The sequence below is a fragment of the Pseudomonas sp. SWRI18 genome, assembly GCF_014268345.1.
In the GTDB taxonomy this organism is placed as follows: domain Bacteria; phylum Pseudomonadota; class Gammaproteobacteria; order Pseudomonadales; family Pseudomonadaceae; genus Aquipseudomonas; species Aquipseudomonas cedrina.
Genome location: NZ_JACCQQ010000019.1, coordinates 1 through 55,811, shown reverse-complemented (window position 1 = coordinate 55,811; position 55,811 = coordinate 1). Strand labels below are relative to the sequence as shown.

Annotated in this window: 55 protein-coding genes (1 of these 55 running past the window's edge); 29 read left to right on the top strand and 26 right to left on the bottom strand. The window is 60.7% G+C overall.

Translation table 11 applies throughout. The annotated features are described in order from the left end of the window. The 6 genes from H0Z09_RS19825 to H0Z09_RS19800 all read left to right on the top strand — a co-directional run. Positions 1-48, top strand: partial view of a hypothetical protein gene (locus tag H0Z09_RS19825; RefSeq protein WP_186692783.1) — the 3' end only. The gene continues 291 nt to the left of window position 1, outside the view; 48 of the gene's 339 nt are visible here — the last part of the coding sequence; the start codon falls outside the window, past its left edge; the stop codon is at positions 46-48. Positions 49-140: 92 nt separating this feature from the next. Next, positions 141-1,304 carry an EAL domain-containing protein gene (locus H0Z09_RS19820; protein WP_186692781.1) on the top strand — a complete coding sequence of 388 codons (1,164 nt, stop codon included), beginning with the start codon at positions 141-143 and terminating at the stop codon, positions 1,302-1,304. A gap of 71 nt (positions 1,305-1,375) precedes the next feature. Continuing rightward, positions 1,376-2,707 (top strand): deoxyguanosinetriphosphate triphosphohydrolase, encoded by a 1,332-nt coding sequence (locus H0Z09_RS19815; RefSeq protein ID WP_076950435.1) that lies wholly within the window; start codon positions 1,376-1,378, stop codon positions 2,705-2,707. 173 nt (positions 2,708-2,880) lie between these two features. Beyond that, positions 2,881-3,282 carry a response regulator gene (locus H0Z09_RS19810; protein ID WP_186692779.1) on the top strand — a complete coding sequence of 134 codons (402 nt, stop codon included), beginning with the start codon at positions 2,881-2,883 and terminating at the stop codon, positions 3,280-3,282. Between the two features lie 250 nt (positions 3,283-3,532). Then, entirely contained in the window at positions 3,533-4,159 is a 627-nt protein-coding gene (locus tag H0Z09_RS19805) for a response regulator transcription factor (protein ID WP_186692777.1), read from the top strand. Positions 4,160-4,167: 8 nt separating this feature from the next. Continuing rightward, positions 4,168-7,803, top strand: a complete 3,636-nt coding sequence (locus H0Z09_RS19800) for a transporter substrate-binding domain-containing protein (protein WP_186692775.1) — start codon at positions 4,168-4,170, stop codon at positions 7,801-7,803. A gap of 164 nt (positions 7,804-7,967) precedes the next feature. On the opposite strand, the gene H0Z09_RS19795 is transcribed toward H0Z09_RS19800, so the two are convergent. Further along, complete coding sequence (locus H0Z09_RS19795; protein WP_076950431.1) at positions 7,968-8,450, bottom strand: GAF domain-containing protein; 483 nt, start codon at positions 8,448-8,450, stop codon at positions 7,968-7,970. Continuing rightward, entirely contained in the window at positions 8,447-9,337 is an 891-nt protein-coding gene (locus H0Z09_RS19790) for an ATP-binding protein (protein ID WP_076950430.1), read from the bottom strand. Before H0Z09_RS19790 ends, H0Z09_RS19795 begins: the two co-directional genes overlap by 4 nt. A gap of 166 nt (positions 9,338-9,503) precedes the next feature. Here H0Z09_RS19790 and H0Z09_RS19785 point away from each other — a divergent pair, with 166 nt between their 5' ends. Continuing rightward, entirely contained in the window at positions 9,504-11,813 is a 2,310-nt protein-coding gene (locus H0Z09_RS19785) for an ATP-binding protein (RefSeq protein WP_186692906.1), read from the top strand. A gap of 9 nt (positions 11,814-11,822) precedes the next feature. Here the strand turns inward: H0Z09_RS19785 and H0Z09_RS19780 are convergent, their stop codons facing one another. Together H0Z09_RS19780 and msrB are read right to left on the bottom strand one after the other, a co-directional pair. Next, entirely contained in the window at positions 11,823-12,308 is a 486-nt protein-coding gene (locus tag H0Z09_RS19780) for a glutathione peroxidase (protein ID WP_186692773.1), read from the bottom strand. A gap of 140 nt (positions 12,309-12,448) precedes the next feature. Next, positions 12,449-12,841 (bottom strand): peptide-methionine (R)-S-oxide reductase MsrB, encoded by a 393-nt coding sequence (msrB, locus tag H0Z09_RS19775; RefSeq protein WP_186692771.1) that lies wholly within the window; start codon positions 12,839-12,841, stop codon positions 12,449-12,451. 201 nt (positions 12,842-13,042) lie between these two features. On the opposite strand from msrB, the gene H0Z09_RS19770 reads away from it, so the two are divergent. Together H0Z09_RS19770 and htpX are read left to right on the top strand one after the other, a co-directional pair. Continuing rightward, positions 13,043-14,254 carry a pyridoxal phosphate-dependent aminotransferase gene (locus H0Z09_RS19770; RefSeq protein ID WP_003209058.1) on the top strand — a complete coding sequence of 404 codons (1,212 nt, stop codon included), beginning with the start codon at positions 13,043-13,045 and terminating at the stop codon, positions 14,252-14,254. Between the two features lie 304 nt (positions 14,255-14,558). After that, on the top strand, positions 14,559-15,446 hold the full coding sequence (gene htpX, locus H0Z09_RS19765; RefSeq protein WP_076950427.1) for a protease HtpX: 888 nt from the start codon (positions 14,559-14,561) through the stop codon (positions 15,444-15,446). A 125-nt stretch (positions 15,447-15,571) separates the two neighbouring features. On the opposite strand, the gene H0Z09_RS19760 is transcribed toward htpX, so the two are convergent. Beyond that, positions 15,572-16,228 carry a thiopurine S-methyltransferase gene (locus tag H0Z09_RS19760; protein WP_186692768.1) on the bottom strand — a complete coding sequence of 219 codons (657 nt, stop codon included), beginning with the start codon at positions 16,226-16,228 and terminating at the stop codon, positions 15,572-15,574. 103 nt (positions 16,229-16,331) lie between these two features. Between H0Z09_RS19760 and H0Z09_RS19755 the strand changes: the two genes are divergently transcribed. Beyond that, positions 16,332-17,099 carry a class III extradiol ring-cleavage dioxygenase gene (locus H0Z09_RS19755; protein WP_076950425.1) on the top strand — a complete coding sequence of 256 codons (768 nt, stop codon included), beginning with the start codon at positions 16,332-16,334 and terminating at the stop codon, positions 17,097-17,099. 203 nt (positions 17,100-17,302) lie between these two features. Here the strand turns inward: H0Z09_RS19755 and H0Z09_RS19750 are convergent, their stop codons facing one another. Beyond that, the gene (locus tag H0Z09_RS19750) at positions 17,303-18,976 is read right to left on the bottom strand and encodes a DEAD/DEAH box helicase (protein WP_186692766.1); all 1,674 of its coding nucleotides are present in this window, start codon (positions 18,974-18,976) and stop codon (positions 17,303-17,305) included. A gap of 424 nt (positions 18,977-19,400) precedes the next feature. Here H0Z09_RS19750 and H0Z09_RS19745 point away from each other — a divergent pair, with 424 nt between their 5' ends. Beyond that, on the top strand, positions 19,401-20,192 hold the full coding sequence (locus H0Z09_RS19745) for a crotonase/enoyl-CoA hydratase family protein (protein WP_186692764.1): 792 nt from the start codon (positions 19,401-19,403) through the stop codon (positions 20,190-20,192). Positions 20,193-20,311: 119 nt separating this feature from the next. Here H0Z09_RS19745 and H0Z09_RS19740 read toward each other — a convergent pair whose 3' ends face one another. After that, positions 20,312-21,067 (bottom strand): spermidine synthase, encoded by a 756-nt coding sequence (locus tag H0Z09_RS19740; RefSeq protein ID WP_186692762.1) that lies wholly within the window; start codon positions 21,065-21,067, stop codon positions 20,312-20,314. Positions 21,068-21,191: 124 nt separating this feature from the next. On the opposite strand from H0Z09_RS19740, the gene H0Z09_RS19735 reads away from it, so the two are divergent. Next, positions 21,192-22,538 (top strand): 3-deoxy-7-phosphoheptulonate synthase class II, encoded by a 1,347-nt coding sequence (locus H0Z09_RS19735; protein ID WP_076950421.1) that lies wholly within the window; start codon positions 21,192-21,194, stop codon positions 22,536-22,538. Positions 22,539-22,584: 46 nt separating this feature from the next. Here H0Z09_RS19735 and H0Z09_RS19730 read toward each other — a convergent pair whose 3' ends face one another. Both H0Z09_RS19730 and H0Z09_RS19725 read right to left on the bottom strand, forming a co-directional pair. Beyond that, positions 22,585-23,814 carry a winged helix-turn-helix domain-containing protein gene (locus tag H0Z09_RS19730; RefSeq protein ID WP_186692760.1) on the bottom strand — a complete coding sequence of 410 codons (1,230 nt, stop codon included), beginning with the start codon at positions 23,812-23,814 and terminating at the stop codon, positions 22,585-22,587. A gap of 45 nt (positions 23,815-23,859) precedes the next feature. After that, positions 23,860-24,066 carry a DUF1127 domain-containing protein gene (locus H0Z09_RS19725; protein ID WP_238340281.1) on the bottom strand — a complete coding sequence of 69 codons (207 nt, stop codon included), beginning with the start codon at positions 24,064-24,066 and terminating at the stop codon, positions 23,860-23,862. A gap of 70 nt (positions 24,067-24,136) precedes the next feature. Between H0Z09_RS19725 and H0Z09_RS19720 the strand changes: the two genes are divergently transcribed. After that, entirely contained in the window at positions 24,137-25,018 is an 882-nt protein-coding gene (locus tag H0Z09_RS19720) for a LysR family transcriptional regulator (RefSeq protein WP_186692756.1), read from the top strand. Here H0Z09_RS19720 and H0Z09_RS19715 read toward each other — a convergent pair. After that, positions 25,008-25,757 (bottom strand): TSUP family transporter, encoded by a 750-nt coding sequence (locus H0Z09_RS19715; RefSeq protein ID WP_186692754.1) that lies wholly within the window; start codon positions 25,755-25,757, stop codon positions 25,008-25,010. The genes H0Z09_RS19720 and H0Z09_RS19715 overlap by 11 nt on opposite strands. Before the next feature lie 109 nt (positions 25,758-25,866). On the opposite strand from H0Z09_RS19715, the gene H0Z09_RS19710 reads away from it, so the two are divergent. The 4 genes from H0Z09_RS19710 to H0Z09_RS19695 all read left to right on the top strand — a co-directional run bounded on the left by H0Z09_RS19710 (position 25,867) and on the right by H0Z09_RS19695 (position 29,080). Further along, positions 25,867-26,817, top strand: coding sequence for a LysR family transcriptional regulator (locus H0Z09_RS19710; protein ID WP_186692752.1), 951 nt, complete (start codon positions 25,867-25,869; stop codon positions 26,815-26,817). 80 nt (positions 26,818-26,897) lie between these two features. Further along, positions 26,898-27,350 (top strand): MarR family transcriptional regulator, encoded by a 453-nt coding sequence (locus H0Z09_RS19705; protein WP_186692750.1) that lies wholly within the window; start codon positions 26,898-26,900, stop codon positions 27,348-27,350. Between the two features lie 265 nt (positions 27,351-27,615). After that, a complete protein-coding gene (locus H0Z09_RS19700) occupies positions 27,616-28,035 on the top strand; it encodes an organic hydroperoxide resistance protein (RefSeq protein ID WP_105698494.1) in 420 nt (139 codons plus the stop codon). Between the two features lie 28 nt (positions 28,036-28,063). Beyond that, positions 28,064-29,080, top strand: a complete 1,017-nt coding sequence (locus tag H0Z09_RS19695) for an alpha/beta hydrolase (RefSeq protein WP_186692747.1) — start codon at positions 28,064-28,066, stop codon at positions 29,078-29,080. A gap of 65 nt (positions 29,081-29,145) precedes the next feature. Here the strand turns inward: H0Z09_RS19695 and H0Z09_RS19690 are convergent, their stop codons facing one another. After that, positions 29,146-29,718, bottom strand: a complete 573-nt coding sequence (locus H0Z09_RS19690; RefSeq protein WP_003172723.1) for an elongation factor P — start codon at positions 29,716-29,718, stop codon at positions 29,146-29,148. A gap of 49 nt (positions 29,719-29,767) precedes the next feature. Then, entirely contained in the window at positions 29,768-30,901 is a 1,134-nt protein-coding gene (earP, locus tag H0Z09_RS19685) for an elongation factor P maturation arginine rhamnosyltransferase EarP (protein ID WP_186692745.1), read from the bottom strand. A gap of 132 nt (positions 30,902-31,033) precedes the next feature. Between earP and H0Z09_RS19680 the strand changes: the two genes are divergently transcribed. Further along, positions 31,034-31,402, top strand: a complete 369-nt coding sequence (locus H0Z09_RS19680; protein ID WP_186692736.1) for a hypothetical protein — start codon at positions 31,034-31,036, stop codon at positions 31,400-31,402. 5 nt (positions 31,403-31,407) lie between these two features. Then, positions 31,408-31,890, top strand: a complete 483-nt coding sequence (locus H0Z09_RS19675) for a GreA/GreB family elongation factor (RefSeq protein ID WP_186692734.1) — start codon at positions 31,408-31,410, stop codon at positions 31,888-31,890. Positions 31,891-32,008: 118 nt separating this feature from the next. On the opposite strand, the gene cysB is transcribed toward H0Z09_RS19675, so the two are convergent. The 5 genes from cysB to H0Z09_RS19650 all read right to left on the bottom strand — a co-directional run bounded on the left by cysB (position 32,009) and on the right by H0Z09_RS19650 (position 35,919). Then, the gene (cysB, locus tag H0Z09_RS19670; protein WP_012722988.1) at positions 32,009-32,983 is read right to left on the bottom strand and encodes an HTH-type transcriptional regulator CysB; all 975 of its coding nucleotides are present in this window, start codon (positions 32,981-32,983) and stop codon (positions 32,009-32,011) included. Positions 32,984-33,087: 104 nt separating this feature from the next. After that, complete coding sequence (locus H0Z09_RS19665; protein ID WP_076950410.1) at positions 33,088-33,588, bottom strand: universal stress protein; 501 nt, start codon at positions 33,586-33,588, stop codon at positions 33,088-33,090. Between the two features lie 73 nt (positions 33,589-33,661). Beyond that, positions 33,662-34,567: a 5'-nucleotidase gene (locus H0Z09_RS19660; protein ID WP_076950409.1), complete on the bottom strand. Its 906-nt coding sequence runs from the start codon at positions 34,565-34,567 to the stop codon at positions 33,662-33,664. A gap of 15 nt (positions 34,568-34,582) precedes the next feature. Next, a complete protein-coding gene (locus tag H0Z09_RS19655) occupies positions 34,583-35,536 on the bottom strand; it encodes a putative 2-dehydropantoate 2-reductase (protein WP_186692732.1) in 954 nt (317 codons plus the stop codon). Further along, entirely contained in the window at positions 35,533-35,919 is a 387-nt protein-coding gene (locus tag H0Z09_RS19650) for a thioredoxin (RefSeq protein WP_186692730.1), read from the bottom strand. The genes H0Z09_RS19655 and H0Z09_RS19650 overlap by 4 nt, the downstream gene beginning before the upstream one ends. On the opposite strand from H0Z09_RS19650, the gene H0Z09_RS19645 reads away from it, so the two are divergent. Both H0Z09_RS19645 and H0Z09_RS19640 read left to right on the top strand, forming a co-directional pair. After that, positions 35,918-36,352, top strand: a complete 435-nt coding sequence (locus H0Z09_RS19645; RefSeq protein WP_186692728.1) for a PilZ domain-containing protein — start codon at positions 35,918-35,920, stop codon at positions 36,350-36,352. The genes H0Z09_RS19650 and H0Z09_RS19645 overlap by 2 nt on opposite strands. 131 nt (positions 36,353-36,483) lie before the next feature. Next, positions 36,484-37,560, top strand: a complete 1,077-nt coding sequence (locus H0Z09_RS19640; RefSeq protein WP_053130701.1) for a 3-deoxy-7-phosphoheptulonate synthase — start codon at positions 36,484-36,486, stop codon at positions 37,558-37,560. Between the two features lie 65 nt (positions 37,561-37,625). On the opposite strand, the gene H0Z09_RS19635 is transcribed toward H0Z09_RS19640, so the two are convergent. Continuing rightward, a complete protein-coding gene (locus H0Z09_RS19635; protein ID WP_003233387.1) occupies positions 37,626-37,907 on the bottom strand; it encodes a GNAT family N-acetyltransferase in 282 nt (93 codons plus the stop codon). Positions 37,908-38,520: 613 nt separating this feature from the next. Here H0Z09_RS19635 and oprI point away from each other — a divergent pair. Continuing rightward, positions 38,521-38,772 (top strand): outer membrane lipoprotei OprI, encoded by a 252-nt coding sequence (oprI, locus tag H0Z09_RS19630; protein ID WP_003172710.1) that lies wholly within the window; start codon positions 38,521-38,523, stop codon positions 38,770-38,772. 361 nt (positions 38,773-39,133) lie between these two features. Here oprI and H0Z09_RS19625 read toward each other — a convergent pair whose 3' ends face one another. From H0Z09_RS19625 to H0Z09_RS19615, 3 genes are all read right to left on the bottom strand, one after another. Then, entirely contained in the window at positions 39,134-40,099 is a 966-nt protein-coding gene (locus H0Z09_RS19625; RefSeq protein ID WP_076950405.1) for a L,D-transpeptidase family protein, read from the bottom strand. 85 nt (positions 40,100-40,184) lie between these two features. Beyond that, positions 40,185-40,478, bottom strand: coding sequence for a hypothetical protein (locus tag H0Z09_RS19620; RefSeq protein WP_010211879.1), 294 nt, complete (start codon positions 40,476-40,478; stop codon positions 40,185-40,187). 58 nt (positions 40,479-40,536) lie between these two features. After that, positions 40,537-41,142, bottom strand: coding sequence for an arylesterase (locus tag H0Z09_RS19615; protein ID WP_186692726.1), 606 nt, complete (start codon positions 41,140-41,142; stop codon positions 40,537-40,539). A gap of 10 nt (positions 41,143-41,152) precedes the next feature. Here H0Z09_RS19615 and H0Z09_RS19610 point away from each other — a divergent pair, with 10 nt between their 5' ends. Together H0Z09_RS19610 and H0Z09_RS19605 are read left to right on the top strand one after the other, a co-directional pair. Continuing rightward, positions 41,153-41,836: an ABC transporter ATP-binding protein gene (locus H0Z09_RS19610; protein ID WP_065869920.1), complete on the top strand. Its 684-nt coding sequence runs from the start codon at positions 41,153-41,155 to the stop codon at positions 41,834-41,836. Further along, entirely contained in the window at positions 41,836-44,346 is a 2,511-nt protein-coding gene (locus H0Z09_RS19605) for an ABC transporter permease (RefSeq protein WP_186692723.1), read from the top strand. Before H0Z09_RS19610 ends, H0Z09_RS19605 begins: the two co-directional genes overlap by 1 nt. Positions 44,347-45,208: 862 nt before the next feature. Here H0Z09_RS19605 and greB read toward each other — a convergent pair. Then, the gene (gene greB / locus H0Z09_RS19600) at positions 45,209-45,682 is read right to left on the bottom strand and encodes a transcription elongation factor GreB (RefSeq protein ID WP_076950513.1); all 474 of its coding nucleotides are present in this window, start codon (positions 45,680-45,682) and stop codon (positions 45,209-45,211) included. 113 nt (positions 45,683-45,795) lie between these two features. After that, positions 45,796-46,782 (bottom strand): hypothetical protein, encoded by a 987-nt coding sequence (locus H0Z09_RS19595; RefSeq protein WP_186692721.1) that lies wholly within the window; start codon positions 46,780-46,782, stop codon positions 45,796-45,798. A 218-nt stretch (positions 46,783-47,000) separates the two neighbouring features. Between H0Z09_RS19595 and H0Z09_RS19590 the strand changes: the two genes are divergently transcribed. The 3 genes from H0Z09_RS19590 to H0Z09_RS19580 are packed head-to-tail and all read left to right on the top strand — an operon-like array spanning position 47,001 to position 50,391. After that, the gene (locus tag H0Z09_RS19590; protein ID WP_186692719.1) at positions 47,001-47,927 is read left to right on the top strand and encodes an ABC transporter ATP-binding protein; all 927 of its coding nucleotides are present in this window, start codon (positions 47,001-47,003) and stop codon (positions 47,925-47,927) included. Then, positions 47,924-48,649 carry an ABC transporter permease gene (locus tag H0Z09_RS19585; RefSeq protein WP_186692717.1) on the top strand — a complete coding sequence of 242 codons (726 nt, stop codon included), beginning with the start codon at positions 47,924-47,926 and terminating at the stop codon, positions 48,647-48,649. Before H0Z09_RS19590 ends, H0Z09_RS19585 begins: the two co-directional genes overlap by 4 nt. Positions 48,650-48,663: 14 nt before the next feature. Then, positions 48,664-50,391 carry a Gldg family protein gene (locus H0Z09_RS19580; protein ID WP_186692715.1) on the top strand — a complete coding sequence of 576 codons (1,728 nt, stop codon included), beginning with the start codon at positions 48,664-48,666 and terminating at the stop codon, positions 50,389-50,391. Positions 50,392-50,395: 4 nt separating this feature from the next. Here H0Z09_RS19580 and H0Z09_RS19575 read toward each other — a convergent pair whose 3' ends face one another. The 3 genes from H0Z09_RS19575 to H0Z09_RS19565 form a co-directional block, all read right to left on the bottom strand. Then, complete coding sequence (locus H0Z09_RS19575) at positions 50,396-50,704, bottom strand: class I SAM-dependent methyltransferase (protein ID WP_186692713.1); 309 nt, start codon at positions 50,702-50,704, stop codon at positions 50,396-50,398. Between the two features lie 249 nt (positions 50,705-50,953). Further along, positions 50,954-51,388: a DoxX family protein gene (locus H0Z09_RS19570; RefSeq protein WP_186692710.1), complete on the bottom strand. Its 435-nt coding sequence runs from the start codon at positions 51,386-51,388 to the stop codon at positions 50,954-50,956. Between the two features lie 103 nt (positions 51,389-51,491). Next, entirely contained in the window at positions 51,492-52,913 is a 1,422-nt protein-coding gene (locus tag H0Z09_RS19565) for a transglycosylase SLT domain-containing protein (RefSeq protein ID WP_186692708.1), read from the bottom strand. Between the two features lie 236 nt (positions 52,914-53,149). On the opposite strand from H0Z09_RS19565, the gene H0Z09_RS19560 reads away from it, so the two are divergent. Both H0Z09_RS19560 and H0Z09_RS19555 read left to right on the top strand, forming a co-directional pair. Continuing rightward, a complete protein-coding gene (locus tag H0Z09_RS19560; protein ID WP_186692700.1) occupies positions 53,150-53,956 on the top strand; it encodes a TatD family hydrolase in 807 nt (268 codons plus the stop codon). Positions 53,957-54,052: 96 nt separating this feature from the next. After that, positions 54,053-55,534: a methyl-accepting chemotaxis protein gene (locus H0Z09_RS19555; RefSeq protein WP_186692698.1), complete on the top strand. Its 1,482-nt coding sequence runs from the start codon at positions 54,053-54,055 to the stop codon at positions 55,532-55,534. Positions 55,535-55,811: the final 277 nt, after the last annotated feature.

Here is a 55,811-nt window from a genome sequence, read left to right as displayed (position 1 = left end):
ATCCCGCTGATCAAGTTGGCCATGCAGGGCACTTCGCGTAAGAGCTGAGCGTACTGGCTGCATTCTTGCTAACAGAACTGGCCCGGCCCTCGTTTTCGAGGGCCGGGTCTTTTTTTCGCCACCTCTCTTAAGGAGGCCCCGTGATCGACGGGCAACCGCTCGCCTGCTTCCAACCGTTTATCGACACCGCCACGGGCCGCATCGCCGGCGTCGAGGCCTTGGGCCGCCTGCGCCAGGCGGATGGCCGCTTGCAGTCCGTCGGCCCGCTGTTCGCCGACCCACGCACCCCAGGTGTAACCTTGCGTCGCCTCGACCGGCAGATCCGCGACAACGCCTTGAGCCGCTTGCACGAAGCGCCTGAAGACTGGTTCATGAGCCTGAACATCTCGCCACGCTGGATCAACCGGCTACGCCCCGGCCAGGCGCTGCCGAGCCTCAAGCAAATCCACAGGCACCGCGTCGATCCGCGGCGCATCGTGTTCGAGATCACTGAACTGGGTGGCGACATCCAGCGGATGGCTGACGTGGTGGCGCGTTACCGCGAAGCCGGCGCGCGCATCGCCATCGACGACTTTGGCGCCGGTTATTCCCAACTCGACCGGGTACTGGCATTGCAGCCGGATATTCTCAAGCTGGACATGCGCCTGTTCCAGGACGCAGCCCGCGGCGGGCCTGGCAGCGAAGTGGTGCGGGCCCTGGCGCAAATGGCCGAGAAGACCGGCTGCTGGATCATCGCCGAAGGCGTGGAGACCGAAGCGCAGTTGAGCTTTGCCCTGGAGTGCGGCGCGCGCTATGTGCAGGGCTATCTGTTTGCCCAGGCCCGGTTGGACTGGTTCGCCACCGACGCCTTCGTGGCACGTTTCGCCCAGTTGCGCACGGTCTACGTCCAGCAAAAGCTGGCAGAGCGCGGGCGCATCATGCAACTGCGCCAGCAATTGGCCGAGCTGATGACTATCCTGCAAACCTGGGCCCAGGCACAGGCGCCGCTGAGCCAACTGCCGCATCTGCCGGCGTTTCCCTGGCTGCTGCGCTTCTACCAGTGCGACCGGCATGGCACCCAACTGACGCCTAACTTCGAATGGCACCAGGACGCCTGGCAGGCCGACAGCCGCTACCTGGGCCACAACTGGTCGTGGCGCCCCTACTTTTATCACCTGCTGGCCGAAGGTTGGGAGGAGCGCCGCCTGAGCCTGTCCTCGACCTACCGCGACGCGACCACCAACCGGTATTGCCTCACCGCCGGACAATTCTTCGAAAACGGTCAGCGTTTGCTCTTAATCGATATCGACGCGGCCGGGTTGTAGATTTTCGCTTGCCCAGGCCGCGCTGAACCGGGAAGCTGGGAGGGTCATTCACCCTACGGAGAGCATCCGCCTTGGATTGGCCCACCCTGCTGACCCGCGAACGTCTTGGCAAACCGCTGCACAGCCCGGAAGAACTGGGACGTAGCCCGTTTCACAAAGACCACGACCGTATTATCTTCTCCGGCGCGTTTCGTCGCCTGGGCCGCAAGACCCAAGTGCACCCGGTCTCCAGCAACGACCATATCCATACCCGCCTGACCCATTCCCTGGAAGTGAGCTGCGTAGGCCGCTCCCTCGGCATGCGCGTCGGCGAGACCCTGCGCGGCGCCCTGCCCGACTGGTGCGACCCGAGCGACCTGGGCATGGTGGTGCAATCGGCCTGCCTGGCCCATGACATCGGCAACCCGCCGTTCGGGCACTCCGGTGAAGACGCCATTCGCCACTGGTTCCAGCAGGCCGCAGGACGTGGCTGGCTGGATGACATGAGCAGCGCCGAGCGCAACGATTTCCTCAACTTCGAAGGCAACGCCCAGGGCTTTCGCGTGTTGACCCAGCTCGAATACCACCAGTTCGACGGCGGTACGCGGCTGACCTACGCCACCCTGGGCACGTACCTGAAATACCCCTGGACCGCCCGGCATGCCGATTCCCTGGGCTACAAGAAACACAAGTTCGGCTGCTACCAGAGCGAGCTGCCGATCCTCGAGCAGATCGCTCACAAGCTCGGCCTGCCGCAACTTGAAGAACAACGCTGGGCCCGGCATCCGCTGGTGTACCTGATGGAAGCGGCGGACGACATCTGCTACGCCCTGATCGACCTGGAAGACGGCCTGGAAATGCAGTTGCTGGAATACGCCGAAGTCGAGTCGCTGCTATTGGACCTGGTGGGCGATGACCTGCCCCAGACCTATCGCCAACTCGGCGCGCAGGATTCGCGGCGACGCAAACTGGCGATCCTGCGCGGCAAGGCCATCGAGCATTTGACCAACGCGGCGGCGCGGGCCTTCGTCGAGCAGCAGGATGCCTTGCTGGCCGGCACGCTGCCCGGCGATCTGGTGGAACACATGCACGGCCCCGCCAAACGCTGCGTTCTGGATGCCAAGGACATGGCGCGCAAGAAGATCTTCCAGGACAAGCGCAAGACCCTGCACGAAATCGGCGCCTACACCACGCTGGAAATCCTCCTGAACGCTTTCTGCGGCGCGGCACTGGAACAGCACGGCGGGCGCACGCCGTCGTTCAAGAACCGCCGCATTCTCGACTTGCTGGGCAACAACGCACCAAACCCTGAGTGGCCGCTGCACGCTTCGTTCCTACGCATGATCGACTTCATCGCCGGCATGACCGACAGCTATGCCACCGAAATGGCGCGGGAAATGACCGGACGTTCCAGCCCTCAATAAACGAGCACCATCAAGCCGCCTGTCTCCTCTAAGGAATCCACCTACAAAGGGAACAGAGCGGCCTGATCGAATTCGCACAAACACACGATGAATAATCACGCACGCTCCCGGCGACCCTGGCGACCTGTTCCTACGCGCCCTCCCTCGACGCTTGACTCACCGTGTGGCCCCCAATGCCCAGCTATCCGCTTCGTATCCTGTTGGTGGAGGATCATCCCTTTCAACTCCTCGCCACCCAGTGCCTGCTGAGGAGCTTCGGCTTCGCAAGGCTGACCCCGACCGAAAACGCCGAGCAGGCAATCTGTGCCATGGCGCAGGCCGAGGTACCCTTCGACATTATCCTGTGTGATCAATGCCTGCCCGACCTGCCGGGACTCGAACTGATCGAGATCGCCAGCCGCAGGCGCTTTACCACGACCGCCATCCTGCTGAGCGGATTGCCGGCGGCTGAACTCGCCAGTTTGATAAACCAGGCCGTCGATCGTGGCCTGCCACTGCTCGGTTATTTATCGAAACCGCTGAACAGGGATGAACTGGCGCACTTGCTCTGCCCATTATTAAAGTTACGCCTGTAGGATTTAAACACTATTGCCCGACGAAAAGGGCCGGTACTGTCACCGTTAAATCCATGGCAGCCGCCTCTAACCCACTTCTTCCTCGAACACTGACCTATCGCTTCACGAAGCCTTAGCGACCAGTAGGCCATTACCTTTTTTACTGTAGGAATATTCCTGTTTTATACCTACTCCCCCCTGAGCTCATGCGCCTTACTCCGCTTCTGAGCTAATGTGCCCACTTTATTTTGCACTTGCACGGAATGTGACCATGAACACAGTTTTTATTATCGATGACCATCCGGTTATACGGCTTGCCATCCGAATGTTGCTGGAGCACGAAGGCTATAAAGTGGTCGGCGAAACGGATAACGGATGCGACGCCATTCAAATGGTCCGCGAATGCCTGCCGGACCTGATTATCCTGGATATCAGCATTCCCAAGCTGGACGGGCTCGAAGTACTCTGCCGCTTCAACGCGATGAACACGTCGATGAAGACCCTGATCCTGACGGCCCAGTCGCCCACGCTGTTCGCCACACGCTGCATGCGCTCGGGCGCCGATGGCTATGTGTGCAAGGAAGGCGACCTGAGCGAATTGCTCAGCGCCATTCGCGCGGTGTTGTCCGGTTACAACTATTTCCCCAGCCAGGCACTCACCACCAGCGGTATAGAGGGCGTGGAGTCCCAGGAACTTGAACTGTTCAAGTCCGTCAATGACCGGGAACTAATGGTATTACAACTTTTTGCACAAGGCCGCACTAACAAGGAAATTGCCAAAGGTATGTTCCTTAGTAATAAAACAGTGAGTACTTATAAAAAGCGGCTGATGCAAAAACTTCAAGCCAAATCCTTGGTAGACCTTATCGAGATGGCAAAACGAAACGCGCTAGTGTGAGAAAGTGGATGCCCAGCCGTATTAAGGACTACCTGATCATATTGAGTGCCAGTCTGTGCTTGAGCACCGTCGTGCTCGCGAACCAACCAACGGGCCCGGAATATCTCACCTTATTGAGCCGTTCAGGCTCGTTTCAACTGGACACCCACCTGAACAAGACCCAGCGTCAATGGCTGCAAAACAAGCGTGAATTGGTGCTGGGCGCCGCATCCCCTGACTACCCTCCCTTCGACCTCACCTCCAGCGGCCGCGACTATGAGGGCCTCACCGCCGATTACGCCGGCCTGCTGTCCAGGGCCCTGGCGCTGCCGGTGAAGGTGTTGCGCTACGCTTCCCGCAAGGATGCGATTCACGCTCTTGAAAGCGGGGAGATCGACCTGCTGGGCTCCTCCAACGGTTTCGAGGCGCAAAACCCGAACCTTACGCTGTCCGAACCCTACGCCGTGGACCAGCCGGTACTGGTCACCCGCGAGGGTGAGACGCGCAGCCTGGATGATGGCCTGGCCGGGATGCGCCTGTCGCTGGTCTACCACTACCTGCCCCTGAGCGAGGTGGAAAAACTGTATCCCAAGGCGATCATCCGCACCTACCCCTCTTATCAAAACGCCCTGAATGCGGTGGCATTCGATCAGGCCGACGTCTTCCTCGGCGATACCATTTCCACTCATTACATGATCAACAAGGGCTACCTGAAAAATATCCGCATGGCCAACTTCGGCAAGCACGAGGCCTACGGTTTCAGCTTTGCCATGCTTCAACACCAGCGCACCCTCCTGAGTATCGTCGACGCGGTATTGACCGCCGTGCCTGCCGCTGAGCGGGAGGCGATCGCCAAGCGCTGGAGCACCGGCAGCGACATCCTGCTGACCGCCGAGAAGCTGCAACTGACCCAACGCGAGGAGCGTTGGCTGAAGGACCACCCGGTGGTCAAAGTGATCGTGAACGAGACCTTCGCGCCACTGACCTTCTTTGATGCGGATGGCAACTTCCGTGGCATCACCGCCGACTTGCTCGAGCTGATTCGCCTGCGCACCGGGCTGCGCTTCGAGATGCAGCGAGGCCGAGACGTGAACGCGATGATCGAACAGGTCGACGCCGGCAACATCGACATCATCGGCGCAATCGTGCCCAGCGCTGAACGGGAAGCCCAACTGAACTTCAGCCGACCTTACCTGGAAAACTCCTATGTGCTGCTGACTCGCAATGAGCCCAATGCGCCGGCGAACCTGGAGCAAATGGCCGGCAAGCGCCTGGCACTCACCCCGGGCAACCCCCTGGAAGCCTTCCTGCGCAGCGACTATCCAGAGATCCAACTGGTCAAGGCCAGCGACACCTTCAAGGCGTCCGAACTGCTGGCCCAAGGGCACGTGGAAGGCGCGGTGAATTCCCTGGTGGTGGCCAACTATTTCCTGTCGTCCCAGGTGTTCCAGGACAAATTGCAGATCAGCAGCGGCATCGGCACCTTCCCCGCCACCTTTTCCCTGGCGACCGCGCGCGGTGCCACCGAGCTCAGCTCGATCCTCGATAAAGCCCTGCTAAGCATCGCCCCGGATGAACTGGGGGTGATCAACAGTCGCTGGCGAGGCTACACCTCGGCCTCCGATAGCTACTGGCGCAACTATCACCAACTGATCGCACGCATCATCATCGTAACCGGGCTGTTGCTGTTGATCTCCCTGGGCTGGAACGCCTACATGCGTCGCCAGATCAAGCACCGCAAAATGGCCGAACGCGCCCTCAGTGACCAGTTCGAATTCATGCGCGCGCTGGTCAACGAGACCCCGCACCCGATCTATGTGCGCGATCGAAACGGCTTGCTGCAGACCTGCAATGACAGCTACCTGCAGGTGTTCGACGTCAAGCGCGAGGACGTGATCGGCAAAAGCGCCATCCAGATGAGCGAGGCCCTGGAAACCGAAGCCGTTCAATATCACGACGATTACCAGCGGGTAATGAGCGAGGGCAACCCGCTGATTCTGGACCGCACCCTGCATATCCGCGGAAAAAAACTGACGATCTACCACTGGATCCTGCCGTACCGCGATTCCATCGGAGAAGTGCAAGGCATCATTGGCGGCTGGATCGATATCAGCGAGCGGCGCCAACTGTTCGACGAAATTCGCGCCGCCAAAGAGCGCGCCGACGAGGCCAACCGGGCCAAGAGCACGTTCCTCGCCACCATGAGCCATGAAATCCGCACGCCGATGAACGCGGTGATCGGCATGCTCGAACTGACGCTCAAGCGCGCCGACCAGGGCCATCTCGACCGCCCGGCCATCGAAGTGGCGTACAACTCGGCCAAGGACCTGCTGGAACTGATCGGCGATATCCTGGACATCGCACGCATCGAATCCGGGCGCCTGAGCCTGGCACCGGAGCGCGTCAACCTGCGCGAAGTCATTGAGTCGGTGGTGCGTGTCTTCGACGGCCTGGCGCGCCAGAAAACCCTCAGCCTGTCCCTTGAGTTCAAGCCCAACCTGGACGACACCGAAGTGCTGATCGACCCGCTGCGCTTCAAGCAGGTGCTGTCGAACCTGGTCAGCAACGCCATCAAGTTCACCGAGCGCGGCCAGGTGAAGATCAAGGTGGAGGTTTTGCCCACCGAGCAGGCGCAGCAGGTCGAGATGAAACTGGTGGTCGAGGACACCGGGATAGGCATCAGCCGAGATGATCAATTGCGCCTGTTCGAACCCTTTGCCCAGGCCGACAATTCCGGGCAGCTGGCCAGGAGCGGCGCCGGCCTGGGGCTGGTGATCTGCCGCAGCCTGTGCGCGATGATGGGCGGGCAATTGAGCCTGAGCAGCGTGCCCATGGTCGGCACCCAGGTGCACGTCAACCTGAACATGACGCGCTTGCAGCCGGAACAGCTACGGGTGGAACACACACCCTCGGCGCCCGCGACCGCACCGGTGCTCAATGTACTGGTGGTGGATGATCATCCCGCAAACCGCTTGCTGATGTGCCAGCAACTGGCTTACCTGGGGCACCAGTACACCGCCGCCCAGAACGGCGCCGCGGGTTTCCAGGCCTGGCGCCAGGAACGCTTCGACCTGATCATCGCCGACTGCAACATGCCCATCATGAACGGCTACGAGCTGAGCCGCTCGATCCGCGAGTACGAACAGCGTGAGCAACTGGCGCCCTGCGTGATCCTGGGTTTTACCGCCAACGCCCAGCCTGAAGAGAAGCAACGCTGCGCTGAAGCGGGCATGAACGATTGCCTGTTCAAACCCATCAGCCTTACGGCATTGGAGCGGCAATTGGCGCAGATCAGCCCTCAGCCCACCGATCTGAACCTGGACCTCGGCAACTTCGAGGCCCTGACCGGCGGCGATCCGCAATTGAGCCGGCGTTTGCTGGAAGAGTTGTTGAGCAGCAGTCAACATGATCGCCAGGAACTGACAGCCCTGCTTGAAGCCCATGCCCCGCTTCAGGAGATTGTCGAGCAGGCGCACAAGATCAAGGGCGCCGCGCGTATCGTCCAGGCGACGCCGCTCGCGGGGCAGTGTGAAGCGGTTGAACAGGCGTGCGCTCGGGGAGATGACTGGCTGCTGGTTGAAGCGGGTGTGAAGTGTCTGCAGAAGCTCATGCTGGAATTGGAGAGGTTACTGCGAGTGCAGCTTCATATGTTGGACTCACAGTAGTGAGCGGGCTTGTCGAATCGTCGCACCGCCCGCGCTGGGTGGCGAAGCCGCCCCAAAACCATTCACCGCGATCCTTCAGACAGAATGCGGTGTTCCGATTGGGGCGGCTTCGCCACCCAGCGCGGGGCAAGCCCGCTCACTACAGGGGTGTGGATATCCGTGCTTCAGCAATCGGTCAAACGCAGGAAAATCGCCGCCAGCTGTTCAATACCGGCCTGATCTTCAAGGGTAAACCGCCCCAGCGACGGGCTGTCGAGGTCAAGCACGCCAATCAGTTTGCCGTCCTTGACCAGTGGCACCACCAACTCGCTGTTCGACGCACTGTCGCAGGCGATATGTCCGGGAAATTCATGCACATCCTCCACCCGCTGGGTTTGCCGCGACGCAGCCGCCGCACCGCATACCCCGCGGCCGAAGGGAATGCGCACACAGGCGATCTGGCCCTGGAACGGTCCGAGCACCAATTCTTCGTTACGGTTGAGGTAAAAGCCGGCCCAGTTCAAGTCGTCGAGCTGGTTGAACAGGAACGCCGAAAACTGCGCGCTGTTGGCGATGAAATCGCGCTCATCGGCCAGCAGCGATTCCAACTGTGCGCAGAGCATGCCATAGCCTTGCAGGCCAGTACCGGCGGTTTGCAGGTCGATCATGGTTGACGCTCCAGCAATTTGAGGCCCACCCAGTAACGGGCGAATTGGTACGCGCAACGGCCGTTGCGGTTGCCGCGTCCGGTCGCCCAGCGCACGGCAAGGATGTCGAGGGCGTCGTCGCGCTGCCATTGCAGGCCGGCCTTGTTCGCCAGTTCGCCGATCCAGTGCTCCACCACGTCCAGGAAATGCTCCTGAGTAAACGGGTAGAACGACAGCCATAGGCCAAAACGGTCGGACAGGGCGATCTTGTCTTCCACCGCTTCGCTGGGGTGCAGCTCGCCATCCACGCGCTTCCAGTTGTCATTGTCGCTCTGGTTTTCCGGCACCAGGTGGCGGCGGTTGGAAGTGGCATACAGCAGCACGTTTTCCGGTGCCTGTTCGAGGGAGCCGTCGAGCACGCTCTTGAGCACGCGGTAATCGCCTTCGCCGGCCTCGAATGACAAGTCGTCGCAGAACAGGATAAAACGCTGCGGCAGCTTGAGCAGTTGCTCGACCACCCGTGGCAGATCGGCCAGGTGGTCACGCTCGATTTCGATCAGGCGCAAGCCGGCCTTGGCGTGCTGCGCCAGCAAGGCGCGCACCATGGAGGATTTGCCGGTGCCGCGCGAACCCCATAGCAGCGCATGGTTGGCGGGTAGGCCATCGATGAATTGCTGGGTGTTGCGCGCCAATGTTTCACGTTGCTTGTCGACACCGATCAAGTCGGACAGGCGCATGTCCAGGCTCACGTCCAGCGGTAGCAGGAAACCATTGCGCCCTTCACGTTGCCAGCGGGCAGCCAGGCACTGGTTCCAGTCGATGGCTTGACGGGGCGCGGGCAACCACGGCTCCAGGCGGGTGAGCACTGCATCGGCGCGCTCAAGAAAGGCACTCAATCGAGAATCCACGATTATTCCTCTGGCAAGTTTTTGCAAAAGATGGCGTATTGGCAACCCTGCGGCAGACCGCACAAGGCTGCGTAAAAAAAAACGATTCATGCCGGGCAAGCCAGAGCGTGTGGATGTTCAGCTATGCTTGCCGGGCGAAGGGAAACGTGAAGTGGTTCAACACTCGATGGATATCAAGTTCGCCCACCGCTTGTCTTATAAACAAGCCAGATTGACGGTGCTGGTCGGTTTCGTCTTGGGAACCTTGCTCAGCCTGATCCAGATCGGCATTGATTATGCCAGCGAAGACGCATCCATCAACCGCGAAATTCGCTCGCTGATCGAAATCAGCCACAACCCCGCGTCACGCATCGCCTACAACATCGACGCCGAACTGGCCCAGGAACTGACCCTGGGCCTGCTGCACTCCCCCGCCATCGTTCATGCCCAGATAATCGATAATAACGGCGTTGTACTCGCCGATGTCGAACGGCCGCGCCAGGAAAGCAGCTACCGCCCTCTCAGTGACTTTCTGTTTGGTGCCAACCGTCGATTTGAAGACCGCCTGTTCCTCAGCCACCTGCCCGGCGAGTCCCTCGGCATCCTGCGCCTGGACGTAGACACCTATGCCTTTGGCAGCCGCTTTCTGCGCCGTGCCGAGATAACCCTGCTCAACGGTTTCGTGCGCAGCCTGCTGCTGACCGGCATCCTGCTGGGCTTGTTCTACGTGATGCTGACCCAACCGCTGGTACGCATTATCCGTGAGCTGAGCAACCGCAAGCAGGCACGCCTGGATTGCCCGCCTGGCCACGAACACGACGAAATCGGCGTGTTGGTCAAGGTTGCCAACCAGCAGTTCGAAAACATGGAGACCGAGATCCAGCAACGCCGTCATGCCGAAGATCGACTGACCGAATACCTGGCGCAACTGGAAGACATCGTTTCGGCGCGCACCTTGGAGCTCAAGGCCAGCAACCAGCGGCTGAGCCAGTCCAACGACGAACTGGAAGCGGCAAAGATGCATGCAATAAGCATGGCCCAGGCGCGGGCGGCATTCCTGGCCAATATGAGCCACGAGATCCGCACCCCGCTCAACGGCCTGCTGGGGATGATCGCGCTGTCACTGGACAGCCCGCTCAATGCCGAACAGCGCCAGCAACTGTCCATCGCCCATGATTCGGGCAAGGTGCTGGTGGAATTGCTCAACGATATTCTCGACCTGTCCAAGTTCGACGCCGGCCAGTTGGAGCTGGAGCGCATCCCCTTCGATCTGGGCTCGCTGGTGGAAGACACCGCCAACCTGCTGTCACAAAACGCGGCGCCCAGCGTCGAACTGACCTGCCTGATCGACCCGCGGTTTCCCGCCCAGGTGCTCGGCGACCCGACCCGTGTGCGGCAAATCGTCAGCAATCTGTTGTCCAATGCGCTGAAATTCACGCGCTTCGGCCGAGTGGATGTGCGCCTCAGCGCGCTTGATGACCGGGTGCGCATCGAGGTCTGCGATACCGGTATCGGCATTGCGCAAGAGGCTCAGGTGAAGATCTTCCAGCCCTTCACCCAGGCCGGCGCCGGCATCACGCGCCAGTTTGGCGGCACCGGCCTCGGCCTGGCATTGACGCACAACTTGTGTGAAGCGATGAAGGGCCGGCTGAGCATCAGTTCCGAGGTGGGTTTCGGTAGCCAGTTCTGCGCCGACCTGCCGTTGGCGACGCATTTGCCTGCGGTACCACCGCCACCGCTCAAGGGTGAAGTGATCGTGATCACCAATGCCGGCAGCGGGCTGACCGAACTGCTCACTACCTTGCTGCCGCATTGGGCGCTGACACCCCGCTGCTACACGCAAGACGACGACCTGAGCGGGCAAAACCCAGACCTGCTGATCACCGACTGCCCCGAATGCCTGTTTCGCCTGCGGCCTTTTATCGGCGCGCCGATCCTGCTGGTGACCGCCTATGGCAATTTCATGCCCAGCGAAGAAGTCGCGGCACTGGCACCGTTACAGCAACAGGCGCGCCCATTGAGCCGCAACGCGCTGTATCAGATCCTGGAACGCAACTTGCGCAGCGATGCCCGACGGGTCCTTGATCCGATCCAGATAGAAGCCGCGCCACTGGCACACCGGGCCCGTATCCTGCTGGTGGAAGACAATCCGGTCAACCAACTGGTGGCCAAGGGCATGCTCAGCAAGCTGGGGTGTGAAGTGATCGTGGCCGCCCACGGTGGCGAGGCGCTCAGGTTTCTCGAAGACCAACGCTTCGACCTGGTGTTGATGGACTGCAACATGCCGGTGATGGACGGCTACGAGGCCAGCCGGCAGATCCGTCGCAGCGGGCGCTGGCCTGACCTTCCGATCGTCGCCTTGACCGCCAACGCGCTGTCCGAAGAGCGCGAACGGTGCCGGGCCGCGGGCATGAATGACTACCTGGCCAAGCCGTTTCGCCGTGAGGAACTCAGCGGCTTGCTGGAGCTGTGGGTGCCGAAGACGACAAGTCTCTGACCTGTCGGCTCATTTGAGCAGGGCTTCGATCTCCTGGGTGAGGTCCTGCGGCTTGGTGGTCGGGGCAAAGCGCTTGACCACCTGGCCGTCGCGGCCAATGAGGAACTTGGTGAAATTCCACTTGATCCCCTTGGAACCCAGCAGCCCCGGCGCTTGTTTTTTCAACTGTACGAACAACGGGTGGGCAGCGCCGCCATTCACGTCGACCTTCTTGAACAGCGGGAAGCTGACACCGAAATTCAATTCGCAGAATTCGGAAATCGCCCCCTCGTTACCCGGCTCTTGCTTGCCGAACTGATTGCACGGAAAACCCAGCACCACCAGGCCTTGGTCCTTGTACTGCTGCCAGAGTTGCTCCAGGCCCTTGTACTGCGGGGTGAAGCCACATTTGCTGGCGGTATTGACCACCAGGATGGCCTTGCCGGCGAAATCGGCCAAGGTCTTTTGCTCACCTTTGATGGTAGTGCAAGGGATGCTCAGCAGGTTGTCGCTCATGGCGGTGGCTCGATAAGGGATTAAAGAGGAAGAAACATAGTAGCCAACTCGATTGAGTACAATTTAATTGACCGCGATGATGGCGCGATATCAATGTGGGAGCCCGCTCCCACATTTTCGATCGGTTTACAGCCTTATAACTAGCGCGGGACGAAGTCCAGGCACACCGAGTTGATGCAATAGCGCAGGCCCGTCGGTGGCGGACCGTCCGGGAACACATGGCCCAGGTGCGCGTCGCATTTTGCGCAAGTGACTTCGGTGCGGATCATGCCGTGGCTGACATCACGGATCTCGATCATTGCGCTGTCGGCGATCGGCTCATAAAAGCTGGGCCAGCCGCAGCCGGAATCAAACTTGGCACGGGAGTCGAACAGCGGCTCGTTGCAGCAAATGCAGTGGTACACGCCGTCCGTCCTGGTGTCGTTGTACTTGCCGCTGAACGGTCGCTCGGTGCCCTTGAGACGGCACACGTTGTACTGTTCCGGGTCGAGCATCGCCTTCCATTCTTCAACGGTTTTCTGCAACTTTTCCATCGGTACACCTCGGCAACTGAAAAACCCTGATCTGGATCTTTTCCGTGGATCAGGTGGCACGTATGATTGCGCCTCTTCAAAACGCCAGTCTGGCACCCGCGCTACCGGCATTCAAACGTATTTATGGGGGCGGCCCCGGCGGATTCACAGTACGGTAGTGCCCACACCGTCTGGATCGTTCATTTTCAGGATCACATCGCCATGCAGGTCAGCAAATCGAACAAGCTCGCCAACGTCTGCTACGACATTCGCGGCCCAGTGCTCAAGCACGCCAAGCGCCTGGAAGAGGAAGGCCATCGCATCCTCAAGCTGAACATTGGCAACCCGGCGCCTTTTGGTTTCGAAGCGCCTGACGAAATCCTCCAGGACGTGATCCGCAACCTGCCCACCGCCCAAGGCTACAGCGATTCGAAGGGCCTGTTCAGCGCGCGCAAGGCGGTGATGCAGTACTACCAGCAAAAGCAGGTCGAAGGTGTCGGCATTGAAGACATCTACCTGGGCAATGGCGTGTCCGAGCTGATCGTGATGTCCATGCAGGCCCTGCTCAATAATGGCGATGAAGTGCTGGTGCCGGCGCCGGATTATCCGCTGTGGACCGCCGCCGTCACACTGGCCGGCGGCCACCCGGTGCACTACCTGTGTGACGAGGGCGCCGACTGGTTCCCGGACCTGGCCGACATCAAGGCCAAGATCACCCCGAACACCAAGGCCCTGGTGATCATCAACCCGAACAACCCGACCGGCGCGGTGTATTCCAGGGAAGTGTTGCTGGGCATGCTGGAACTGGCGCGCCAGCACAACCTGGTGGTGTTCTCCGACGAGATCTACGACAAGATCCTCTACGACGATGCTGTGCACATCTGCACCGCCTCCCTGGCGCCGGACCTGCTGTGCCTGACGTTCAACGGCCTGTCCAAATCCTACCGCGTGGCGGGTTTCCGCTCCGGCTGGATCGCCATCTCCGGCCCCAAGCACAACGCCCAGAGCTACATCGAAGGCATCGACATGCTGGCCAACATGCGCCTGTGTGCCAACGTGCCAAGCCAGCACGCCATCCAGACCGCCCTGGGCGGCTACCAGAGCATCAATGACCTGGTCCTGCCCCAGGGCCGCCTGCTCGAGCAGCGCAACCGCACCTGGGAACTGCTCAACGCAATTCCGGGCGTAAGCTGCGTGAAACCCATGGGCGCGCTGTACGCGTTCCCGCGGATCGATCCCAAGGTATGCCCGATCCTGAACGACGAAAAGTTCGTGCTCGACCTGTTGCTGTCGGAAAAGCTGCTGGTCGTGCAAGGCACTGCGTTCAACTGGCCGTGGCCGGATCACTTCCGCGTGGTGACGCTGCCGCGCGTGGATGACCTGGAGATGGCCATTGGTCGCATCGGCAACTTCCTCAAGTCCTATCGCCAGTAGCGCAGATGGCGCTGTACGAACGGCAATCGGTCGTACAGCGCGTATCTGGCAACACTTCTCTGCCCAGGCGCCACTGCAGCAACCTTCTGGCCGGGCAACCGGCACCCAGCCCCCGTAATTACTGGGGTGCAACGCACCGACGCAGCGATAACCCCGCCTTTTTCGTGTCGGAAATGCCCTTCAAGACTCTTCATTCCGGCTGTAGGACACAGTTTGAAATAGTCGCTCGGTTGAATCACCCCATGGCGCACCTTATATACCCCGCAGTACGCGACATATTAAGCATGAGGAGAACTCTACAACCATGATGCGCATCCTGCTGTTCTTGGCCACTAACCTTGCGGTCGTGCTGATTGCCAGCATTACCTTGAGCCTTTTCGGCTTCAACGGGTTCATGGCGGCCAACGGGGTTGACCTGAACCTCAATCAGCTGCTGGTTTTCTGTGCGGTCTTTGGTTTTGCCGGCTCGCTGTTCTCGCTTTTCATCTCCAAATGGATGGCGAAGATGAGCACCAGCACCCAGGTGATCACCCAACCACGCACCCGGCATGAGCAATGGTTGCTGCAGACCGTCGAGCAATTGTCCCGCGAAGCCGGGATCAAGATGCCCGAGGTCGGGATCTTCCCGGCCTATGAAGCCAACGCCTTTGCCACCGGCTGGAACAAGAACGATGCACTCGTTGCGGTAAGCCAGGGCATGCTGGAACGTTTCTCCTACGATGAAGTGAAGGCGGTGCTGGCCCACGAGATCGGCCACGTGGCCAACGGCGACATGGTCACCCTGGCGTTGATCCAGGGCGTGGTGAACACCTTCGTGATGTTCTTCGCACGGATCATCGGTAACTTTGTCGACAAGGTGATCTTCAAGAACGAAGGTGGCCGCGGCATTGCCTACTTCGTGGCGACCATCTTCGCCGAGCTGGTGCTGGGCTTCCTGGCCAGCGCGATCACCATGTGGTTCTCGCGCAAACGGGAGTTCCGCGCAGACGAAGCCGGTGCCCGCCTGGCCGGTACCGGTGCGATGATCGCAGCGCTGCAACACCTGCGCTCCGAACAGGGCCTGCCGGTGCACATGCCGGACAGCCTGACGGCCTTTGGCATCAACGGCGGTATCAAGCAGGGCATGGCTCGCCTGTTCATGAGCCACCCGCCGCTGGAAGAACGTATCGACGCACTGCGTCGTCGGGGCTGATTGCTGGCAGCAACACCGAAAGGGGCGATCTGATCGCCCCTTTTTTGTTCACAACAGCTCTATGCAATGAAGCTTCAGGGCCGAGCCAACGTTTCGCGGGCAAGCCCGCGATGGCAACGGCAGGCTCAGCGCCTGGTCAGCCGATACACCCGCTCATCAAGCCGCGTAACGCCGTCCTGCACAAACTTCCAGCTCTCCCCTAGGATGTCTTGCTCTTCCAGCACGTCCAAGCGCCAGTGCGAACCAAACAACACCTTCACCTCATCATCCGTCACCGCAAACGGCGGCCCGGCTTTTTGCGCCTGGTCGTAATCAAGGGTGACCAGCAATCCCTTGCAGCCTGGGGGCAACAGGCGGTTCAGGTGCTCGGCGTATCGCGCACGCATCAATGGCGGCAAGGCGATCAGTGCGGCGCGGTCATACAACGCAGCGCAATCGGCCAACGCCTCGGCACCCATGGCAAAGAAGTCGCCGCACCACACTTCGATCAGATCAGCCTGATACACCTTGAAGGCGCCCCGCTCGGTGATACGCGGCGTAAGGTTCTGCTCATTGAAAAACGCCTCCACGGCCTGCTGCGACAGCTCCACGCCCAATACCCGCAGCCGATGGCTGGCCAACCACATCAAGTCCAGGCTTTTGCCGCACAAGGGCACCAGTACCTGGGCGCCTTCGGCGAGCGCCAGTTGCGGCCAGTGCCGCTGCAAATAAGGGTTGACCTCAGGCAGATGAAAGCCGATCTGATCGCGCGCCCAGCGCTCCCGCCAAAACTCTGGTTCCATGGATCACCCCGAAAATTCGATGAAAAGGCGTTAAAACTTATATTAGATTTTGATTGATGAACTGATTGAAGATGAGCCCATGTTAACGCTCAGGACCCCTCTTATGCTCCCCAGCCTGTTTATCTCCCACGGTTCGCCCATGCTCGCCCTGCAACCCGGCGCCAGCGGCCCGGCCCTCCAGCGGCTGGCCGCAGGAATGCCACGACCGAAGGCAATCGTGGTGGTGTCGGCGCACTGGGAAAGCCAGGAACTCCTGGTCAGCGGCAGCGCCGCGCCGCAAACCTGGCATGACTTCGGCGGTTTCCCGCGTGAATTGTTTGCCGTGCAGTACCCGGCACCGGGCGATCCGCAATTGGCCGGTGAGATTGTCGAGTGGCTGCAGGCCGACGGCCTGGATGCGCGTATCGACGAGCGCCGCCCCTTTGACCATGGCGTATGGGTGCCACTGTCGTTGATGTACCCGGCGGCGGATATCCCGGTAGTACAGGTATCCCTGCCCAGCCGCATGGGCCCGGCGCTGCAGACTCGGGTCGGACATGCGCTCGCCGGCCTGCGCGAGCGCGATGTGCTGCTGATCGGCTCGGGCAGCATCACCCACAACCTGGGCGAGCTGGACTGGCACGCAGGACCTGAGAGCATCGAGCCCTGGGCACGGGATTTCCGGGATTGGGTGGTGGATAAACTGGCAGCCGATGATGAAGCCGCCTTGCACGATTATCGTCGTCAGGCACCGAATGCCGTGCGCAGTCATCCAACGGATGAGCATCTGTTGCCGTTGTACTTTGCGCGAGGCGCGGGGGGTGATTTCAGCGTGGCGCACCAAGGGTTCACCCTGGGTGCGCTGGGGATGGATATCTACCGCTTCGGCTGACGCTGCTTTAAATGTGGGGGCGGGCTTGCTCTCGAATGCGGTGGTTCAGTTAAAACATCTGTGACTGACACACCACATTCGCGAGCAAGCCCGCTCCCACATTGGATCAGGTGCTGATCCGAACTTGCAGTAAATCCAAGGTGAAAAAAATCCCCGAACCAGTCGGGGATTTTTTATGTGCGATCAATCAGCCCAAGGGCGGATCAATCTTCGCGGTAGCGACGCAGCTTCAGTTGCTTACCGGCAACGCGTGTATCTTTGAGCTTGGTCAGCAGTTTTTCCAGACCGTCTTCCGGCAGCTCCACCAGGGAGAAGCTGTCACGGACCTGGATGCGACCGATGGCTTCACGTGCCAGGCCACCCTCGTTGAGGATAGCGCCCAGCAGGTTCTTGGCAGCGATACCGTCACGCGCGCCCAGCGCGGTACGGCAACGCGCACGGCCTTCGGCTAATGGAACCGGAGCGCGACGCTCACGATCACCACGGTCTGGACGGTCGCCAGTACGCTCTGGACGATCACCGCGTGGCGCGTTGTTCGGTACCAGTGGGCGTTCTTTCTCGATGGCTGCCAGGGTCAGGGCCTGACCGTTGGTGGCTTTACGCAGCAGGGCTGCGGCCAGGGCACGCGGGGTGCAACCGATATCGGCCGTCAGGCGGTCCAGCAGGTCGCCGTGGGTCGATTCAGCGTCAGCCACCAGCGGCGACAGGCTGTTGGTCAGTTTCTTGATGCGGGCATCGAGAACGGCCTGGGCATCCGGCAGGCGGACTTCGGCAACTTTCTGACCGGTTACACGCTCGATCACCTGCAGCATGCGGCGCTCACGTGGAGTCACCAGCAGCAGTGCACGACCTTCGCGACCGGCACGGCCGGTACGGCCGATACGGTGAACGTAGGATTCCGGATCGTAAGGCATGTCAACGTTGAACACGTGAGTGATACGTGGAACGTCGAGGCCACGGGCAGCAACGTCGGTCGCCACAACGATGTCCAGGCGGCCATCCTTGAGGGACTCGATGACGCGCTCACGCTGGTTCTGGGCGATGTCACCGTTCAGCGCAGCGGCTTTGTAGCCTTTGGCTTCCAGGGCACTGGCCAGGTCCAGGGTCGCTTGCTTGGTGCGCACGAACATGATCAGGGCGTCGAAGTCTTCGACTTCCAGCAGGCTCAATACAGCCGAGGTCTTCTGGTCAGCGTGAACCAACAGGTGAGCCTGCTCGATCGCGGTAACGGTCTGGGTCTTGGTCTGGATCTTCACGTGTTGCGGATCGCGCAGGTGGCGTTCGGCAATGGCGCGGATCGACTGTGGCAGGGTGGCCGAGAACAGCACGGTCTGACGGGTCGGTGGCAGTGCCTTGAAGATGACTTCCAGGTCATCCATGAAGCCCAGCTTCAACATTTCGTCAGCTTCGTCCAGAACCAGGTGGTTCACGGTCGACAGGACTTTCTCGTCACGACGCAGGTGGTCGCACAGGCGGCCCGGGGTGGCGACAACGATCTGTGCGCCATTACGGATTGCCTTGAGTTGCGGGCCCATCGGCGCGCCGCCGTAGACGGCCACGACAGTTACGCCTGGCATTTGCTTGGCGTAGGTTTCAAAAGCGGTTGCTACTTGCAGCGCCAACTCACGCGTTGGCGCCAGGATCAGGGCTTGCGGTTCGCGCTTGGCAGGATCGATGCAGTGCAGGATAGGCAGCGCGAACGCAGCGGTTTTACCAGTACCGGTTTGCGCCTGGCCAATCATGTCCTGGCCGGCCATGATGATCGGGATCGATTGCTGCTGAATCGCCGAAGGTTCTTCGTAGCCGGTCGCGATGACGGCTGCAAGAATGTTCGGGTTAAGATTAAAAGCGGCGAAGCCGCCGGTTTCCTGGGTCATGGGTCTGCCTCTAAGTGCATCCGCAAAGACCCATGCTCCAAAGCTGCGCATGCCGTGTTGAGACTCAAGAGTCGCCCTGGCTGCTTTGTCGGCGGGGATTTGCGAAAACGAATGAATGAAAAAGATTCGTCAAGGGAGAGTCCGCTGTGCGGACGTGCAGCCGAAGCTGACTTCGGGGAATTGCGCTACCTAAACGCGGCCCGGTTAAAGGCCGGCGCGCACTATACCGGAAATAGCTGAAAAAGGGAGCTTTTTTTATCGAAAATTGCGGATAAACCCTGCTGCGTCAAAGCCTTTGCAGATAACACCGCCAGGGTCTATTTTTCACAGGCCCGGCCCTGCTGGGTCTGACGCTTAAACGGTTCACCTGAATTTTTCCGGCCCTTTGGTCTGAAACCCTTCCCCGCGCCCGAGGGCACACTCGATGAATCAAGCCAGCAGCAGCCGCGTCAGCCGTGAACTCCAGGGCCATGTCCTGTTGCTGGGGCTGGACCGGCCGGCCAAACGCAACGCTTTTGACCTGGATCTGCTCAATGAGCTGAGCCTGGCGTATGGCGAATTTGATCGAAATACCGAAGCGCGGGTGGCGGTTGTGTTCGCCCACGGCGATCATTTTACCGCGGGGCTGGACCTGGCCAACGTCAGCGGTGTGATGGCCGGTGGCTGGCAGCCACCCTTGGGAGGCTGTGATCCCTGGGGCGTGTTCAGCGGCCCACGCGTGAGCAAGCCGGTGATCGTCGCGGCCCAGGGTTACTGCCTGACCCTCGGTATCGAGCTGATGCTGGCGGCGGACATCAATCTTTGCGCGAGCAATACGCGCTTTGCACAGATGGAAGTACAGCGCGGGATTTTCCCGTTTGGCGGCGCGACGTTGCGCTTTCATCAGATCGCCGGCTGGGGCAATGCCATGCGCTGGTTGCTGACCGGCGACGAGTTCGACGCCCATGAAGCCCTGCGTCTGGGCCTGGTGCAGGAAGTGATGGCCAGCGAAGACTTGCTACCGCGCGCCGTCGAACTGGCCAACCGCATCGCGCGGCAGGCGCCGCTGGGTGTGCAGGCCACATTGATGTCGGCGCGGTTGGCGCGCCTGGAAGGTGAAGCCGTTGCGACGGCCGGGTTGCAGACGATGGTGGATAAACTGTTCAACAGCGAGGATGCCAGGGAGGGTGTGCGGGCGATGATCGAGAAGCGGCCGGGGGTGTTCAAGGGGATTTGAATACCCTGAATCAGCCGTCGGCGGTGATGGCCTCTTCGCGAGCAAGCCCGCATTTAACCTGTAGGAATAAGGTCCAAATGTGGGAGCGGGCTTGCTCGCGAAGGCGTCGGCACAGGCGCCTAAGTCGCCGGGCGTATGGCCTTGATCAACGCCTGCAACGAATACCCCAGGCGCGGCGCCAGCCCTTGCGCCCTGGCAGACAGCCCATCCAGCTCCAGCTCCTGATCCAGCTCCGCAGGCACCAGCAAAATCACATTGCCCTCCTTCACCGGCAGCTCCCAGTAATGCCGGTGGTACAAGCCACGCAACAACGCTGCGCCCAGGGGTTTGCCATCGTCGGTGGCCCACTGGTTGATCACCAGCCAGCCGCCGGGGTTGAGTTTCTTCTGGCAGTTTTCCAGGAAGGTCCAGGCCAGGTGGCCGACGCCAGGGCCGACGTCGGTATAGAGGTCGACGAAAATCAGGTCGGCCGGCTCGGCGCTCTCCAGCAATTGCAGGGCGTCGCCGATGCGGATATACAGCCGCGGATCATCGTCCAGCCCCAGGTATTCAATCGCCAGGCGCGGTACATCGGGGCGCAGCTCGATCGCTTCGACATCTTCCAGTGGCAGGAACTTCAGGCACGCCTGGGTCAGGGTGCCGGCGCCCAAGCCGAGGAACAGCGCGCTCTCCGGCTGCTCATGGGCCAACGCGCCAATCAGCATCGCGCGGGTATAGTCGTACTCCAGCCAGCTCGGGTCAGCGGTAAATACGCAGCTTTGCTCGATGGCGTCGCCGAACTCGAGAAACCGGTAATCGGCCACTTCGAGCACACGGATCATGCCGAAGTCATCATGGACTTCGGCGAGCAGGCGCTCGACACGCTCCTCGGTCATCACTACTCCTAACGGGTTCGCGGCAGGGCAAAGGCGCGATTGTCGGCCAAGCGGCGGCAGCAGGTCACGCACTAATTGCTGATAACATTGGCACCCGACCGTCAATCAACCAATCGAGTTCATGATGAGCCAACCCTGGAGCCCCGACAGCTGGCGCGCCCTGCCGATCCAGCAACAACCCCAGTACCCGGACGCTGCGCACTTGCTGCAGGTAGAGCAAAGCCTGGCCAGCTACCCACCGCTGGTGTTTGCCGGGGAAGCCCGCGAGTTGCGTCGCCAGTTTGCCGAGGTCACCCAAGGGCGTGCGTTCCTGTTGCAAGGCGGCGACTGCGCCGAAAGCTTTGCCGAGTTCTCCGCCGCGAAAATCCGCGACACCTTCAAGGTGCTGCTGCAGATGGCCATTGTGATGACCTTCGCCGCCGGTTGCCCGGTGGTAAAAGTCGGGCGCATGGCCGGCCAGTTCGCCAAGCCGCGTTCGGCCAACGACGAAACCATCGACGGCATCACCCTGCCCGCCTACCGTGGCGATATCGTCAATGGCATCGGCTTCGACGAAAAAAGCCGTGTGCCGGACCCGGACCGCCTGTTGCAGTCCTACCACCAGTCCACCGCCACCCTGAACCTGCTGCGTGCTTTTGCCCAGGGCGGGTTTGCCGACCTGCATCAAGTGCACAAGTGGAACCTGGACTTTATCGCCAACTCCGCACTGGCCGAGAAGTACAGCCAACTGGCCGACCGCATCGACGAAACCCTGGCGTTCATGCGCGCCTGCGGCATGGACAGCTCGCCGCAACTGCGCGAAACCAGCTTCTTCACCGCCCACGAAGCGCTGCTGCTCAACTATGAGCAAGCCTTCGTGCGCCGCGACAGCCTGACCAACGACTACTACGACTGCTCGGCCCACATGCTGTGGATCGGCGACCGCACCCGTCAGCTGGACGGTGCCCATGTCGAGTTCCTGCGCGGGGTGAACAACCCGATCGGGGTCAAGGTCGGCCCGAGCATGAACCCGGACGACCTGATCCGCCTGATCGACATCCTCAACCCGGACAACGATCCCGGCCGCCTCAACCTGATTGCGCGCATGGGCGCGGGCAAAGTCGGCGATCACCTGCCAGGCCTGATCCGCGCCGTGCAGCGCGAGGGCAAGCAGGTGCTGTGGAGCTCGGACCCGATGCACGGCAACACCATCAAGGCCAGCAGCGGCTACAAGACCCGTGACTTTGCGCAGATCCTGGGCGAAGTGAAAGAGTTCTTCCAGGTTCACCAGGCTGAAGGGACATACGCTGGCGGTATCCACATCGAAATGACCGGGCAGAACGTCACAGAATGCATCGGCGGCGCGCGGCCGATCACCGAGGATGGCCTGTCGGACCGCTATCACACGCACTGCGACCCACGGATGAATGCCGATCAGTCGCTGGAATTGGCGTTCCTGATTGCCGAGACCTTGAAGCAGGTCAAGCGCTGAGGTTGAGCTGACGAAACGCGGGCTAAATGTGGGAGCGGGGGCGAATCTAGAGGCCAGTATCCCAGTTGATCATTGCCGCTCTCAGCCGGTCGGCACTCGGCCGCTGGCAATTGAGCTGAATCTGCTCAAGCCCCAGCCAATCGGCCATCTGCCGCAGATTCAATGCCAGCGCCAACATCCCCTCCTCGTCCAGCCCCGGCTCCTCCTCGTGCACCGCATGCACGGCCAAACGCCCATGGGCACGTTCGGCGCGCAGGTCGATGCGTGCAGCAATCCGCTCGTTGTGCAAGAACGGCAGCACGTAGTAGCCGTACACCCGTTTGTCCTGCGGGGTGTAGATCTCCAGGCGGTAGCGGAAGTCGAACAGGCGTTCGGTGCGGCTGCGCTCCCAGACCAGTGAATCGAACGGCGACAGCAAGGCGCTGGCCGGCACTTTGCGCGGCACTTTCGGATCAGGCAGGCAGTACGCCGGTTGTTTCCAGCCTTGCACCTGGCAGAGCTGCAGTTGGCCGTCTTCCACCAGCTCGGCGAGGCGACTGCGGCTGTCACCAGGCTCAAGGCGAAAGTAATCGCGCAGGTCTTTTTCGGTGCCCACCCCCAACGCCGTGGCGCTGTGCAGCAGCAAGCCGCGCTGGGCCTCGGCCTCCGTCACCTGGGCTTGAAGGATATCGCGCGCAATGACCCGCTCGGGCAAATCATAAAGCCGCTCAAAGCCACGTCGGCCGGCAACCGTGACCAGGCCGGCGGCAAACAGCCATTCCAGCGCATGTTTCTCGTCGCTCCAGTCCCACCACGGGCCGGCGCGCTCCTGGCGGGTCGACAAGCTGCCGGCGCCCAGCGCGCCCTGTTGCTCGACCGTTTGTAGAACCCGCTGAATCGTGGCCTGTTGCTCGCGACCAAAACGCGCCATCTGCGAATAGATGCCCTGCCCCTGCTGCGCCCGCGCCATGCGCCAGCGCATTAACGGGTAGAGCGTCATCGGCAGCAGAGAGGCTTCGTGCCCCCAGTATTCGAACAACGAACGCCGCCGCCCCTGGCTCCACGCCGCCTGCTCAAGCATCGACGCGGGGTAGCTGCCCAGGCGGGAAAACAGCGGCAGGTAATGCGAGCGCACCAGCGCGTTGACCGAATCGATCTGCAACACGCCCAGGCGTTCGATCATCCGGTTCAGGTGCGCCGCCTTGATCAGTGCCGGCGCCTGGCGCCCGGAAAAACCCTGGGCCGCCAGCGCCATGCGTCGCGCTTGCTTGAGTGAAAAACACAGGTCGGCGGGCATGGGGTTCTCCGTATGGGCGCACCGACTACCCTACTGCATCGGCGATCATTTTCGCAGCGGGTCTTGCCAGAAATGCAGGTGACGGTCCTGCTCCACGTCACCGCGATTGAGCCCGATGTCTTTAAGTGCGTCGTCGCTCAAGCTCGCCAGCAGCTGGCGCTCTTCATGCAGCGCCTGCCAACGCGCCATGCGCTGGAACATTCCGGAAAACGGACGTTTTGCCATCAACACAAAACCTTTTTGCCCTTTCATCTTCTCGCCCTCCATTGGGGATGACGCGAGTGTGTGCCTGGCCTTATGATCAATCCAACGAATGTTTCTTATGCAATACATCTCGGAGATTGATCAATTGCCAGGTTACCCGAGCATCGACACTGAAGTACTGCGCACCTTCGTCGCCATCGCTGACCAGGGCGGTTTTACCCGCGCGGGCGAAGCGGTCAACCGCACCCAATCGGCGGTGAGCATGCAGATGAAGCGCCTGGAGGAAGACGTGTTGCAGCGCAAGTTGTTCGAGCGTGATGGGCGGCAAGTGCGGCTGACGCCCGAGGGCCAGGTGCTGTTGGGGTACGCACGCCGTATCCTGAAACTGCACAGTGAGGTGTTCAATACCCTGCGCGAACCGCACATGGTCGGATTGGTGCGCATCGGCACGCCGGACGATTACGTGATGCGCTTCCTGCCGGGGATTCTCAAGCGGTTCTCCCAGGCGTACCCGCTGATCCAGATCGAAATGCACTGCGAGGCCTCGACGGTGCTGATGCAACGTCGGGACCTGGCGCTGACCGTCATCAGCCGCGAGCCCGGCACTGAGATCGGCGAGTTGCTGCGCACCGAGCCCTTGGTGTGGGTGGCAGCTCCGAGTTTTTGCGCGGACGAACACGAGGCCCTGCCGCTGGCGGTTTCCGGCGTCGACGCTTTTTGTACCCAGTGGACCTGCGCGGCGCTGGACGCGGCCGGGCGCGAGTACCGGCTTGCCTACCACAGCTCCAATGTGGCGGCGATCCAGGCCGTGGTGAGTTCCGGCCTGGCGGTGATGGCCAGCATGGAAAGCCTGGTGACCGAAGACCTGCGCGTACTGGGCCGCGAAGACGGCTTTCCGCCCCTGCCGTCGATGAATCTTCGACTGCTGCGCAACCCGGCGATGAGCTCGCCCATCACCGAATGCCTGGCCGAGTACATTCTCGAAGGTTTCAAACTTTAAAGGTCAGCATCACCGCGCACACCGCCAGAAAGCCGCAGAACAGGCCGCGCAACACGCGCTCCGGCAGCGCATGGGCGACCTTCACCCCCCAACTGATACTGAGCAGACCGCCGACGGCCAACGGCACGCCGATCAGCCAGTCCACTTCCTGGTGCCAGGCGTAGGTGACCAATGTCACGCCCGTGCTGGGCAATGCCAGGGCCAACGACAGGCCTTGGGCCACCACCTGGGTTGTGCCGAACAGGCCGGTGAGCACCGGCGTCGCCACCACCGCCCCGCCAACGCCGAACAAACCGCCCATGGACCCCGAAGCAGCACCTAGCACCCCGAGCCACGGCCAGGAATAACGCATCTGCGCGGTCGGCGGCGCATTGCGCGTGAACATGCGCAGCAGGTTGTAGGCGCCAAGCGCCAGCAGGAAGGCGATAAAGCCGATGCGCATGGCGCCCGCGTCCAGGCCTACCGCCCAGATCGAGCCGAGCCAGGCAAACACGAACCCCATGACGCCTAAGGGCAGCGCATGGCGCAGTTCGATACGGTTGCGCTGGTGATAGCGCCACAACGCCAGCATCACGTTAGGCACCACCATCACCAGCGCCGTGCCTTGGGCCAGTTGCTGATCCAGGCCGAACAACACGCCCAGCACCGGAATCGCTATCAGCCCACCCCCAATGCCGAACAGGCCGCCCACCGTGCCAAGGGCCGCGCCCAAGAGCAGATAAATCATCAAATCCAACACCGCGCGTTACTCCCCAATCCCAAGCCTTGCATGCTACGCAGTCGGCTATGGCGCGCAAAGGCACAGCAACGCACAATGGCTGTGCCAATCTTGCATAAGCGTTGCTTCCATGAACCCGAATACCTTGACCGACCAGCTGGGCCTGTTTCTGGATGTGCTGGAAACCGGCAGCTTCTCCGCCGCCGCACGCCGCCATCCTCTGACGCCCTCAGCCGTAGCGCGGCGCATCGACAGCCTGGAACGTTCGGTGGGCAGCCGCTTGTTCCAGCGCAGCACCCACGCGGTGGTGCCGACCCCGGCGGGCCTGGCGTTTGCCGAGCGCGCACGGCGGATCGTCAGCGAGTTGCAACTGGCCCGGGCCGAAGCGGTGTCCCTGAGCCATGCGCCGGAAGGCCTGATTCGCGTGGACGCGCCCGCAGCGTTTGGTCGACGGCACCTGGCGCCGGTGGTTGCGGACTTCCTCAACGTGTACCCCGGACTGGACGTGCACCTGCATTTGATCGACAGCTTTGTGGACATGCAGGGGACGCACCTGGGCAAGGTCGACCTGGTACTGCGTGCCGGGCATATCGTCGATACACGGCTGATCGCCACGCCGCTGGCCAGCATCGTGCGCATCGCCTGCGCCAGCCCGGCCTATCTGAAAAACCGTGGCACGCCGCGCCATCCCCGTGAGCTCAGCGAGCATGATGGACTGGACTGGGACGGCCTGGCGCCGATGTTCGCCTGGCGCTTCGAGCTGGATGGGCGCCGCGCGACGTATCGCCCGCGGCGCATCCGCCTGAGCGCCAATAACGCCGAAGCCTTGCTGTCCGGTGCCTTGGCCGGGCTGGGTATCGCCCACCTGCCCACTTGGTTGGCCAGCGAGTACCTGGTGCGTGGCGAACTGCTGCCGTTGTTCTGCGAAAACGGCCTGCCCAGCCCGGAGACCACCGGCATTTATGCGCTGCGCCTGGAACAGCAACCCAATGCGCGCAGCCGCCTGTTGTTGGAATACCTGAAAACCCGTTTCAGCCCGGTACCGCCCTGGGACCTGGCCCTGCAAAGTGGTTTGGTCTGACCGCTGGGACAGAATTATCTGGCGCATTAAAGGTTTGCCCGCTAGATTCCAGCCCAGACACGCTTTTTCGAGGTACCGCCATGAGCAAGAATCCCAATCCGTGCGAATCGCTGATGCTGGACAACCAGCTGTGCTTCGCCCTGCACTCAACGTCGCTGTTGATGACCAAGGTCTACAAGCCGCTGCTGCAAGCCCTGGGCCTGACCTACCCGCAATACCTGGCGATGATGGTGTTGTGGGAAGAGGATGGGTTGACCGTCGGCGAAATCAGCAACCGCCTGCTGACCGATCCGGGTTCGCTGACGCCGCTGCTCAAGCGCCTGGAAGGCGAAGGCCTGCTCAGCCGGACTCGCAGCCGTGAGGACGAACGGGTGGTGGTGGTGGAGCTGACCGACGCCGGCCGTGCCTTGCAGGACAAGGCCATGGGTATTCCGCACTGCATCCTCGGCGCCAGCGGCCTGGAGCTGGAACAACTGCGCAAGCTGCAAGGTGACCTGATCGCCCTGCGCGCCAACCTGCAAGCCAGCCTCTAACGCGGTAGACCAAACACCAAAAATCTAAAATGTGGGAGCGGGCTTGCTCGCGAAAGCGGTATGTCAGTCGACTGATTCAGCGGCTGATCCACCGCTTTCGCGAGCAAGCCCGCTCCCACATTTGGTTTTGCGGCGTGTCAGAAAATCACATGTTGAAAACTTTTTTATAAATTTATCTTGCGCGCAAAACATTAGCGCTATACATTCGCTCCACCAACTACTTAGCGCGCAAACATTTAGCGCTAACAACCCTGAGGAAACCACCATGCAAACGCTCTATACCGCAGTAGCCACCGCCACCGGCGGCCGTGATGGTCGTGCTGTTTCCAGCGACAACATCCTCGACGTCAAACTCTCCACCCCCAAGGAACTGGGCGGTGCCGGTGGCCAGGCCACCAACCCGGAACAATTGTTCGCTGCCGGCTACTCGGCCTGCTTTATCGGCGCGCTGAAATTCGTTGCCAGCCAGACCAAACGCAAAATCCCGGATGACGCCTCGATCACCGCCCACGTCGGCATCGGCCAGATCCCCGGTGGTTTCGGCCTGGATATCGACCTGCACATCAGCCTGCCGGGCCTGGCCCAGGACGACGCGCAAAGCCTGGTCGACGCTGCTCACCAAGTGTGCCCGTACTCCAATGCCACCCGTGGCAACGTCGATGTCCGCCTGCACGTAAGCGTTTAATCAACCGCAGCCGCTCAAGGAGAAGAACATGAACACATTCGCTAAAGCGCTCACCGGCACCCTGCTCGCCCTGTCCATCACCCAGGCCTTCGCGGCGACCGGTGATGTGGAACACAACACCCAGGCCTTCCTGGATGTGTTGAACGCCGGCACCGGCAAACCGATAGAACAACTGACGCCAAAGGACGCCCGTGCCGTTTTGACCGGCGCCCAGGCCGGTGTGAAGCTGACGCTGCCGGCAGCGGATGTGAGCCATAAAACCATTCAGGTCGACGGCAAGCCACTGGACTTGACTATCGTGCGTCCGGCCGGGGTCAAGGGCACATTACCGGTATTCATGTTCTTCCACGGTGGCGGCTGGGTGCTCGGGGACTACCCGACCCATGAACGCCTGGTGCGGGATTTGGTCGTGGGCTCGGGTGCGGTGGCGGTGTTCGTCAACTACACACCTTCGCCGGAAGCGCATTACCCGGTCGCCATCAACCAGGCCTACGGCGCGACCCAATGGGTGGCCGAGCATGGCAAAGAGATCAATGTCGACGGCAAGCGCCTCGCAGTCGCGGGCAACAGCGTCGGTGGCAATATGGCGGCGGTGGTCAGCCTGATGGCCAAAGACAAGGGCACGCCGGCGATCAAGTTCCAACTGCTGCTGTGGCCGGTGACCGACGCCAACTTCGACACCGGGTCCTACAACCAATATGCCGAAGGGCACTTCCTCACCCGAAACATGATGAAGTGGTTCTGGGACAACTACACCACCGACGCCAAGCAACGTGCCGAGATCTACGCCTCGCCGCTGCGCGCGACCAGCGATCAGCTCAAAGGCCTGCCGCCCGCGCTGGTCCAGACCGCAGGCGCCGACGTGCTGCGTGATGAAGGCGAGGCCTATGCGCGCAAGCTGGATGCAGCCGGTGTGCCGGTGACCGCGGTGCGCTACAACGGCATGATCCACGACTACGGTTTGCTGAACGTGATCAGCCAAGTGCCAGCCGTCCGTTCGGCGATGCTGCAGGCTTCGGACGAGTTGAAGCAACACCTGAAGTAAAACGTAACGCCCATGAAAAAGCCCGACGCAAGGTCGGGCTTTTTTTCGTATCGGCGGGGCCAGAATTACTTCTTGGCGCGACCTTTGTACGAACCACCTTCGCGGGTGTCGATCTCGATCAGGTCGTCGATTTCGATGAAATCGGCGACTTGCAGTTCGGTACCGTTGCTCAGCTTGGCAGGCTTCATCACCTTGCCCGACGTGTCGCCGCGAGCGGAACCTTCGGTGTAGGCCACTTTACGCACGATGGTGGTCGGCAGCTCTACGGAAACCAGGCGCTCTTCGAAGAAGATCGCTTCGCAGACGTCTTCCATGCCTTCTTCGATGAACGGCAGAACGGCTTCGATATCTTCAGCGTTCAGCTCGTACATGGTGTAGTCGGTGGTGTCCATGAACGTATAGGTGTCGCCGCTGATGAAGGACAGGGTCGCTTCCTTGCGGTCGAGGATCACGTCGTCCAGTTTGTCATCGGCGCTGTAGACGATCTCGGTCTTGTAACCGGTCAGCAGGTTCTTCAGCTTGGTCTTCATGATGGCGCTGTTACGACCAGACTTGGTGAACTCAGCTTTCTGAACCAGCCAAGGGTCGTTTTCGAGACGGATCACTGTACCGGGTTTCAGTTCTTTACCAGTTTTCATTGCATATATCCGAAATTTGGATGGGATTTACAAAATTCAAGGTGGCGTATCATATCCAACTTTCATGAAAATTCACCAGTGCCGTCGCAAGATCGGCCTGCAAACCCTGTTCCAGACACCATGTTTCAGCGTGCAGATTGACCTCGGGCCAGTGTTCCAGCAGCATTTTCCACGGTTGCGCCATATCGCCCTCGGTATTCCAGGCGTGCCAGAGCCCGATCAGCGCAACCCTTGCAGCCGGTGACAAGCCAGCGGTGTAGAGCTCGAGGAAGGCATCGAGCTTGTCGAGGTGGATGTCTTCATCCTGCCGGTAGATGTGCCACAGCAGCGGACGCCCGGCCCACTGGGCACGCACGAACGAATCTTCGCCGCGCACGGCATTGAAGTCGCAGCACCACAGCAGGCGGTCATAGTGCTCTTGAGGCACGAAGGCGATGACCTGTACCGTCAGCGCGCCGCGTTGCTGGATATCCCCCGCAGCCAGGCGTTCCAGGCCCAGCCAGCGCTGTACGTCACCCAGGATGCGCCCCTCCGGCACCAACAGATGAGTGGCACGCCCGTCCGTCGATAACAGCTCCAGCCAACCGGCCAACCCGGCGTTCTCGTAGGCGAACAGTGAGATAAGCCGCGCATCGGCTGCGGGAAATATGCCCAGAGCTTGCAGGAATTCTCGCTGCGCACTGGCATCCTGCTGAAAAGCCCGCCGCTGCTCCAGCAACCCCGCCTCGCGCAACAAGCCTCCGGTGCCGGGCCGGAAGCCGGGAAAGAAGAAGTACTTCTGCACACCCTTGAATTTCACCGAGGGCAACCTGTGGCAGCCTACCACCCAGTCTTCAGCGCTCAGATAATCCAGATTCATCCACAACGGCGTGCGTTCGCGGGCGGCCATGGCTTCCATATAGTCGGGCGGCAACTGGCAGGCGAACGCGGCAATCACTACATCGGCGGCCGGCGCACTCACCCATTCGGCCGGCCAATGGCGCACTTCGACGCCTTCCTGCCATTGCGCGTCCTGGCGCACATCAATGTCCGGGCACAGGCGTTCGAAAGCGCGCAGGTCATCAACCCACAGGCGCACAGCGCACGCGTGCTCCACCACCAATTGCCGGGCCAGGCGCCAGGTCACGCCGATGTCGCCGTAGTTATCGACGACGCTGCAAAAAATATCCCAGCGGGCTTTCATTCCGGGCTCCAGTGATCAAAGGCTCGATTGTCCGCATAAATGCGCGGATGCAGAAGGCTTGATCGCGATTATTCTGCGCACTGGCTGTGCGACAATCGCCGTCACGCTGCAAATGCCTGCCAGGAGGCCATCATGGCTGATCGTCCGTTGTCGCTGTTCAAACTGATTGTGGGTATCGCGTTTGGCGTATGGCTGGGGTTTATCGCCATTGTGCTGAGCACTTGGCTGGCGTCGCGCTACCTGTTCCCGCAGAGCCTTGCGCCGGTGGCCCAGGCCGTCGAGCAATTGGGCAAGCCTGCTGTTGTGGTACCTGAGCCACCGAACCGGATGTTCGAGCAATACCAGCAGAACCTGCAGAAGCAGGAACAGCAACAGACCCTGGACCAGGCCCGCAACAATGCGCGCAACCTGTCCAACCCCAAATGCCAGTTCTGGCTGCAACAGGACCAGAACGCCCCCAACGAAAAGACCCGGGCCAATGTCCTGCAATTCTGCGATTGATGACCATGAATAAACACGCCGTGCACCTGCTGATCCTCGAAAAGCTCAGCGTCGACCTCGACATTGCCCAGCGCGCCGCGCAGACCGCCTACGAAACCGCGACCCACGAAGAAAACATCGCGGAAAACAAGTACGACACCCTTGGACTCGAGGCCTCCTACCTGGCGGCCGGGCAAGCCAAGCGGGTCGAGGAAATCAAACAGGCGTTGGCGCTATGCCAGAACATGGCAGTGCGCGCCTACGATGAGCAACGGGGTATAGAAATCGGCGCGCTGCTGGGCCTGGCAGACGAGAACGACCGCCAGCAGTGGCTGTTCCTCGCGCCTGACGCGGCGGGCCTGAAGGTGGACGTGGTCGGGCAACCGGTGACCGTCATCACCCCGCGCTCGCCGCTGGGCAAGAGCCTGTTGGGCAAGTTCGAAGGCGATGAGGTGGAGATTCAGGTGGCGGGCGCCCGGCAACACTTTACGGTTACCGAGGCCAGGTAAACCCCTGTAGGAGCGAGCTTGCTCGCGAAGAACTTGAGAGCGCCGCGTTAAACCAGAATCGCTGCGTTTTCGTTGACGTTTTTCGCGAGCAAGCTCGCTCCTACCGTGTCAGCAATACTTAATGGACGGGCAGTTCCACACCGTCGAACAGCTCTTCCAGTTCCTGCTTGTTGTGGCACTGGATCGCCTTGGCCATGACTTCACGGGTCAGGTGCGGCGCGAATTTCTCGATGAAATCGCACATGAAGCCGCGCAGGAACGTGCCGCGACGGAAGCCGATCTTGGTCACGCTGGACTCGAACAGTTCGCTGGCATCGAGCACCACCAGGTCCTTGTCGAGCGCTGTATCGACCGCCATCTTGGCGACGATCCCCACGCCCAGGCCCAGGCGCACGTAAGTCTTGATCACGTCGGCGTCGGCTGCGGTGAACACCACTTTTGGCGTAAGGCCGCGATGGCTGAAGGCTTCGTCGAGTTTGGAACGGCCGGTGAAACCGAACACGTAGGTGACGATCGGGTATTCAGCCAGGGCTTCCAGGGTCAGCTTCGGCAGCTTGGCCAGGGGGTGACCCTGGGGCACGACCACGCAACGGTTCCAGCGGTAGCACGGCATCATCACCAGGTCACCGAACAACTCCAGGGCTTCGGTGGCGATGGCGAAATCGACGGTGCCGTCAGCGGCCATCTCGGCGATCTGCATCGGCGAGCCCTGGTGCATGTGCAGGGCCACATCCGGGTACTGCTTGATGAAATCACGGATCACCGGCGGCAACGCATAACGCGCCTGGGTGTGGGTGGTGGCGATGGACAGGGTGCCCTTCTTCTCGTTGGAAAATTCCTGGGCGATCTGCTTGATGCTTTCGACCTTGCGCAAGATCTCGCCGGCGGTGGTGATGATGCGCTCGCCGGCCGGGGTGACGCGGGTCAGGTGCTTGCCGCTGCGGGCGAACACTTCGACGCCCAACTCATCTTCGAGCAGGCGGATCTGCTTGCTGATACCAGGCTGGGAGGTGTAGAGGCTTTGAGCGGTAGCGGAAACGTTGAGATCGTGGTGCGCCACTTCCCAGATGTAGCGCAGTTGTTGAAGCTTCATATGTGTCCCTCAAAGCAGATAGACGCCACGGGTATCAGCGACGGTATATAACTATATTAAAGGTTCGATTGATAAATCTAGAACTTTTTTATCGTTTTCGCCTTTCACACGTCATCGCTGCGGCAACGTTGCAGCGAAGGCACCAGGTAAACCGGCACCGTAGATAGCTGCAACACCCGCGCGGCGGTACGTCCCAAGGGTGTAGCCGCCGCGGCTGCCTGGCTATGACTGCCGACGATCAGCAGGTCCACGGACAATTTGCGCAACTGGTCGAGGATCACCTCGCACGGGTCGCCCTGGATCACCCGTACCGAGCGGATCAACTTCAAGTCTTGTTCGCCCTCCCCCAACTCCTCCCTGAAACTGTCCAGCACCCGTTGCTCAATCGTCGCCATCACCGTGGTCAGGCCCTGACTCTGCCATTCACTCAGGGCTTTCTCGTCAAGGTAGCTCTGCAATACCGATTCGGCGAACAGCCCGATGGGCTCCACCACGTGAACCACATACAGGTCCGCCTTGAACGTTCGGGCCAGCGCCAGCGCATGCTGCATCACATAAGGCGCGTACAGGCCGAGGTCCGTGGCGTACAGCATCGAACGAATCATGGAACCCCCCCTGGAACTGCCAGGATGGCGGAGATTAAATGAGCTTAGCAGCGCATCGGCGAATCCGACTGACTTAGCGCTTGAGCTCATTACTGATGCCATGGGGCACATGCCCGGTGGCAACAAACTCCATGGCTTTTTCGCAATGCCCGGCCTGGTCATCGAAAAACACATCGGCGGCAAACGCCTCCAGGAATGCGGATTTTTCCAGGCCACCGAGGAACAACGACTCGTCCAGACGGATATCCCATTCACGCAGGGTGCGAATCACCCGCTCATGGGACGGCGCCGATCGGGCCGTGACCAAGGCGGTGCGGATCGGGCAGGCGTCGTCCGCAAATTCGCGCTGCAACAGGTTGAGCGCCGCCAGGAAACCTTTGAACGGACCGCCGTGCAAAGGCTGGCGTGCCGACTCCCGCTCGTTGGCCTGGAACGCTTCCAGCCCACCGGCCTGGTACACGCGCTCCGACTCATCGGAAAACAGCACCGCATCGCCATCGAAGGCAATGCGCAGTTCACCGCTGCAGGCACGGCGCGCACCGCCTGACAGAATCGTCGCCGCCGCGAAGCCGGCGTCGAGTGCACTGCGCACATCTTCGGCATGGGTCGACAGGAACAGATGGCAACCAAACGCGGCCAGATAAGGATAAGGACTACGCCCGCCTACGAAGGCGGCGCGGGAGATATCCAGGCCGTAATGCTGGATCGAATTGAACACGCGCAAGCCAGTGTCGGCGCTGTTACGCGACACCAGCACCACCTCGACCCGGGCACGACCCAGGCTGGCGTTCAGGCTCAGCAGTTTCTTGACCAGCGGGAACGCATCGCCGGGCTCGAGGATTTCCTCCTCGTGTTCGATCTGGTACTGGCGGTAGGTCTCGACGCCTTCGGCCAGGTACACCTTGTGACTTTCACTCAGGTCGAACAGCGCGCGCGATGAAATCGCCAGCACCAATTTGTCGCCCATCCCCTTTGCCATGCTCTGCTCCTCGGCTCAGCGATTATGCCGATCAATAAAACTCAAGGCTTGGTAGAGCGCTTGCATCCGCGGCAGTTCACACCCCGCGGCTTTTGCGGCGGCCAGTGGCCGGGCGTAGATCGCCGCCAATTCCAGTGGGCGTTTATGCACGTGGTCGTGGTACATGCTGGGCAGGTAGTCGGCCATGGTCTGGGTCATGGTGAACATCTGCTCGGCGTAACTCTTGGGGATTTCATGGCCGCAGGCGTGCGCGCCCTCGATGACTTCGGCCATCAGCGCCCGGATCAGCTCACGGCTGGATTCGTCCGCCATCAGCGCCGTGGTGCCGGTGTTCAATAATACCGAGAGCCCGTTGAAGGGCACGTTCCACACCAGTTTGTGCCACCTTGCCTGATGCACATTGGCCATGGCTTCGGATTCGATACCGGCCTGATGAAACAACGCGGCGCCGGCTTCGACAATCGCCTTCTGCCGGGTTTCATCGTTGGCCGCCGTGCCACTGTGATAACCCAGGTTGACCCGGCCCAGCGCCTGATGCTCGACAACGCCGGGCGCGGAACGGTGCACGCCGATGTAGCACAGCCCGCCCAGCAGGTGCAGCGAAGTCGGCAGGTGTTCACGCAAGCTGTCTTCCACATCGAGGCCGTTTTGCAGCAACACCACCTTGGCATCCGGCGCCGCGACCTGGGCAAGGGTCGGGGCCAGTTCGACATTTCCAGTCGACTTGGTGCCCACCAGCAACCAGTCGCAGGGCGGCATATCGGCGGCGCGGGCATAGGCCTGCACCGGGTGCAGGTGCAAGGCGCCATGCACGGTGCTGTTGACGTACAGGCCGTGTTCGCTGACCGCCGCGTATTCACTGCGCAACAGGAAGTGCACATCGAACCCGGCACGCGCCAGCATTACACCGTAGAACCCACCGATGGCACCGGTGCCGATGATACCAATACGGGGTGATTGTGCGGTCATGGCAGATCCTCTGGCGTACGGGTAAGCGCTAGGTTAATGGCGTCAGACAGGTCAGAAGAAGTAAGACGCGTCTGTAATTGCCCGAGGAATTGACCCTCGCACACCACGAACAACGCCGGCAAATGAAAGATCTGGTAGCGTTCGACCGCACCGCCGTTGTGGCCGGCATCCACCCAGCACACGCGGTCCACCGGCAACGGCCAGCCCGGGAATTGCTGGCGTGCCCAACGGCAACTGGAACACCCCACGCTGGTAAATACGACGAGCGAAATGCCTGGCAATCCCAGCAATTGCTGGTCAATATCCAGGTCGGTCAATTCCAGTTGCTTCACTCTACTGCTGCCACCGCCGTCAACTGAACGGTGCTCGGAGTCCGTGTACATGGGTCGTTTTCTACCTCACCCTGATGATGTCGCTGTCTTGTTGACCCAACGCCCCGCTCCCGCCTTACCCCGCCAACGCCTGCATACTATCGGCCTGGGCGGCGTCGCGTGCAATTGGCCGCGCGCCTGGCGTGAGGGCACGGCGGTTGAACTGCACATCCCTTCCCTGGGCGCCGGCGCGCGTTATCCGGGCTACGTGGCGTGGTGCCGCAAGGTGCAAGACGGCTACCGCGTCGGTGTCTCGTTTACCGATGACCATGCGCTGTTCGGTGCGCGAATGGGTGAGCAAGCATGCCGGATAGAGCGCTATTGTCGCCAGCACGAAGACGCCGAGCCGACTCCCGAGCAACTCGAAGCCCTGGCCCGCGAGTGGGTATCGCGCCATGCCGGTGAGTTCTCCCATGAGGCCTTTGTGGCGCCAGCGCTGGATTAAAGCGGGCTTTGCCCATTGTCGCGGGCCGGTGTTACGCGCTAAGGTTCCTCCCCCCTGCATCCAAATCATGCTGTGCTCCGCCGCACGGGGATGGCTGGCGGCCGGCACCCGTGACCCTGACGAGTAACACGATGGCTGATTTACCGATCAATGACCTAAACGTCGAATCCAACGAGACCCTGATCACACCCGATCAGCTCAAGCGCGAAATCCCTTTGAGCGACGCTGCCCTGCAGACCGTCACCAAGGGCCGCGAAGTCATCCGTGACATTCTCGACGGCACCGACCACCGCCTGTTTGTCGTTATCGGGCCTTGCTCGATCCACGACCTCAAGGCTGCCCACGAGTACGCCGAGCGCCTCAAGGTGCTGGCGGCAGAAGTGTCCGACACCTTGTACCTGGTGATGCGCGTCTATTTCGAAAAACCGCGTACCACCGTCGGCTGGAAAGGCTTGATCAACGACCCCTACCTGGATGACTCGTTCAAGATCCAGGACGGCCTGCACATCGGTCGCAAGCTGCTGCTGGACCTGGCTGAAATGGGCCTGCCCACCGCCACCGAAGCGCTGGACCCGATCTCCCCGCAGTACCTGCAGGACCTGATCAGCTGGTCGGCCATCGGCGCACGCACCACCGAATCCCAGACTCATCGTGAAATGGCATCCGGCCTGTCCTCGGCGGTCGGGTTCAAGAACGGCACCGACGGCGGCCTGACCGTGGCGATCAACGCGCTGCAGTCGGTCTCCAGCCCGCACCGTTTCCTGGGGATCAACCAGGAAGGTGGCGTGTCCATCGTCACCACCAAGGGCAACGCCTACGGCCACGTGGTGCTGCGCGGCGGCAACGGCAAGCCCAACTATGATTCGGTCAGCGTTGCGCTGTGCGAGCAGGCACTGAACAAGGCCAAAATCAAGCCGAACATCATGGTCGATTGCAGCCACGCCAACTCCAACAAGGACCCGGCCCTGCAGCCGCTGGTGATGGAAAACGTCGCCAACCAGATCCTGGAAGGCAACCAGTCGATCATCGGCCTGATGGTCGAGAGCCACCTGAACTGGGGCTGCCAGGCGATTCCAAAAGACCTGGCCGACTTGCAGTACGGCGTGTCGATCACCGATGCCTGCATCGACTGGTCCGCCACCGAAAACACCCTGCGCAGCATGCATGCCAAGCTCAAGGACGTATTGCCCAAGCGCAAGCGCACCTGAGTTTTTAATTGCGCACACAAAAACGCCGGGCTGAGCCCGGCGTTTTTTTATTCTGTCATGGGTGCTTACAGCTTCGCGGCATGGCGCTGGTGGCGCTCCATGTAGCGTTCGACGTAGGAGCAGGACGGGATCACCGTGTAGCCTGACTCTTCGGCGAATTTAAGGGCCTCTTCAGTCAATGCCGCTGCGATACCACGACCCCGCAGTGCGTTGGGCACGAAGGTCCGATAGATATCCAGGGTCTGTTTGCCGAGGTCCATGTAGGTCAGATAGGCACGATGACCGTCCACATTGGTCTCGAACTGATGACCAGCCTGGTCATGGTGGATGGACAACGCCTCGCTCATCACTACTCCTCGCGGGTCTTGGATTCTGACCCCTACCTTACCGATGTTTTTCCGGCGAAGGAACATCTACGCCACCCCGTGCCGGTTTCGACAGCGAGAAAACCCTGAGCGCTCACAGCCAGCACGTAGGGAATAGTAGGCACCAATCCTGCGATTGCTCAAGGCGCGCTCGTCATCCCTGCCGCTGGCGGATATAGAAAGGGCTCCCGATCAACCGAGGATCGAAAGCCTGAACATTGCCGGCAGTTGAACCTTGAGACGAACTCGCGCTCTTAAAGTCACCTCTACATGCGCAAAAGATGCTGGCCCAGGTAGAGCCAAGCGGAACGTAAGTGTCGGCGTGGATATATAAGATTTCATCTGCCGGCAGGGCCTGAGGCATGCGGGCCGGCCTTCTCAGGCTGGATCCAATGCGCACCCGATTGAAAAAAATTGGACGGTTTTTATACAAACCTCCAAAAGGTTAGCCAAAAAAGATGCGCTGCAAGAATTTTTTTTACTTCTTGCGCTACGTCAGTTTACTTACTACAAGTAATGGGTAGTATGTACGCCGGCTATTAGCCCACTCTGGGCGAACTAGTCATCTAATAGAAAGTCCTTGAAGGGGAACACGATGAACAACGTTCTGAAATTCTCTGCACTGGCTCTGGCCGCAGTTCTGGCTACCGGTTGCAGCAGCGTCTCCAAAGAAACCGAAGCACGTCTGACTGCAACTGAAGACGCAGCAGCTCGCTCCCAGGCTCGTGCAGACGAAGCCTACCGTAAAGCTGATGAAGCGCTGGCTGCTGCTCAAAAAGCACAACAGACTGCTGACGAAGCTAACGAGCGCGCCCTGCGTATGCTTGAAAAAGCTAGCCGCAAGTAATAATCCTTCGGGGTTGTTATCAAGCCGATCCATTTATGGGTCGGCTTTTTTATTGCCCGCGATTCCTTGTGGGAGCGGGCTTGCCCTAATGCCAGTCAGTTAAGCGCAATCCCCTGTGGGAGCGGGCTTGCTCGCGAAAGCGGTGGGTCAGTCAACATCAATGTTTGCTGTGCCGACGTCTTCGCGAGCAAGCCCGCTCCCACATTTGATCTTCGTTGCTTTAAGCATTGCGTTCGCTTCACTGATCGGCATTAGGGCTTGCCCGCGATAGCGGTGGGCCAGTCAAGATCAATGTTTGCCGGCTGCCGTCTTCGCGGGCAAGCCCGCTCCCACAGGGGATCTGCGCTTAACGCCCACGCGCCTACAGAGGATCCAAGGGCGCGCTTGCGGCTACCGAGGCTGCACCAGGTACGCCGATTTCCGTCGGCAAGCCGTCTTCCGCCGCGACGACGTCACGCACCTGGTCCCAGTTGACCCGCAATTGATTGGCCAGGTCTTCACGCTTGAGCAAGGCGTTGATCACCGCCGTGTGCTTGTCGACCACCGACGGCGTGCCGTCATCGTTCAACGGCGTATGCGCTTCCAGGTAAACCTTGCCGCCGCTGCTGCCGAACTTGTAGGCATCGTTGATGATGCGCACCGATGTGCCCACCGGCACCATGCTGGCCATCTCCAGCACGTTGTTGTTGAACATGCGGAAGCAGCCATGGCTGGTGCGCGTGCCGATGCCGAACTTGGCATTGGAGCCGTGGATCAGGTAACCCGGCGTACCCAGGGTGAACTTGAACGGGCCCAACGGGTTGTCCGGGCCGGCGGGCACCACATTGGGCAGCGGATCGCCGTTGGCGGCGTGCTCGGCCTTGATCGAGGCCGGCGGGGTCCAGGTCGGGTTGGGTGTCTTGGCGATAATGCTGGTGTGGGCGATAGGCGAACCCCAGCCTTCACGACCGATCCCCAACGGGAAGGTGTAGACCACGTTCTGGCCCTTGGGGTAATAGTAGAGCCGGTACTCCGCCAGGTTGATCACGATGCCTTCGCGCGGCCCCGGCGGCAGGATGAAACGCGTCGGCAGCACGATCTCGGTGCCCGCCCCCGGCAGCCAGGCATCCACGCCCGGGTTGGCCGCGACCATCTCCGAATAACCCAGGTCGTAGGTGGTGCCCAGGTCGGCAAAGGTGTCTTCGTACTTGGCCTTGATCACCTGGACCTGGCCGACGATGTCTTCACCCGGTGGTGGCAAGGGCAACTGCAGGGCTGATGCGGAACCGGCCGCACAGAGTGCAGCGAGAGACAGGCAGCAGGTGACGACGGAAAGGCGCGACAACATCCGGGTAATCCTTCGCAGAACGACGGGTAGGTAAAAATCGATTGTATACGTGAAGCGAACCTCTAGCTGCAAGCTTGTCGCCGCCCTAGAGTTCGAAACGCAGCTCCGGCCAGATCGGCGGCGTGCCGCGCTTCTGGGATTCCAGGATGGCCCGGCACAGCGGGCACAGGCGCTGGTCCTGGAAAATCGAACGGTCCACCCGCGACCAACGTGGCTGCGCCGGCAGTAGCGTGCCGCACAGCGTGCGATCGATGGAGCCGCCCAGTTCCAATTGACGCGCCACCAGATGCACCCGCACTTCCTGGCAGGCGAACAGATCCAGCTGCTCGTCCGGCTCGATCAGTTGGTAGTTAAACAGGGACCAGGCAGGACGCGACATCAGGGGCTCCAAATCGGGGGGGCGCCACCTTAGCCGAAAGCCTGCCGGTAGAAAAGCGTCAAAGCAGCGGTTTGAGCGTCGGCCAGACATTTTCCAGCAACTTGCCCTGGGCGCCGACCGCCGGGTGCAGTTGATCGGCCTGCATCATGTCGGGATGCCCGCCCACGCCCTCGAGGAAAAACGGCACCAGCGGGACGTTTTTTTCCTTGGCCAACGCGCCGAAGACTTCGGCAAACGCCGTGGTGTATCGCGGGCCGTAATTGGGCGGCAACTGCATGCCCAACAGCAACACCTTGGCACCGCCGGCCTTGGACTGGTCAATCATCGACGCAAGATTTTGTTTCAATTGCGCAGGGGGCTGCCCGCGCAAGCCGTCATTGCCGCCCAACTCGATGACCACGACGTCCGGCTTATGCTCTGCAAGCGCCGCCGGCAGCCGCGCGAGGCCTCCGGCACTGGTGTCGCCGCTGATGGACGCATTCACCACTTTATCGTCGAAACCTTCCTGCTTGAGCCGTTGCTCCAGCAAGGCGACCCACCCTTTGCGGGTATCCAGGCCGAAACCGGCACTGATACTATCGCCAACGATCAGGACTGTACCCGCCGCTGCGTTCTGGGCCATGCACATCAAGGCCAGGCCAGCACTCAAAAACCACATTCGCATCGGATTCTCCATGGGCGCAAGCATTCTCACCGCGCGGAACCTTAGCAAAGTGGTTCCCAGCGCGGAAGGTGAACTGACTATCCTGCACGAACTGAGCCTGGAACTGAACAAGGGCGATAGCCTGGCTATCGTCGGCAGTTCCGGTTCCGGCAAATCCACCCTGCTGGGCCTGCTGGCCGGACTCGACCTGCCCAGCAGCGGTGAGGTCACCCTCGCCGGCCAGGCCCTGAGCACCCTCGACGAAGACCAACGCGCGCGCATCCGCGCCGAACACGTAGGCTTTGTATTCCAGTCGTTCCAACTGCTCGACAGCCTCAACGCCCTGGAAAACGTGATGTTGCCGCTGGAGCTGGATGGCCGCAAAGACGCCCGCGAGCGTGCCCGGCACCTGCTCGAGCGCGTGGGCCTGGGCCAGCGCCTGACCCACTCGCCGCGCCAACTCTCCGGTGGCGAGCAACAACGGGTGGCGATCGCCCGCGCTTTTGCCGCCGAGCCGGACGTGCTGTTTGCCGATGAACCCACCGGCAACCTCGACAGCCACACCGGCGAGCGCATCAGCGACCTGTTGTTCGAACTCAACAAAGAAAACGGCACGACCCTGGTGCTGGTCACCCACGACGAGCGCCTGGCCCACCGTTGCCGACGCCTGATCCGCCTTGAAGCCGGCCTGATGGTTGCGCCCCTGGAGCCTTGATGGCACGTTTGCCGCTGTTGCGCCTGTTCAGCCTTGCCATGCGCCAATTGCTGCGCGATGCCCGCGCCGGTGAATTGCGCGTATTGTTCTTCGCCCTGCTGGTGGCCGTGGCCGCCAGCACCGCCATCGGTTATTTCGGTGCCCGTCTCAACGGCGCCATGCTGCTGCGCGCGACTGAATTCCTGGGGGCCGACCTGGTGCTCGAAGGCAGCTCGCCGGCCCGGCCCGAGCAAATCCAGTCCGGCGTCGAGCTGGGCCTGGAACACGCACGGGTCGTGGAATTCTCCAGCGTCATCGCCACCGATAACGGCATCCAACTCTCCAGCATCAAGGCGGTGAACGAGCAGTACCCGCTGCGCGGTGAACTGAAAAGCGCAGCCGCTCCCTTTGGCGATGAAACCCCGGGAGGCGGCCCGAAACCCGGCGAAGCCTGGGTGGAAGCGCGGCTGCTGACGGCCCTGGACCTCAAGGTCGGCGACAGCATCGACGTGGGCATGAAAACCCTGCGCCTGGCGCGCGTGCTCACTTATGAGCCGGATCGCGCCGGCAACTTCTACAGCCTCACGCCCAGGGTGATGATCAACCTGGCGGACCTGGAGGCCACCGGCGTGGTCCAGCCAGGCAGCCGCGTCAGCTACCGCGAATTGTGGCGCGGGCCGCAAGGCAGCACGGCGCTGCAAACCTATCGCGATTTGGTCAAGCCGGGGCTCGCGGCCAACCAGCGCCTGCAGGATTCACGGGACGGCAACCAGCAGATCGGCGGCGCCCTGGGCAAGGCCGAGCGCTACCTGAACATGGCCAGCCTGGTGGCGGTGCTGCTGGCCGGCGTGGCTGTGGCGCTGTCGGCCAACCGCTTCGCCACCCGGCGCTTCGACGCCAGCGCATTGCTGCGCTGCCTGGGATTATCGCGACGTGAAGCCATGTTGCTGTTCACGCTGCAACTGACTGTACTGGGGCTGATGGCCAGCCTGGCCGGCGCCGTGCTCGGCTGGCTGGCGCAGTTTGGACTGTTCTACTTCCTTCATGACCTGCTGCCGGCGGACGTTCCACCGGGCGGGCTGTTACCGGCCATCGCCGGGATCGGCACCGGGCTGGTCGCTCTCGCCGGTTTCGCCTTGCCGCCGTTGGCGGCACTGGGGCGCGTGCCGCCGTTGCGGGTGTTGCGCCGCGACATGTTGCCAATCCCTTCCAGCACCTGGATGGTCTATGGCGCGGCTCTGTTCGCCCTGGGCTTGATCATGTGGCGCCTGAGCCTCGACCTGGTGCTGACCTTCGCCCTGCTCGGCGGTGGCGTGGTGGCGGCATTGGTGCTTGGCGGCCTGCTCCTGTTGCTATTGCAAAGCCTGCGCCGCCTGCTGGCCCGCGCCTCCCTGCCCTGGCGCCTGGGCTTGGGCCAACTGCTGCGCCATCCGTTGGCGGCGGCCGGTCAATCCCTGGCGTTTGGCCTGATCCTGTTGTCCATGGGCTTGATCGCGCTGTTGCGTGGCGAGTTGCTCGACACCTGGCAGAACCAGTTGCCCAAGGACGCGCCCAACTACTTCGCCTTGAATATCCTGCCGGCCGACAAAGATGCCTTTGGCGCCCGCCTGCTGGAGCTGCAGGCTCAGTCCGCGCCGCTCTACCCGGTCGTGCCCGGCCGGTTGATCAGCATCAATGGCGAGCCGGTGCAAGAGATCGTCAGCAAGGATTCCAGCGGCGACCGTGCGATCCAACGCGACCTGAGCCTGACCTGGGCCGCCGACCTGCCACCGGGCAATGCCTTGACCGCGGGTTCGTGGTGGACGCAGCAACCCACCGAGGAAATCCCTGGGGTTTCGGTGGAGGCCAAGGTCGCGGAGAGCCTCAAGCTCAAGCTTAACGATCACTTGGTGTTTACCATCGCCGGGGAAAATCGCGAAGCGCGAGTGACCAGCCTGCGGACCATCAACTGGGATAATTTCCAGCCCAACTTCTTCATGATATTCCAGCCGGGCACCTTGCAGGATTTGCCGGCCACCTACCTGACCAGCTTCTACCTGGCGCCTGGGCATGACCAACAAATCGTCGACCTGTCCCGGGCCTTTCCGGCCGTGACCATCCTGCAGGTGGAGGCGCTGCTCGAGCAGTTGCGCAGCATCCTCGCCCAGGTGACCCTGGCGGTGGAATACGTGCTGCTGTTTGTCCTGGCGGCGGGCATGGCGGTGCTGTTCTCGGGCCTGCAAGCGACCCTGGACGAACGTATCCGCCAAGGCGCGCTGCTACGTGCACTGGGCGCCGAACGCAAATTGCTGGTCAAGGCCCGGCGCATCGAGTTCGGCTTGCTCGGCGCCGTCAGCGGGCTATTGGCGGCACTGGGGACAGAACTGGTGACCTTCGTGCTGTACCGCTACGCGTTTGACCTGGCCTGGCATCCCCACTCCTGGCTGTTGCTGCTGCCGGTAATCGGAGCCGTACTGATCGGCGGCGCCGGCGTATTCGGCACCCGCCGCGCCCTCAACGCCAGCCCGCTGACGGTGTTACGCGAAGGCTGACCGCTGCCGGCCCGCAGGCTCCAAAGCGTGCGGGCCAGCTCGGTGGGGTCAGGCGATAAAGATGTTGGCAGTGCCGCCGCCTTCGCAGCCTCGCTGGGGCTCGACAGCTTCCACATTTGACTTCGTCGCATCTGAATACTGTATTTGCAGATACAACCGAAATCCCACCGACAACGCAGATCCCCTGTGGGAGCTGTCGAGCTTTAGCGAGGCTGCGATAGCGGTGGGTCAGGCGAGGAAATGCCAGCAGTGCCGCCGCCTTCGCAGCCTCGCTGGGGCTCGACAGCTCCCACATTTGATCTTCGTCGCGGCTGAACACTGTGTTTACAGATACAACCGAAATCCCACCGACAAAGCAGATCCCCTGTGGGAGCTGTCGAGCTTTAGCGAGGCTGCGAAAGCGGTGGGTCAGGCGAGGAAAATGCCAGCAGTGCCGCCGCCTTCGCAGCCTCGCTGGGGCTCGACAGCTCCCACATTTGATCTTCGTCGCGGCTGAACACTGTGTTTGCAGGCACAACCGAAATCCCGCCGACAAAGCAGATTCCCTGTGGGAGCTGTCGAGCTTTAGCGAGGCTGCGAAAGCGGTGGGTCGGCGATAAAGATGTTGGCAGTGCCGCCGCCTTCGCAGCCTCGCTGGGGCTCGACAGCTCCCACATTTGATCTTCGTCGCGGCTGAATACTGTGTTTGCAGGCACAACCGAAATCCCACCGACAACGCAGATCCCCTGTGGGAGCTGTCGAGCTTTAGCGAGGCTGCGAAAGCGGTGGGTCAGGCGATAAAGATGTTGGCAGTACCGCCGCTTTCACAGAATCATCGGAGCTCAACAACAGCCAATTTATATCAGTGCTTGCCGGGCTTCATTCACTTCACGTACTCGATCCCGGTGATCCACCAGCACACTTCGCCACTCGGGGTCTGTACGATGGCCTCGTCGTCCACTTCCTTGCGCAGTAGCGCACGGGCCATGGGGGAGTCGATGGAAATGTAGTCCATGCGCTCGTAAATCTCGTCATAACCGACGATGCGAAAGCGCTTGGTCTCGCCCTGCTCGTTTTCGATGTCCACCCAGGCGCCGAAAAACACTTTACCCTCTTGCTCGGGCATGTACTCCACCACGCGCATGTCTTCCAGGCGCTTGCGCAGGTAGCGCACGCGACGGTCGATCTCGCGCAGCAATTTCTTGTTGTACTGATAGTCGGCGTTTTCGCTGCGGTCCCCCAGCGAGGCCGCCCACGTTACTTTGCGCGTGGTGTCCGGGCGCTTTTCGCGCCACAGATAATCCAGCTCTTTCTTCAGCGCTTCATGACCTTCTTTGGTAATCAGCTTGGTACTCAAACGCTTGCATCCCCAGGCAATGTCCATAGGTGCCGATACGCCTGGACTTGAAGCCCTGGCATCGGCCGGCTGGGGTTGATGATAAATGAACCGGCGAAAGTAGCCAGGCCAGTCTAGCTGTCCAGCACGCGATCCAGTTCCAGCAGCATGCCTCGCAGACTCTGCCGCAGCCCTGCCACCTGCGAAGTCATCACCTTCAAGGCTTCGGTCCTCTGGCTGACCGCAAGCGACTGATCATGTAATTGAGTGGTGCGTTGCTCCAATTCTCGAACCCTCTCATCCAACTGGCTTTGCCCCTGCTCAAGTTGCGCCTGCCATTGCCCAAGTGTCGCCTCCCGCTCGTTTGCCGCGAGTTTTTGCTGGGTCAGCTCCTGGGCGACACGGGCAAGGTTGGTCAACGTGCTGTCCACCTCAAACAACGTGCTGTCGTTACCCGGGACCGGGAGTTTCGGTTGCGCCGGTACAAGGGGGTCCCGTGGCATAGCCGGTGCGGCCTGCGCCATCATCACGGGAGCTTCGACGACCGCTTGCAGCGGTTCCTCACCAGGGTCTTCATGCATCGGCAGCCTGGTAGGCTCGGTTGGGCTCGACCCCTTGGGTGGGGAGGTCATCTGCGACGAAAAACGAATGGACGGTACGATCAATGATGCGCTCTCGATCGCCGGCAGCGTCGAGGCAGACATGCCCAGGGTGATCACTTTCATCACCAAGGCTTTCTTGATGATCACCGAGTGATGATCCTCAGGCCTGGCAGGCGGCAACTTGCACCCTTTCAAATCGATAAAATGATAGGGCATCTGGGTCTCGATAACGCCGCCCGCCTTGGTTCCCGAAGCGGCCAACGTCAGTATTTGCTTGAAGACATCCAACGCCAGCTGCAAGTCTTCCCTGGATTCAACTCCACTCAGGAAATACCGGTCAAGTTTCTTACGCAAGGCGGCGATATATACCCTTGAACTTCCCGGCTCTACCTCTTCATCCAAACTATAAACAAGAAAGTTGGAGGCCGCCTGACCTACAGCAAACCCACAGAGCAGTGCACCGTTAACCGGAGCATCTTGACCGTCGCGTTCAAGAACAAGGGTACGTAGCAGCATCATGGCATTCAGGCCTCTTATACAGAGCAGAAAGTTTACATAAACAACAAGTAAACACTGATAATTTTGTCATTTCAAAACACAACGCATTGTTTCAGCGGCGCTCCTGACCTGCACGTAGGACTTCTCTTATTAAGCGTTATCGTCGTTCCCAAAAACCCCTATTACCCGTACCCTTTTTTCACGCCCCCTACGTCATGCCAAACTTATTCGGTAAAAAAATGATCGAAATAAGCAATCTGACAAAACACACGGGTAACACAACTATAATCAGCGACTTATCGTTCAAAGCCAATCCACTGGAATGTTTGGGATTATTCGGGCAAGACCCTATAGCTAAAACAGTGCTGCTAGATGTAATAGCGGGTTCGACGCAGCCTTCCAGCGGTCATATAACTATTCAAGGTTTCAATACACAAACCCATGCGCTGCAAGCGAGAAGGCTCGTCGGCTATCAACCGTCCAACGACCTCGGCCATCCAACGATGTCCGTCAAAGCATTCCTTGGCTTCATCGCTACCCTTCGCGGCTTCCACGGCGCCGAAAAGCGCGCACGGCTGGAACAGGTTATTGCACGGCTGGAGTTATTTGCGGTGCTCAATGCGCCCCTCGATGCGCTCTGCATCGGTTGGAAACGCAAAGTCGCCATTGCCCAGGCCGTCCTGCACGGCCCTGCCCTGCTACTGCTGGATGAACCAACCGAGGGGCTCGCGCCGGATCAGAAACATACCTTCAGGGCACTTATCCACTCGTTGACACAAGAGATGACAGTGATCATCGCCTCTCGTCACTGCGATGAATTGTCCAAGTTGTGCACGCGCGCATTGGTCATGGCGGGCGGTCGATTGGTTGCCGATACCCCACTGCCTGATCTACAGCGCGACTCGCGTCACTTCCAGGCAGTCACCCTGACCGCGGATAACCCGCTCGACCTGCTGGCATTGGCCGTTCTGCCAGGCGTGGCAGGCATCGAGGAGCATCGTCACGCGCCCGGTACCGTGACCGTACTCGCGATGCCGGGCCGCACCATCTATCCCCATATCAACATGTTGATTGCCAGTCGTCGCTGGAAGATCAACTCGATGCACCTGGAGCCAGGTCGCCTGAATGATGTGGTCCACCATCTGAGCGAGGAGGCGTCGCTTTGAAATTAATGCCCATCATTCTAAAGCGTCAACTCGCCAGCTATGCCTGCGCCCCCAGTACGTACCTGAGCATGGCAGTCTTCCTGATTCTGTCAGTGGCGCTGGGAAGGTACATAAGCCCTTGGCCGGAACAGAACAGCAGCGACTTGCAGGTATTTTTTCAATTTCATCCCTGGCTTTATTTACTGCTGATACCTGCCCTGGCAATGCACCTGTGGTCGGATGAAGCCAATGCGGGATTTTTCGGCCTGATGAAAACCATGCCCATCACAACCTCTGAATGGGTCGTCGGAAAATTCCTCGCCGCCTGGCTCGTAGCAGGCACAGCCCTAATTCTGATGTTTCCTCTGGTCATTGCTGCCAACTACCTGGGCCGGGCAGACAACCACGTTATCGCCTCGCAATTTCTGGCAAGTTGGCTGCTGGCGGGCAGCTACCTGTCTGTCGGTTGTTTCGTTTGTATTTTTGTACGGCAACGTACTGTCATTTTCCTACTGACCCTGGGCTTATTGCTGACAGCCAGCGGACTTTCGACTGTATTGGATGCACTGGAGCACCAAGCACCTATCGGGTTGATAGACAGCTTGGCGTCACTCAGCCCGACTGTTCGATTCAGTTGTATCGATGATGGAAAACTCACACTTCATGACACGCTTTACTTCATCAGCATGATCCTCGCCTTTCTCGCTGCGACGACCGTCACACTCAACTACAAACACAGCTGAGAAGGGAACCCTTGATGCGGTCCATTCTGCGCACCGGCATGACGCTCGTCGTCATCTTATTGTTATTCCTGGCATTCAATCTGGTATGGATAGGTAAGATTCCGGCTATACGGTGGGATGTTTCTCAACAAAAAATTCACACATTGTCGTCTCCGGCACAGCATCTGGTTGCAATACTGGAAGGTCCGGTGGATTTGTATTACTTCAACTCAAACAACGCGCCGAAAAAGAACTACGCAGTGCAACGCTACAGCAGACATATTGAAGACTTGCTCAAGGAATACGAAAAAGCCGCCAATGGCAGGATCAACCTGCACCTTATCGATCCTGCACCTTTTTCGGAGGATGCCTACAAAGCCCGGCTATCCGGGCTTGACGACAGCGGTGGGTTCCTCGGCCTTATCGGCACCCGCGCCGGTCACGGTGTGCGACGTATCGGCTCCTTCAGTCTCGACCGAGAGCCCCTGCTTGAATATGAAATCAGCCACCTGCTCTATAAATTGCAGCACCCGGAGCGCCCGGTCGTTGCGTTGCTGTCGGGCCTGGCGATGGGCGACTCCGCAAGCCGTTTGCTGCAGGAGCTGCGGCGCGAGTTCGATCTGGTCAATCTGGAACCGACGGTCGCGCAGGTTCCCGAGCACCTTCAGACGCTGCTGGTGGTGCACCCGCAGGCGCTGTCTGAGCAAACCCTGTATGGAATCGAACAATTTGTATTGAGGGGCGGCAGATTGATGATGTTTATCGACCCCTTGAGCGAGCAACGCTCAAACGCCGGCCCAGCGAACATCCGATTGGACGACTTGCTCGCCGCCTGGGGTGTCCGGATGCCGGCGGACAAACTGGTGGCGGACGCCCTCTACACACCTTGGGAGACGCCAGGCAAAGCCAATCAGGTGCGATTGAACCTGCCGAGGTCGTCTATGAACGCGAACGATATCAGCACCTGGAACCTCAACAGGGTAACGGTTTCAAGCAGCGGTGCCCTCTCCCGGCTGAATAAAAGCCGCACCACCTTCATCCCGCTCCTGCAAAGTTCCGAGCAATCCGTCCTGCTCGATGCCAGTAGCTTCACTGACGCCACCACGCTCGATTCATTGATTGAACAGGCAGCGAACCAGGAGCGACCTCATGTGATCGCAGCACGTATTGAGGGCCCGAGCTATTCGGTGTTTCCCGATGGTATCAAAGGGCAACCACCCGGATTGCAGAAAGCCGCACAGATTCATGTGGTGATCGTGGCTGACACGGACATGCTCACGGACAAAACCAGCAACTCGGCGCCAGACGGCAACGCGCTGTTTGTCTTGAACACATTGGACAACCTGGCAGCCCCCGACGCACTCGCGGCCATTCGCCCTCGCGTAGCACCGCAAAGTGCGCCCACGGTGCTGGAGAGCATGCGCGACGCTGCGAAACAGGCCTATCGCGCCAAGGCCAGCGAACTGCAACGGCGCCTGCAACGCACCGAACAGGAATGGCAACGGTTGAGCCCGTGGACAACGTCTCTCGGCACCCAGGCCGTGGACACCACGACCCGCTTGCAAGCACTCAACAAGGAACGCTTGCGCTTGCCCATGGAACTGCATGCCTTGGAGCGCGAAGCCTATGCGCAGGTGCGTCGCCTGGAAATGGCGCTAGAGTGGGTGGTGACGTTTGCGCTACCGCTGACGTTATGTCTGATCGCCTGGATCGTCTTCCTGGGCCATCGTCGCCGGCTGCACGCTGCCCGCATGATTCGCTGAACGCTCAACGACGGGCAATCAGCCCTTGTCGGGCAATGCGGGTCAATTGCCGGATGACCTCCTCGGCGTCGCCGGCACTGGGCGCCTGGATCACCGCGAGGTCAAAACTGTTGCTGGCAAAACGCGCAAGGGAATCGCCATCTTCGACAAACTGGATCAGGAACGCGGAAGGCCGGCCAGTACGCCGCGGCCAGCCATCCAGGTAACGCAACAGCGTCGGCTGGTGCTTGCCGCCCAAGAGAATCCTGGGATTGCGTTGAGTGAGGTCCGCAGTGATCGGGGCCAGGCGTATCAGGGGGCGTAGTGCATTCATCGTGTCGTGTCTCTGCCTCAAAAGTCTGCGGGCAGGTGAGAGGCAACACCGAACCAGCGCTTTAGCGGAATTTCGAAGCATGGAGCATGCTTCTGTCGGGACCGATAACGATCACCCATGGCGCCCCGCAATTAGCTGTTTAAATCGGCGCATGAGCGGCATCCTAGAGAAGCCTGTGGGGCGGTGTCAAGAATCCCGAGCAACGAAAAGGCCCGCGCAAGGCGGGCCGATTCAGGGTGTGGCAGCGCGTCAGTGGGCGATGGCGCGGTCGGCGGACAGTTTGCCGGCACCTTCCAGCAGCACTGCGAGCGAGCCACCGAGCAAGGCCAGGGCGAACTCATAACCGTTGTTGGCCATGAACAGACCGTTATGGATGTGCACCGAGAAGATTGCCACCAGCGACAGGATCGTCAGGCCCAATGCCGCAGGGCGAACCAGCAGGCCAATGATCAAGGCCAGGCCGGCGAAGAACTCGGTACCGCCCGACAGCAGCGCCATCAGGGTACCCGGCGCCAGGCCGATGCTTTCCATCCATTGGGCAGTGCCCGCCAGGCCATAGCCGCCAAACCAGCCGAAGAGTTTCTGCGAACCGTGAGCGGCGAAAATGATGCCGACCACGATGCGCAGAATGGTCAGGCCATAACCGGCACGGGTGGACAGGACGCGTTTGATCAGTGGGCTCATGAAGATAATCCTTTTCAAAACAGGGGTTGGTTGGCCGCTATATTAATCGGATTAAACAATGATAAAAGCCGAAAAAATGCCTTGTTAATATCGATTAAATCGATTACTTAGCCAAAGCAATTTTCGTCGCCGGCGGCTCCAGGGACTGGCGCTCCCGATCGAACGCCAAATAGTACTTGTTGACACTGTTCACATAGCTGACGCCACCCATGCCAACCTGCTCCATGGCGATGCGTTCAACCTGGAAAAACCACTGGTTGGGGTTCAGCCCCCGACGCTTGGCTTCGGTGCGCATGCCTTGCACCCGCTCCGGCCCCATGTTGTAGGCCGCCAGCACAAACGCCATGCGCTCGCGCTCGTTGAGCTTGGGGCTGGCGAAGAACTTGCGACGGATCAGTGCCAGGTAGCGCGCCCCTGCTTGCACATTGCTGTCGAGGTTTTCGATATTGTTGACACCCACACGCTGCGCTGCCGAGGGGGTGATCTGCATCAGGCCGGTTGGCCCCCCGCTACTGCGCGCCCCCGGATCAAGCGCCGACTCCTTGAACGCCAGTGCCGCGAGGTTCAACCAGTCCATGCCCTGCTCGCGGGCGTGCTTTTGCAACACCGGACGCAGTTTTTCCAGGCGCTGGCGATCAATGCGTGCCAGTGGGTTGCGCACTTGGTACAGGCGACGGTAGATACGCTGGAACGCCACATCCTGGTCGGAAGGGGTTCGATAGGTCTGGAGGAAGCGATCAATGCTGGCCCTCAGCATCGAGGCATCCTGGCGCACGAACCAATACTCGTCGCCCGGTTCGCTGATCACCACCTGTTTATCGAAGCGCAACTTGGGCAGGATTTTCGACCAGCGCTCGGCAATCGGCTTTTCGACAATGGTCAGGTGGTAAATACCGGCCTGGACCATCTCCAGCACGTCTTCCACGGCCAGGGTCGGGTCCACCCATTCCACCTTGATCGGTGGCTGCTTGTGCAGCGCCAGTTTCTGGTTGACCTGGCTGATGGCATCCGCCGCCGCGCTGCCAGTGGTCAACGCCAGGGTGCGTCCGGACAGTTGCTCCAACTTGGTAAACCGCCGCTCGCCCTTCACGCCCACCAGCCACAGCGGCACGCCGCTGGCAATCGGGTCGCTGGCGCTGATCTTGTGCGCGGCCTTCACATCGAGCAGTTCACCGGGCGCCACCAGGTCGCCTTCGCCACGGGCCAGCGCGCCGAGCAATTGGTCCTTGGCCTTGGGAATGATCTTGAGGTTGATGTCCCGCCCATCGCGGGCATGGCTATTGAGGTACTGCTCGAAGGCGCGCAGGCGGTGGTACTCGACGCCGATGGCCTGGCCCTGGACTTCGCCGGAACTGTTGCGGCTCTGGTTGACCAACACACGCAAGGTGCGGCTGGCGCGAATCTCAGCCAAGTCGCGGACCTTGCCGGGCTTGGTCACTTCCAGCGGCCCGTCCAGACGCGCCACCGCAGCCATGGGCAGCAGTAACGTCAGGCACAACATAAGCAACGCCGAGGGTCGGATCATCCGCTCTCCGGAAAGAATACTGGCCAGCGCCGTCGCGAAAAACGAGGCGGTGGACGTCAGAAACAGAGCGCTTTATGCGCAGGCTTTGCGCGCAACGGTGGCACAGGGCAAGGAGTTCGGCCAACCACAATGTCACTTGCGACGTTCAAAGACAGCTATAACTCATTGTAGTTCTTCGTTTTTCTTATAAATCTACAGCTCTGATATGCTTTCCGGCCGCAGGCGGAGATAGCACCATGCAACTCATTGATATCGGCGTCAACCTGACCAACCCCAGTTTCGACGAAAAGCACCAGGCCGTGCTCGACCGTGCCTATGCTGCCGGCGTGCAACAATTGGTGCTCACCGGCACCAGCGTCGAGGGCAGCGAACAGGCCCTGGAGCTGTGCGTAAAACTGGATGAAAGCGGCCAGCGCCTGTTCAGCACCGCCGGCATCCACCCTCACTCCGCCAGCGATTGGAACGGCGACAGCGCCCAGCGCTTGCGCAGTCTGCTCAACGAGAGCCGCGTACGCGCAGTCGGCGAATGCGGGCTGGATTTCAATCGGGATTTTTCACCGCGCCCGCAGCAGGAAAAAGTCCTGGAGCAACACTTGGCCCTGGCCGTCGAGCTGAAACTGCCGGTGTTCCTCCATGAGCGTGACGCCAACGAACGCCTGCTGGACATTCTCAAGGACTACCGTGACCACCTCACCGCCGCCGTGGTGCACTGCTTCACCGGCGAACAAACCGCGCTGTTCAGTTACCTTGACCTCGACCTGCATATCGGCATCACCGGCTGGATCTGCGATGAACGCCGTGGGACACACCTGCACCCACTGGTCAGGGAAATTCCCCGCGGCCGCCTGATGCTGGAAAGCGACGCGCCTTACCTGCTGCCGCGCACCCTGCGTCCCAAGCCGAAAAATGGTCGCAACGAACCCGCTTATCTGGCGCAAGTACTGCGCGAAGTCGCCCTGCATCGCAACGAAAGCGTGGAAGACCTGGCCAGCCACAGTACGGCCTGCGCCCGCGCGTTTTTTGGGTTGCCCGTGGTGGATTAATGCGGCGTATTGACCCATGTCAAAACCGGTTTTATCGATAGCGGCACAATAATGGCACCTTGCCAATGCTGTTTCCGCTATCAGAGAAAACCTTCCATGGGTGCCTGGCTTAGCAATATCTCGCTGAAGTACAAATTCTGGGCCGTCAACGCGGTCGCTTTCATCACCACCCTGCTGCTGGTGCTCTATGCGGTGCAGCTTGAACAACAGGCGCGCAGCGATGCATCCCGGACCTCGGCCCAGGCGCAAGCCCATTTGCTCGGCGCATGGCCGGCCGGCGAAGCACTGCCCAAGGGCGAGCACTGGCTGACGTTCAAGCGCGGCCAAGTCCCACAGTTGGCTGAACAGGATCTGTCAGTCCTGGGCAGCACCCTCGGTTGGGTCGAACTCAACCACATGCCGGTGTTCGGCGAAAACCCGCTGATGGGCGCTGAAGTCATCGCCCGCACTGACGGCCAGTACGTCGCCGTCCTTGCCTATGCGCCAAGCCTGAGCCAAGTGTTCGGCGAACGCTTCGCCAACTACGCCGTGGCGGTATTGATCCTGATGCTGGCGATGCTGGGGGCCTCGCAACTGCTGATCCGCTTCCTGCTCAGCCAGCTCAACACCCTTAAGGACGTGATGCTGCACGTGGAGAAAACCGGCGATCTGTCGGCGCGCGTGCCATTGGCCTGCAAAGATGAAGTCGGCCAGATGGCCAGCGCCTTCAATGCCATGCAAGCCGGCTACCAGCGCGTGGTCAACACGGTTGCGCGCACCGCCAAGCAACTCGATGAAGGCGCCGCGCGACTGGCCAGCAGCATGAACGAGGTGCGGCACGGCATGCTCGGCCAACAAAGCGAAACCGACCAGGCCGCCACCGCCATCAACGAGATGACCGCCACCGTCCATCACATCGCGCAGCACGCCGGCGCCACCCGCGACCTGTCGCAGACCGCCGACACCCTCGCCGGCAGCGGCCAGAAAGTGGTCAGCCGTGTACAGCGGTCAATTGCAGGCCTGTCCACCGGCGTACAACAAACCGCGGAAATGATCCAGAAACTCGCCGAAGACAGCCAGAAAATCAACGGCGTGGTCAGCGTGATTCACAGCATCGCCGAGCAGACCAACCTGCTCGCCCTCAACGCCGCCATCGAAGCTGCCCGCGCCGGCGAAATGGGCCGTGGCTTTGCCGTGGTCGCGGACGAGGTGCGCAACCTGGCCAAGCGCGTGCAAAGCTCCACCGACGAAATCACCCGCATGGTCTCGGCGCTGCAAGCCGGCACCCGCGACGCGGTGGACTTCATGCAGGAAAGCTCGTTCAAGGCTGACGACTGCGTACAGCAGGCCCAGGAGGCCGGCGCAGCACTCATCGAAATCACCGGCGCCGTGGCGCAGATGCGCGAAAGCAACACCCAGATCGCCGTCGCCGCCGAACAACAAAGCCACGTCGCCGAAGAGATGAACCGCGCGGTGGTGAGCATTCGCGACGTCACCGAGAACACCGTGCAGCAGACCGTGGACTCGGCGACCACCAGCAACGAACTGGCCACCCTGGCCGGGGAACTGAGCAAGGCGATTGGGCAGTTGAAGCTGTAGGACTGTTCAACCTGTAATCCTTTGCCTACTGCAACCCCTCGGTTTACCCGAGGTTTTGGCGAAACGTCCTAGACATTCCGGCGAATAACGCCGACTTATTTTCCCCGCCAACCTCTCCAAAGTCTCTCGCCTGATCAATCAGCGCGAGGGACCGCCGATGCACTTCTCTATCAATGCCCCGCTCGATGGGGCTGCCTCTTGATTCCGGTTATCGGCAAGTTCGTCCTATCCCCCATGGACGCCAAGAAGCCGGACGTCGGCAGTGTTTTCCGTGACT

What these genes read in the sequence shown, in the direction of transcription:
- H0Z09_RS19810 (WP_186692779.1), top strand. Translation starts at nt 2,881, where the DNA reads ATGCCCAGCTATCCGCTTCGTATCCTGTTGGTGGAGGATCATCCCTTT.
- H0Z09_RS19805 (WP_186692777.1), top strand. Translation starts at nt 3,533, where the DNA reads ATGAACACAGTTTTTATTATCGATGACCATCCGGTTATACGGCTTGCC.
- H0Z09_RS19800 (WP_186692775.1), top strand. Translation starts at nt 4,168, where the DNA reads ATGCCCAGCCGTATTAAGGACTACCTGATCATATTGAGTGCCAGTCTG.
- H0Z09_RS19795 (WP_076950431.1), bottom strand. Translation starts at nt 8,450, where the DNA reads ATGATCGACCTGCAAACCGCCGGTACTGGCCTGCAAGGCTATGGCATG.
- H0Z09_RS19785 (WP_186692906.1), top strand. Translation starts at nt 9,504, where the DNA reads ATGGATATCAAGTTCGCCCACCGCTTGTCTTATAAACAAGCCAGATTG.
- H0Z09_RS19780 (WP_186692773.1), bottom strand. Translation starts at nt 12,308, where the DNA reads ATGAGCGACAACCTGCTGAGCATCCCTTGCACTACCATCAAAGGTGAG.
- msrB (WP_186692771.1), bottom strand. Translation starts at nt 12,841, where the DNA reads ATGGAAAAGTTGCAGAAAACCGTTGAAGAATGGAAGGCGATGCTCGAC.
- H0Z09_RS19770 (WP_003209058.1), top strand. Translation starts at nt 13,043, where the DNA reads ATGCAGGTCAGCAAATCGAACAAGCTCGCCAACGTCTGCTACGACATT.
- htpX (WP_076950427.1), top strand. Translation starts at nt 14,559, where the DNA reads ATGATGCGCATCCTGCTGTTCTTGGCCACTAACCTTGCGGTCGTGCTG.
- H0Z09_RS19760 (WP_186692768.1), bottom strand. Translation starts at nt 16,228, where the DNA reads ATGGAACCAGAGTTTTGGCGGGAGCGCTGGGCGCGCGATCAGATCGGC.
- H0Z09_RS19755 (WP_076950425.1), top strand. Translation starts at nt 16,332, where the DNA reads ATGCTCCCCAGCCTGTTTATCTCCCACGGTTCGCCCATGCTCGCCCTG.
- H0Z09_RS19750 (WP_186692766.1), bottom strand. Translation starts at nt 18,976, where the DNA reads ATGACCCAGGAAACCGGCGGCTTCGCCGCTTTTAATCTTAACCCGAAC.
- H0Z09_RS19745 (WP_186692764.1), top strand. Translation starts at nt 19,401, where the DNA reads ATGAATCAAGCCAGCAGCAGCCGCGTCAGCCGTGAACTCCAGGGCCAT.
- H0Z09_RS19740 (WP_186692762.1), bottom strand. Translation starts at nt 21,067, where the DNA reads ATGACCGAGGAGCGTGTCGAGCGCCTGCTCGCCGAAGTCCATGATGAC.
- H0Z09_RS19735 (WP_076950421.1), top strand. Translation starts at nt 21,192, where the DNA reads ATGAGCCAACCCTGGAGCCCCGACAGCTGGCGCGCCCTGCCGATCCAG.
- H0Z09_RS19730 (WP_186692760.1), bottom strand. Translation starts at nt 23,814, where the DNA reads ATGCCCGCCGACCTGTGTTTTTCACTCAAGCAAGCGCGACGCATGGCG.
- H0Z09_RS19725 (WP_238340281.1), bottom strand. Translation starts at nt 24,066, where the DNA reads ATGAAAGGGCAAAAAGGTTTTGTGTTGATGGCAAAACGTCCGTTTTCC.
- H0Z09_RS19720 (WP_186692756.1), top strand. Translation starts at nt 24,137, where the DNA reads ATGCAATACATCTCGGAGATTGATCAATTGCCAGGTTACCCGAGCATC.
- H0Z09_RS19710 (WP_186692752.1), top strand. Translation starts at nt 25,867, where the DNA reads ATGAACCCGAATACCTTGACCGACCAGCTGGGCCTGTTTCTGGATGTG.
- H0Z09_RS19705 (WP_186692750.1), top strand. Translation starts at nt 26,898, where the DNA reads ATGAGCAAGAATCCCAATCCGTGCGAATCGCTGATGCTGGACAACCAG.
- H0Z09_RS19700 (WP_105698494.1), top strand. Translation starts at nt 27,616, where the DNA reads ATGCAAACGCTCTATACCGCAGTAGCCACCGCCACCGGCGGCCGTGAT.
- H0Z09_RS19695 (WP_186692747.1), top strand. Translation starts at nt 28,064, where the DNA reads ATGAACACATTCGCTAAAGCGCTCACCGGCACCCTGCTCGCCCTGTCC.
- H0Z09_RS19690 (WP_003172723.1), bottom strand. Translation starts at nt 29,718, where the DNA reads ATGAAAACTGGTAAAGAACTGAAACCCGGTACAGTGATCCGTCTCGAA.
- earP (WP_186692745.1), bottom strand. Translation starts at nt 30,901, where the DNA reads ATGAAAGCCCGCTGGGATATTTTTTGCAGCGTCGTCGATAACTACGGC.
- H0Z09_RS19680 (WP_186692736.1), top strand. Translation starts at nt 31,034, where the DNA reads ATGGCTGATCGTCCGTTGTCGCTGTTCAAACTGATTGTGGGTATCGCG.
- H0Z09_RS19675 (WP_186692734.1), top strand. Translation starts at nt 31,408, where the DNA reads ATGAATAAACACGCCGTGCACCTGCTGATCCTCGAAAAGCTCAGCGTC.
- cysB (WP_012722988.1), bottom strand. Translation starts at nt 32,983, where the DNA reads ATGAAGCTTCAACAACTGCGCTACATCTGGGAAGTGGCGCACCACGAT.
- H0Z09_RS19665 (WP_076950410.1), bottom strand. Translation starts at nt 33,588, where the DNA reads ATGATTCGTTCGATGCTGTACGCCACGGACCTCGGCCTGTACGCGCCT.
- H0Z09_RS19660 (WP_076950409.1), bottom strand. Translation starts at nt 34,567, where the DNA reads ATGGCAAAGGGGATGGGCGACAAATTGGTGCTGGCGATTTCATCGCGC.
- H0Z09_RS19655 (WP_186692732.1), bottom strand. Translation starts at nt 35,536, where the DNA reads ATGACCGCACAATCACCCCGTATTGGTATCATCGGCACCGGTGCCATC.
- H0Z09_RS19645 (WP_186692728.1), top strand. Translation starts at nt 35,918, where the DNA reads ATGGGTCGTTTTCTACCTCACCCTGATGATGTCGCTGTCTTGTTGACC.
- H0Z09_RS19650 (WP_186692730.1), bottom strand. Translation starts at nt 35,919, where the DNA reads ATGTACACGGACTCCGAGCACCGTTCAGTTGACGGCGGTGGCAGCAGT.
- H0Z09_RS19640 (WP_053130701.1), top strand. Translation starts at nt 36,484, where the DNA reads ATGGCTGATTTACCGATCAATGACCTAAACGTCGAATCCAACGAGACC.
- H0Z09_RS19635 (WP_003233387.1), bottom strand. Translation starts at nt 37,907, where the DNA reads ATGAGCGAGGCGTTGTCCATCCACCATGACCAGGCTGGTCATCAGTTC.
- oprI (WP_003172710.1), top strand. Translation starts at nt 38,521, where the DNA reads ATGAACAACGTTCTGAAATTCTCTGCACTGGCTCTGGCCGCAGTTCTG.
- H0Z09_RS19625 (WP_076950405.1), bottom strand. Translation starts at nt 40,099, where the DNA reads ATGTTGTCGCGCCTTTCCGTCGTCACCTGCTGCCTGTCTCTCGCTGCA.
- H0Z09_RS19620 (WP_010211879.1), bottom strand. Translation starts at nt 40,478, where the DNA reads ATGTCGCGTCCTGCCTGGTCCCTGTTTAACTACCAACTGATCGAGCCG.
- H0Z09_RS19615 (WP_186692726.1), bottom strand. Translation starts at nt 41,142, where the DNA reads ATGCGAATGTGGTTTTTGAGTGCTGGCCTGGCCTTGATGTGCATGGCC.
- H0Z09_RS19610 (WP_065869920.1), top strand. Translation starts at nt 41,153, where the DNA reads ATGGGCGCAAGCATTCTCACCGCGCGGAACCTTAGCAAAGTGGTTCCC.
- H0Z09_RS19605 (WP_186692723.1), top strand. Translation starts at nt 41,836, where the DNA reads ATGGCACGTTTGCCGCTGTTGCGCCTGTTCAGCCTTGCCATGCGCCAA.
- H0Z09_RS19595 (WP_186692721.1), bottom strand. Translation starts at nt 46,782, where the DNA reads ATGATGCTGCTACGTACCCTTGTTCTTGAACGCGACGGTCAAGATGCT.
- H0Z09_RS19590 (WP_186692719.1), top strand. Translation starts at nt 47,001, where the DNA reads ATGATCGAAATAAGCAATCTGACAAAACACACGGGTAACACAACTATA.
- H0Z09_RS19580 (WP_186692715.1), top strand. Translation starts at nt 48,664, where the DNA reads ATGCGGTCCATTCTGCGCACCGGCATGACGCTCGTCGTCATCTTATTG.
- H0Z09_RS19575 (WP_186692713.1), bottom strand. Translation starts at nt 50,704, where the DNA reads ATGAATGCACTACGCCCCCTGATACGCCTGGCCCCGATCACTGCGGAC.
- H0Z09_RS19570 (WP_186692710.1), bottom strand. Translation starts at nt 51,388, where the DNA reads ATGAGCCCACTGATCAAACGCGTCCTGTCCACCCGTGCCGGTTATGGC.
- H0Z09_RS19565 (WP_186692708.1), bottom strand. Translation starts at nt 52,913, where the DNA reads ATGATCCGACCCTCGGCGTTGCTTATGTTGTGCCTGACGTTACTGCTG.
- H0Z09_RS19560 (WP_186692700.1), top strand. Translation starts at nt 53,150, where the DNA reads ATGCAACTCATTGATATCGGCGTCAACCTGACCAACCCCAGTTTCGAC.
- H0Z09_RS19555 (WP_186692698.1), top strand. Translation starts at nt 54,053, where the DNA reads ATGGGTGCCTGGCTTAGCAATATCTCGCTGAAGTACAAATTCTGGGCC.